This is a genomic window from uncultured Cellulomonas sp. (genome assembly GCF_963527515.1).
Taxonomy (GTDB): Bacteria; Actinomycetota; Actinomycetes; order Actinomycetales; family Cellulomonadaceae; genus Cellulomonas.
Genome location: NZ_CAURTV010000003.1, coordinates 56,000 through 112,078, shown reverse-complemented (window position 1 = coordinate 112,078; position 56,079 = coordinate 56,000). Strand labels below are relative to the sequence as shown.

Here is a 56,079-nt window from a genome sequence, read left to right as displayed (position 1 = left end):
TCATCGGCCAGAAGTTGGCCAGCACGATGAAGAAGGCAGCGGGAAGGATGAACGTCCACCCGGTCAGGCTGCGGCGGCGCTCGATCGCCGACAGGGGTGGCGCCTTGGGCAGCCTGGTGGGACGGGACCTCTTCGTCCCTGGAGGGCGCACGCTCGGCGCGCGGCCCTCGGTCGGTGCGGTGGGAGCGGTCACGAGCAGCTCACCTCTTCTTCGCTTGCGACGGACAGGGCACAGAAGCGGGCGGCGAAGCCGTGGAGTGGCCTCCGCCGCCCGCCCTGGTGTCACCCCATGGCGAACTCGACGGTCTGCTGCGCCTCCTCGAGCGCAGCATCCGGGTCGGCGCCGTTGACGATGTTCGTGATGGCGACGCTCACGGCGTCACGGCCCTCGTAGTAGTAGGCGCCCGTGTTGTTGCTGGGCACCTCCGCGGCGAACTCCAGGACGTCGGCGTAGATCGGCTGCCCGCCGAAGAACTCCTGAGGCTCGCTGTAGACGGCCGACTCACCCGCCGGGAGCCAGTTGGCCAGAGCACCGGAGGCCGGGAGGATCGTGTCGTAGAACTCGGTCGAGCCGGCGAACGTCGCGTCGAGGAAGTCGCTGGCGAGCTCGGCGTTGCCACCCGAGCTGATCGCCCAGGACGAGCCACCGTTCGCCGTGTAGTTGGTGGCACCGTCGACGCCCTCGAGCTTCGGGACGTTGGTGACGGCCCACTTGCCGGACTGGTCCGCGGCCGACTGGATGGAGCCGGAGATCCACACGCCGTTGACGACGGCGGCCGTGTTCGAGTTCACGATCGTGTTGATGTACTCGTCCCACGAGTTGACCTCGACGTAGACGCCGGACTCGACGAGCTGCCCGTACATGTCGATGGCGGCCAGCAGCGCGTCGTTGTCGGTGATGGTCGGGTTGCCCTCGTCGTCGAACAGGCTCGCGCCGGCGCTCTGCAGCATCATCATGATCGTGTCCGACGAGCCGGCCTGGCCCGTGAGCAGCGGCTTGCCCGTCTTGGCCAGGACGTCCTTGCCGAGCGTGAGGAACTCGCTCCACGTGATGTCCGTGAAGTCGTCGATCGTGTAGCCGGCCTGCTCGAGGATGTCCGTCCGGTACGCGCCGATCGCGGCCCCGTTGTCGAACGGCACGCCGTAGTTGACGTCGTCGACCGTGGAGTACGCGACGACGGACTCGGGGAACTCGCTGAAGTCCACGTCGGAGTCCGAGAAGTCACCGAAGATGTCCGGGTAGTTGATGACGTTCTTCTGGAACGCGTTGTTCTGCACGAGGAAGATGTCGGGCAGCTGGTCGGTCTCGCCCGACTGGGCCAGCGTGGTCAGCTTGGTCTGCAGGTCGTCCCAGGGTGTCTCGACGATCTCGAGGGTGAAGTCCGGGTGGTCGGCCTGGTAGACCTTCTCGGCCTCCTCCAGCGCGTAGATGTTGAAGGCCGGGTCCCAGGCCCAGACCGTCAACGAGTTGTCGCCGCTGTCTCCGCTCGAGCCGGTCGTCTCGTCCGCGCCCGAGCCGCTGTCTCCGCTGCAAGCGGCGAGGGCGAGGCTCAGAGACAAGACGGCGCCCAGCGCCCCGAGCGTGCGTGTCTTCTTCATCGGGTGATCCCTTCGTGCTGTTGGTCGTCCCGTGGACCGTCGCCGGCTCTCGCCGAGCCGCCGGCTCCCGCTCGCCGCCGCGGCGTCGCGGTGGTCGATCGGGACAGGTCGACTGTGCTGTTGGAGGTCGTGCTCCGTGCTGAGGGTCAGGCGGTTAGCAGCTCCGCGCCACGGGGGTCTCGTCCACTTCGACCACGAGCAACAACAGCGTCGCTCGACCCTCTCTGGCGTTTGGTGACGTCACCATAGCAGCGGCGGGCGGCTAGTCCAGAGTCGCTTTGGTAACGGTCTGACATGGATGTCACGCGATTGGTGACGTCACCATGCCCGTTCCCCACTAGCATCTGGCCATGACAACCGCGCGAGCCCCCGGCCGCCGTTCGGGTCCCTCGATCGGGGACGTCGCCCGCCTCGCCGGCGTCTCGCCCCAGACGGTCTCGCGCGTCTCGACCGGTGCCGAGTCCGTCCGGCCCAGCACCCGCGCACGCGTCGTGCTCGCCATGGACCAGCTCGGGTACTCGCCGAACCGGGCCGCCCAGGCGCTGCGCAACGGCACGTTCGGCGCGATCGGCGTGCTCTCGCACGGCTTCCAGCGCACCGGGGAGGCCCTCACGGTCGAGGCCCTCGTCGAGGCCGCCGCGCTCGAGGACTACTCCGTCACGCTCCTGCACGTCCGCAACCCCGCCCCGGAGAGCTGGGAGAACGCGGCGCACCGCATCTCGCACCAGGCCATCGACGGCCTCGTGATCATGCGGGCCGAGCAGGCGACGCCCGCCACGCTGGCGCTCCCCGCCGGCATGCCGGTGGCGGTGTCCTTCTCGAAGTTCGCGGGCCACTACCCCACCGTCACGGCCGACCAGATCCAGGGCAGCGAGGACGCGGTCCGCCACCTGCTCGCCCTGGGCCACCGCACCGTGCACCACCTCGCCGGACCGCAGGACTCGGAGCACGCCCTGGTGCGCAGCGGCACGTGGCGCCGCTGCCTCCTGGAGGCGGGGATCCGTCCACCCGAGATGGTGGTCGGCGACTGGAGCGCGCAGTCCGGCTACGCGGAGGGTCGGCGGCTCGCGGAGGACCCCACGGTCACCGCCGTGTTCTGCGGAAACGACGAGATGGCGCTCGGTCTCGTCCGGGCGCTGCACGAGCAGGGCCGCCGCGTTCCGGACGACGTGTCCCTGGTGGGCTTCGACGACATCGCGGTCAGCGCCTGGACCTCGCCGCCCCTGACCACCGTCCGGCAGGACTTCCACGCCATCGGCCGAGCGCTCATCACCCTCGTCGTCGGTCAGCTCCGGCTGCGGTCCGTCCCCCCGCCGGCCCTGACGGTCGTGCCCACCGAGCTCATCGTCCGGGCGAGCACCGGGCACCCGCCGCGCTGAACCGGAGCTGATTCGACCCATGGACGAGATCCTGTACGGAGCCGCGTACTACGACGAGTACATGCCGCACGACCGCATCGACACCGACGTGGCGATGATGACGGCCGCCGGCCTGAACGTCGTCCGCATCGCCGAGTCGACGTGGAGCACGCTCGAGCCGCAGCCCGGCGTCTTCGACCTGACGCACGTCGACCGCGCACTCGACGCCATGGAGGAAGCCGGCATCCGCGTGATCGTCGGCACCCCGACGTACGCCGTGCCGGCCTGGCTGGCGCAGTCCCACCCCGAGGTGCTCGCCGAGACCAGCACGGGGCAGCGCCGCTACGGCGCCCGGCAGAACATGAACATCACCAGCCCCGCCTACCGCCTGCACGCCGAGCGGGTCATCCGCCGGCTCATGGAGCACACCGCGCACCGGCCGGGCGTCATCGGCTTCCAGCTCGACAACGAGACCAAGTACTACGACGTGGCCTCACCCGACGTCCAGCGTGCGTTCGTCAGGCACCTGCGGACCCTGTTCGACGACGACCTCGACGCCCTGAACCGCGCGTACGGGCTGGACTACTGGTCCAACCGGGTCGACGCGTGGGAGGACTTCCCCGACGTCCGCGGCACCATCAACGGCTCGCTGGCATCGGCGTTCGACCGGTTCCGCCGCTCGCTCGTCGAGGAGTTCCTCGGTTGGCAGGCCGCCATCGTGCGCGAGTACGCACGGGACGACCAGTTCCTCACCCACAACTTCGACTTCGACTGGGGACCCGGCTGGTCGTACGGGCTGCAGCCCTCCGTCGACCACTTCCGCGCCGCCCGGACCGTGGACGTCGCCGGCGTGGACATCTACCACCCGACCCAGTCGGCGCTCACCGGCAAGGAGATCGCCTTCGGTGGCGACCTGGCCCGCTCGATCAAGGGCGGGGCCAACTACCTCGTGCTCGAGACCCAGGCCCAGGGGCAACCCGGCTGGCTGCCGTACCCCGGCCAGCTGCGGCTGCAGGCGTACAGCCACCTGGCCAGCGGCGCCGACGCGGTCATGTACTGGCACTGGCACTCGATCCACAGCTCGTTCGAGACCTACTGGCGAGGCCTGCTCAGCCACGACCTCGAGGCCAACCCGACCTACGACGAGGCCGGCGTCGTCGGCACCGAGCTCGCCCGCGCCGGAGCGTCGCTGCTGCACCTGCGCAAGGACAACCGGGTCGCGGTCATGGTCAGCAACGAGGCCCTCACGGCCCTGACGTGGTTCACGATCGAGACCGGGTTCCCCGAGTCCTGGGGGCCCTCGATCGGCTACAACGACGTGCTGCGCTGGGTATACGACGCACTCTTCGAGCTCAACCTCGAGTGCGACGTCGTCTCCCCGGACACCGACGGCCTCGAGCGCTACACGATGCTCGTCGTCCCGGCGCTCTACACCGCGCCCGAGTCGACGCTGCGCCGCCTGCGTGACTTCGTCGACGGCGGCGGCCACCTCGTCTCGACGTTCAAGTCCTTCGTCGCCGACGAGCACGTCAAGGTCTGGGCCGACCGCCAGCCGCACGGGCTGACCGACGTCCTGGGCCTCACCTACAACCAGTTCACCCGGCCGGCCGACGTGGGGCTCACCCTGCACGGCGACCTCGCCGCCTCACCGGGTGCGACGGCTCTGGCGGCAGACGACCTGCTCGCGCAGCGGTTCATGGAGCTGCTGCGGCCCGACGGCGCCGACGTGCTCGCGTCCTACGACCACCCCGCGTGGGGCGACCACGCGGCGGTCACGCGTCACCGGTCCGGCGCCGGGACCGCGACCCACCTGGGCACCATGGTCGGTCCGGCGCTGCTGCGCGAGGTGCTGGCCCTGGCGGCCCGGGACGCGGACCTGTGGGACTGGCCCCAGGAGCTGGCCGGGGCGGTGACCGTGCGCCGCGGCACCAACGCCGCGGGTCGGGGTATCACGTACTTCCTGAACTACTCCGACGACGCCGTCAGCTTCGCCAGCCCCGTGGCGGGTCGGTCGGTGCTCGACGGGGTCGCCGTCCAGGAGGGCGCCGAGGTAACGATCGGGCGATGGGACCTGCTGATCCTCGAGACGTGAGCTGACAGCCCGGCACGACAAAGGCCCCGCGCCAACGTATCCGCTGGTCACGGGGCCTTCGTGGTGGAGCCGCCTAAGAGAATCGAACTCTTGACCTTCTCATTACGAGGTAGATCGAGGCTTGCTGGCGTTGTCGGTAGGCGTCGATCCGTGCAGGTCAGGCCGCGGGCCGTGTCCACGACTGTCCGCCGTGATGCGCTCGATTGCACGCGGCTTGGCACCCGCGATGGCACCAGGTGTTCCGGTTCGCCTCCTGGGATTGACCGGTATGGCGCGACGCTAGCTGCGCAGACCGCTGTCATGACCGCCGGTGAGCCTCCCGTGTCTGGACGGAAGAGTCCGACTCGCCGGCCGGTCGATAGTACAAGCGTGACCATCAAGCGGGGCGGCGAGCAGCGGACCTGGAAGCTGGACGCGTCATTGCGTGGACAGGTCTCGATCAGCCGACCCCCGAAATCGCGGCCGCGCGGACCTGGCCGCCACCGGGAGACGCGGCCTACGTTGGGGGCGGCCCTGTGGCAGATCGTCACGCTCCTGTCGACCGTCGGTGGCGCGATCGCGCTCATCCAGTGGCTGGTGGTCGGCCTGTGACCGGCTCAGGTCTGGGTGTTCGTCATGTGCGGGCCGATGTACCCGACGTAGACGTTCCCGGTGCTGGCGACGTCGTCCAGGTAGTACAGGCGGGGGCTCTGCGTCCCGATGCGGGCAAGCTTGAAGTGGGACCGCATCTGCGCCGAACCGGACGGGTCCACGGTCACTGGGACGGGCAGCGACCGTTCTTCCCCGAACTGCTGCATCGTGATGCCGGTCTCGGTCCAGGAGTGCTTTCCCGGCGGCATCCCCCGGTGCCCGGGTGGGGTGTTCTCCAGGTAGCGGTGCACGTTTGCGTTCGCCAGCCCGGCGCCTTTCGCGCTCACGTAGTCCGCCAACGCAAGGAGGCAGTCCCACGCGACGGTCAATGCCTTACTGGTCGGGTCGATCCGTTCCAGACCCAGGACAGTGTCCACGTTCGCGGTGATGAACACCCCGCGAGCTTCCAGGGCCTTCGCGACCTCGAGCAGCTCCGCGTACGAGCCCGGGTACACCACGACCTCGTCGTCCGGCACCGGGTTGTAGGTCAGGTCGTGGCGGCCCAGCTCGGTGAACTGCCGACCGAACCAGGCGGCCTTGTCCTGCTGGCGCTCCAGTTCTTCACGGTCCTCGATGTGGTCGAGCTGCTCGTCCAGCAGGGCCCGCTTCGCGTCGTCGAGGGCCGACTGCAGGTCTTCCCTGTCCCGCTGGAGCCTCTCGATGCGACGGACGGCGTCCGCGAGGGCATGAGGGTCGGCGCGCGGCGCTGCAGCTGACTGGGCCAAGGCCAGCAGGGTGTCCTCGGTGAGATCGACCAACCCCAGGGTGGCCCGGACCCGCTCAAGGTCGGCGAGGAACTGCCCGGCCTCCGCACCGACGGCGGAGTCCTGGACGTCCTGCTCGGTGATAGGGGCGGGCGCCTCGACGGTGGGGGCCGGCGCCCGGCCCGCGCTGACCGCCGCCGGCGGCTGCACCACGATCGGCTCGATGATCGCGGCGGCGATCGCACTGTTATCGAGGCGGTCGAACGTCCGGTGCCATGCGACGAGCTGGCGCGGGGTGGCGTGCTGGGAAATGGCCTGACGCGCGAACGAGCCCAAAAGGGTCCGCAGGTACTTGTCGGAGTCCTGCCCGAGGCGTTCCGTGCCCAGGATGCGGTGCTGGCGGGACGTGGCCGACTGGGACAGGTCCAAGCCCGGCAGGTAGGTGCGCAATGTCCACGGCGGGGCGGTCCACTGCCGTCCGAGCCGGGCGTGCATCTCGACCGTGGCGGCGGGATCCAGAATCGCGACATGCCCGACCCCGGTGACCTGTTCGGTCCACTGGGTGACCCGCTGGACGAACGGGTCGAAGGGAAGCCGGTCATCAGTCGCGGCGACGAACACCGCACCGCGGCGGGTCGGGTCAACCAGCAGGGAGATGAGGTCGTCGACCTGGTCGGCGCGCACCATCCGCGGCACCGCGGTGAGCTCCTGGCCGTCGATGAGGCGCAACGTCTGCAGGAGACCTCGGGCGACGCCGGGCACCAGGACCATCACACCGTCGGAGCTGGTGACGGACACTGACACCCACCCGCCGCCGCGCAGGTGCTCCACGGCGGTCACCTCGGTGGTCCAACGCCCGGTGGCGTTGACCTCCTCCATGACGAAGCGCACCGCCCGTTCATGGCCGGTCTGGTGGTGCCGGACGGTCAGGGTGCGGCCGTCCTTCGGTTCGGCGTGCGACCCGTTGACGGTGACGTCGACGTCGAGCCGCTTCTTGGCGCGCAACCACGACCCGACCTGGTCCTCGACGGTGGTGAGCCACCCTGCAGGCTGATCGCAGGTCGCGAACGCGTGGTAGCCGCGCTCCCCCGCGGTGGGCAAAGTTCGGGCCCCACCTGTCGTCTCCTGGACGGTCATGGTGTGCCCCTTGGGTCGTGGTGTTCGACTGGTCCCCGAAGGGTAGTGGGCGCCACTGACGGGACGGCAGCACCATCAGGGCGACGAGGCCCGGGCGGGCGGCAAGGGTCACGCGGACTCGAGCAGCTCATCGATGAAGGGCGACTCCAGACCTGTGACCGTGAAGATCGTGACGCCGTGCCCCTTGAGGCCGTCCTCTCGCTTATCTGTAGGCATCGCCGCGCGCAGATCGATCGTGAACGCGAAGTGGCGCGTACCGAGTTCTCCCATCGCGGTCAGTCCGTCTTCGGCATCGGCGAGGCCGTCGTCGTCACCGTGCGAGGCACGGCTCGCCGTACCGAGGCGCATCCCATCGGCCGGAGGGTGGCGTCGTGGCCGTACGTGCCCGCCGCGTAGAGCAGCTTGGAGTCTCAATACCTTGATCGTTCGTCTCGGCAGTAGCCACAGACGGGCCGTTTGACTGGATCTCATCAGTTGAGATGCGGCAGCAGCCGCTCGTGCGGGAACGGCGGGTGAACTACGTCTGACCAGGGAAGACTACGCATCGCACGCAGGCTCCGGCCTATCGTTCCTCAGGCCGGAGCCTAGCATCTAGTGTCAAGCGATACTAGTATCTTCCTGTTGACGGGTACTTGGGTACATGTCTACAGTTGCGAGACGCAATATCCAGGAGGGCATCGCACATGCCAGTAACAGTCGCCCCTATCAAGGTTGATGAGCAGACAGATCAGCGAATCAGCCACGCAGCGCACTTCCTCCGTCGTTCCAAGAAGGACGTCGTAGATGCAGCCGTCCGCGAGTACATCGAGAACCACCGTGCTGAGATCCAAGAGGGTGTCAGCAGTGCACTGAAGCAACTTGACGGTTCGCTTCTTGCGTCTGTCTCCCTCCTCTCCGGCCTGTCGGCTGACGAGATTGAGGCGCTCGGCGGTATCGACGAGACTCGCTGACCACAGATCACAGGCGCGCGGCCACGGATGAACTGATCATCCGGCCGCGCGCCTCTATGTTGCTCACATGGCTGAAGCACACGGCGAGAGCGTCCGACCGACGATCCGGTGCCTGAAGGAAGATCTTCAGCTCAAACTGCCTCCGGCGCATGTTCCGCTCGACGAGATCGACGAGCAGGTCATCACGAAGGTCCAGATGACGCCGGCTGAGGTCGCTGCCAACGCCGCTGAGCGGATCAAGTCTCTCCGGGACCGCATCTGGTTCAAGCAGCGGGCGGGGGACTTCCGCGCAGCAGTGACAGAGATTCGCGACAGCGGCTCCGACCTCGTCGACGGCTGGTGGTTGGGTGCCGCTGGAGCCCGGAGCCAGGGAAGTCCGGACGACTTCTACGCGGAGCTCGAGGCGACCGCGAAGCGGCATGGGAAGGGCACCAAGGTTGGCACCGACACGTCCTGGCTGCTGCCAACAGAGGACGACACGAACCGGCTGATTCTCGAGCGGGTGTACGAAGTGACGAAGAGCATCCGCGAGACCGTGCGTCGCCTGGTCGCCAAGTCGTTGCGAACGGGCAAGCCCTGGACGGTCAGCGTCACGAGGCACAGTGTGACGGCACACGTGCGGGCGGCCGACGGGGAGGCCTACCTCATCGTGTGCGCCGAAGGCTGGTTCGAGCCCGAGGTCATCGCGGTGATCCTCAGCAGCGTCCCGGGCATTCCTCAGGACGATTGGCAGGTCGAGCCCGGGGGCGCGGTGGGCGTCGAACCTGCTCCCGGGCAGATCATCTACTCGACGCTTATCCCGCCAGCGGTCCAGGACGCGATGCTCGACGAGTACCCCGACGAGGGTGCTCTCTAGGCAGCCTCGATGGAGGTTGCGAAGGCGGCACTCGCGGTGGAGACTCCTGACGCCTTCGCGGGCTTGCTACGCAAGTAGTCACAGCGAGCATCCGAGACGCTGCGTGCGCTCGGCCTAGCCCCGTTCGACGCCATACTGACCGCCATGCGTGTGCGTACGCTTACGGGCGTCTCCGGCCTGCAAGCGCTCCGCGTCCTGGAGTCGGCGGCAATGGTCTTCGTGAACCTGCGCGGCACGAGTAACGACGCAGTCGACAGCTCCGCGGACATTTCGGGGCCAGCGGGGTAGGACACGGCTGTCCAGGGGAGTCGCCCAGCGGTCCGAGCTGTAGCGGCGTCGGGCACAAGCCGATCGACTGGTCGTCGTCTACAAAGCGGCCACGGGTGCCGCTCCTGGGCGTGCATAGCCCTTGCCGACCAGCCACGTCAGGACATCGAAGACGCGCAGCGCAGAGATATCGGGTCCGAGTCCGGCTCGTTCCCTCAGCGAGACGAGGGTGGTAGGAGGTGGTGGCAATGGCGAAGCAGGAGTTGAGTGCGCTGTCGGCAACACCGAGTGCCCTGTCGAGCCGCATCGCCGCCGGGAAGGCGGAACCGATCACTGCCGAGGAGCGTGCGATCGTCGCGGGACTGCGCGCTGACTTTGAGAGGAAGTACGGCAGACCTGCGGTGCGGCGACCGACGAAGCTCGCCAAGAGCCCGAAGAAGGTCGCAAAGGGCTGAGCAATCCGACAGCACCACGAGGGATCCGGCAGCGCACGGTTGTGCGGGCTGTGAGCCGCTGCGGACCTGCTCGGCTCGGCTGCCGAAGCTGCATGACGAAGGCCCACACACCTGGTGCGGTGGGCGGGCCTTCGGAGATCAGCGGCGGTAAGCGGTCCACACCTGGCTGGCGCGTCCTTCCGGGGGATGGAGTCGGTCATCACACCCAGAGAACTTGCCCGCTGGGCTGCTCTCATGACCCTGTCTATGCCATCCTCGGCGCCGGCGCAAGGCCCTTCGCGACCGAACTTCAACCGTGTCGTTCGCGCTCCGAAAAGTGCCCCGACAACCCCTACGCCTGCGCAACTTCTTGTCGCTAGTGCGACTAAGCGACACCCCTACGCTTGCGCAGCACGTAACAGCTACGCTTGTCCATGCCACTATGGAGTGCATCAGAGTCCTATGGGAGATCTAAGTGATTCCAGCACAGGATGCGGCGACGGCGCAGGCGCTTGGAGTTCGTCCGGACGCCTCCGACGAGCTGTACCAGCTCCTTGCCGCGAAGGAGTTCGCCGACCGCCTAGGGTCTCGCCGACGCGCAGCGGGCGCACCCATCCGGACGATCTTCGTGGCCGACGAGACGGCGCTGCGGACGCCGCTGGCAACCTTGCTGAGTGGCCCTGAGAGCGGGGGCGGTGGTCGGGGCGGACAACTGCGGGTCAAGCTGTACTTGAGCCTTCTGTGGATCTGCGCCAAGAAGCCGTACGACGTCGCACGACCCGCGCGAGCGTGGGCCGCACTGTTGGGCCTGCCGGACCACGAGGGGAGCGGCGTCCGACGCATACAGCAGGCGTTCCGGGACCTGGAGAGCCGTGGCTTCATCCAACTCCAGGAGCAGGGCGGCCGACCCTCTAACGCCGTACTGCGAAGCGAGAGGGGTGACGGCACCGCGTTCGTACCGGCTCCGGAGGCGCACAGCGTGCTCCAGAAGAACAACGCGGATGAAGCTGCGCTCCGAGAGCACCGCTATTTCCGGGTGCCTTCAACTCTCTGGACAGATGGACACATCGCGCGTCTGAAGGGACCTTCACTAGCGATGCTCCTGGCCTTGCTCAGCGAGCGACGCGGCGCCGAGTCTGGTGCGGTGTGGTTCTCCCCCGAGCGAGCTCGAGAGCGTTTCGGCATCGCTACCAGCACGCGACGGGAAGGGCTAGAGCACCTTCGTGAGCTGGGGCTGGTCACAACAACGTCCAGGATCGTCAGCGAAAACGGCGCCTACATCGACTGGGCCCGACGCAGGAACGTGCATGAAGTGGTCGGGCTGTAGCGGCGCGCAGCACGAGTGCCCGGTCGTCGCCGCGCACATGCCACCGTCGCCCAATGCGTCACTTACGCCTACCGTGACCACATGCCCGACCTGGTCGACCTCGCAGACGCGAAGGCGGAGATGATCCGCGTTCTCGGATCGTCCGCCACTCGGCGACAGCACGTGCGCGGAGTCGCCCGCACCGCCGCGAACGCTTGCCGGCTGCTCCGTACCAGCGAGATTGTCGTCTCAGCCGCTTGGCTGCATGACATCGGGTACGCCCCGGAACTCGCCGCGACCGGACTACACAGCCTCGACGGTGCCCGGTACCTCCGTACCGCCGGCGCCGAGGACAGGATTTGCCGGCTCGTCGCAAACCACACGCACGCTTGGCTAGAGGCGGAGGGTCGTGGCCTCGCCGAGGTGCTCGCGGCAGAGTTCCCCGCCGAGCACTCGCTAACGGCGGACGTCCTGACCTACGCGGACCTCACCACGAGTCCCACAGGGGAATCGATTGGGGTGGAGGCGCGGATCGCCGAGATCCTTCGTCGGTACCCGTCCGACGACGTTGTCCACTGCTCGATCGCGAACGCCGCACCCGAGCTCATCGCGACTGTCCGCCGCGTCGAGGCGGCGTTGGCCGCTGCTCAGCCGAGGTAGGGCGCCTCTCGCTCGTCGAAGAAGTGGTCGATGCGCAGCCGCATCGACGGGTGGATCGTCAGGCCGTCCAGGGCATCGCGCTCGACCCAGCGCAGCTCGTGGCTCTCGGAGTCCTTCTCGAGCGACCCGCCCAGCACGCGGCACCGGAAGGACAAAGTGAACTGCTGTCGCACCTCCCCGTCGGAGTAGGCGATGAGGGCGCGCGGATCGGTGTAGATCCCAACTAGCCCCGCCACCTCGACGTCGAGTCCGGTCTCCTCGCGAACCTCTCGAACGACCGTCTCGACGATGCTCTCGCCGAACTCGTGTGTGCCGCCGGGCAGGGCCCAGAGGTCGTTGTCGACGCGGTGTTCAAGCAGCAGCCGGCCCTTGTGGTCGGTGATGCAGGCGACGGCGGCCGGCACGATGCTGTTCGGCTCAGGCGCGTCGGGATCGTCGTAGTAGTCGGTGCGGGCCATGGTCGCCTCCGCCTCAACGGTAGGCATGGGCGTCGGCCCACACCCTCTCGAAGCAGTCACCGTAGTCGTCGAGCCTGAACCCGTCAGGGGTCCGCCGGAGGTGCATCCACACGCTGCGCGCCGCTGGCACGCCAAGCATGTGGTGGTTGACGAGCCCCTCGTCGTCGGCGAGGTACTGCGATGCGTACAGGGTCGTCTCGTGTAGGCGCACCTCGACGCCCGGGTGGTCGAGGAGCGGCTCGACGAGGTGCAGCGCGTTGCGTACTCGAGCCGCCATGTCGATGCCCTCTTCCTCGCCGCGCAGCTGCACCGCGGGGCAGTCGGGGTCGCCGAACGCTAGCCGGACCGCGATGCCCGCGTCCGCCTGCTCGCGCAGCCGGGCGAGGACCCCGGGGTCGTTCTCGAAGAACGGAAGGCCGGCGTACACCAGCACTCGCACGCTCGCCGTTGCACGCCGGACGAAACCATCCCAGAGGTCGACCGGAACGGCTCCCCTGTGCGGGTAGATCGTGATGCTGGCTGGCGACCCCGAGCCCGGTTCACTGGTTGTCGCCCAGAAGTAGCTCGGCTCGACGCCCAGCGCATGGGCGACCGCCCATTGATTGTCCACGCGCGGAACTCGGCCCGTGAAGACCCAGCGCTCTACGGTCTTGAGATCCACGCCGACGACCTCGGCGAGGCGGGCGGGGGTAATACCTCGGCCGTGCATCGCACCCTCGAGCTTGGTGTTGCGCGCGCCGATCATCATGGTCGCACCCCTTCCGTCTACATCCGGATCGCACGCGACGTGGCCGCGCGTTCCTAGCGGCGCAGCCACGCCATACGCGTAGGTGTGCGGATCGATGCGCAACACGCGAGGCGAGATGACTCGCGAGCGTGAAGTTGACCAGCAGGACGCGCGTCCCGTCTGTCGGTTCGCCGGAACAGAGCCGCGTCCCGACACCGTCCAGGACGTCCTGAAGCGTCCCGGGGGGCGGTGATGCCGTCCCTGCCTCCGGCGGTGCGATGCGTTCCATGCGATGCGAACCGACACACCCCGACACTGTCCCGTCCAGCTCGGCGGGAGCCCTCCCCGACCGCGCCGCCGAACTGGGCGACGCGGACACCAACGAGGGCCTGCGTACGGCGCTTTCCCTCGTCACGACACAAGGCTGGGAGTGCCCGGCGGGCCGGGCGGTCCTCGCCGCTTTGTCGCGGCGGGCGGCCGCGTGGGGTCGAACCGTCCTTCGCGGGAGGTCTGCCGGATGCGGGCCGGTGCCTTCCGGTGAGGTGCTCTCGGTGGCATGGGTCACGCTCAACAGGTTCTCCGCTCAGGTTGCCGCCGCGGATGCCCCGTGGGCATATCTGTGGACAGCGGTGCAGAACGCGCTGGTGGTGGAAGCCGCAGCGGCGAGCCTCCTCAGCCAGCAGGCGGTCCGCCGAACACGCTGCGAGTGGCCCACCGGCGTGCAACGGCTCGAGGATGACGAGCTCGATCGTGCGTGCTCACTGAGCCAGCTCGTCGGACCACGCCACGGATCGGCGCAGGAAGAACCGTCGCCGGCCGTTGCCGCCCTCGTCAGGTTCCTGGCCGGTTCCGACGAGATGCGGGTCGACTTCTGGACGGATGCCGTCGGGCGAGCGCTCGACGTGATGGCGGACGCACGGCGCTCCTATGAGGAGACGACGCTCCGCCGCGATGTCTACCTCCGCGAAGTTCTCAAGCTCGGTGCCGACGAGCTTGCAGCCCTCGCCGCTCTGCTCATCGGACCTCGCCGAGGCAACCGGGCCGCCCACTCCATGCTGCTCGCCCTGCATCGGAACCCGGCTTCGATACCCGAGGACGTCACGGGCGCAGTTGCCCGGATCGCGCTGCTGCGCTCTCACTGGGCGGACTGCACTGGCCAACGGCACGATGCGGCCTGACGCGGCCTGACGCCTGGAGGTGCGCGCACGCGGTGCTCTCCGCCGCATGTCGTGTCGTTCGATCGGGTCGGGGAGGTCGTCGTGAGACGAGTCGTGCTCGTTGGCGGGCTGATAGTCGCCCTCGCCATCGCCGTGATGCTCGCTGCCTGGCCATGGGGGTCCGACGATTCTCCGGTGCCGACCGCACCCACTCGGGTTGCACCCTCGCCGACGAGGACTGTCTCGGTCCCGTCGGCTCCCGAGCCGACTCCGGCCGACATCGTCATCGTCACGGATGAGCCCGCTCTGTACGCGTCCTCGGTGGCCTCACTCGTCTTCGGGATGGACACCCGCACCGTCGACGCCGCTGCCTACCGAACGTCACTCTTGGCCGAGGCGGACCCCAATCTCACGGAGACCGGGCGGGCCGACCTCCAGCGTCTGGTCGACGATCGCATACCGGCCGACGACGAGTGGGAGCGGATGCGCGAGAACGCCCAGCGCTCGGTGTTCGTCGTCACGCAGACCTGGGAGCCCGGCTCGTGGCAGCAGGTGGTGATCGCAGGCCAGGCCGAGCCGGGCTGGGCGATGCGGAACGTCACCGGCGTTCAGACCACCCACTATTCGGAGGACGGCCAGCACCGGGCGTCGTCGCGCGAGCGGACGATCACCATCGGCATGCGCTGCCCGGGCAGCGGTGCGGATGTTGACCGGTGCCGGCTCGTCCTGCTCGGCGCCACCGTGGTGCCCTAATGCTCCGGCTTGTCGCGTGTCTCCTTGCCCTGGTGCTCGCGCTCGTCGCCACCGTGACCGGGTTGGTCGCCGTAGCTGGGGATAACACGACCTCCTGTATTGCGGCCGCCACCGGTCTGGTTGACGAGCTCGACGTCGAGCAGTCCGCCTCCGCGCGCATCATCGTCGCCGTCGGCCAGCAGCTCGGAGTGCCCACCCGCGGCCTGCTCGTCGCCCTCATGACCGCGCGTCAGGAGTCCGGGCTCCGCAATCTCGACTACGGGGACCGCGACTCTCTCGGGCTGTTCCAACAGCGGCCCTCGATGGGGTGGGGCACTCCAGAGCAAGTGCGAGATCCCTCGTACGCGGCGGCCGCGTTCTACGGTGGCCCGACGTCGCCGATCTCGAACCGGGGCCTGCTGGATGTCCCCGCCTGGGAAGCCATGCCACTCACCGTCGCCGCCCAAGCGGTGCAGCGGTCGGCCTTTCCCGATGCTTACGCCCGGTGGGAGGCCCCTGCGCGACAGTGGCTAGCGGCGATCGTCGGCGACTCGGCGGCCGGGAGCGGATGTCCGGAAGTCAGCCCGTCGGCGGCCGTCGCCATCACGGCCGCGATGCGTTGGCTCGGCACTCCCTACGCCTGGGGAGGCGGCAGCCTCGACGGACCGAGCCTCGGCTCCGGAAGCGGCGCCAGCACGGTCGGCTTCGATTGCTCGGGACTCACCCGATACGCCTGGGCCCAGGCCGGCGTCCTGCTTCCCCGAACTTCGCGTGACCAGTGGAACGCCCCCGGCCTGCGAGTCACGACGATTGCACAGCTCCAGGCGGGCGATCTGCTCTTCTTCGCGTCCGACCTCCACGACGCGTCGACGATCTTTCACGTGGCACTGTCGCTCGGCGGAGATGCGATCGTCGAGGCGCCCCAGGCGGGTGACGTGGTGAAGATCGTCGAGTCGCTATCCGACAATCCGTACTGGTCGCCGAGGTTCATCGGCGGACTGCGCCTCAGTGCCAACGTCGCAGTGTTCGAGATGCGGGCGACCGCGTCGAACGCACAAGCGCCGCGGCCGGCCGCCAGCATTCCCCGCCGATCTGGTGCACCACCCGCAGGCGAGCGCGGCCTCGAAGCAATGCCGGCGTCCGGACCTCCGGCGTGCCGCGTCCGGCGCGCGCGATGGGCCGGAAGCCGACCGGACTCGAAGAGCCGCGCTTGATTCTGACGATCACTTAAGTGTCTAGCGACTCGTTCCACTCCGCGCCGAGCACCCACGAGAGGGCTGACATGCGGCCACTGAGAAGGCCCCACTCGAAGTCGTCCCAGCCCAGATTCTCGCGTCCGTACTTGTCCTCGATTCGCGCCGCGGCCTCGCACGCCTGCTTCAGGATCTCCTCTTGACCGGCCTTGAGTTCTTCGCCTCTCTCCAGATTCTCGTGCCAGACCTGATGCCGGTTCCACCAGACCTTGTCCCAGAACTCGTTGTACTGCCGCAGGATCTCCCCATCGTTTCGACGAAGGAGAAGAGGCCAGAGCTCGCCCGAGACCTCATCGCTCGGGATCCACTCCACCTTGTCACCGTCGGGCGTGTAGCCGATCGGGAATCCGTTCGGCCCGACGGCGTCCGGTTCGACCGGATCGGTGGTCTCAGCTTTGGACCGTCGGAGCCCCGGACCAACATGGAGCCGAGCGAAGTCGCGGTTCAGCTCCTCTATCTGAGGCATCAAGTCGGGGTCGAACCGGGCTACCTCGATCCCCGCTTCACGTAGCCGAAGCTCGCCTCGACCGCGGATATCGTCATTTGGATCGAGCACACCGATGAAGACGCGCTTGATCCGACGCTCGATGATTCGTTCGACGCACGGGACCTTCGGACTGTTCCGGGCGGTGCACGGCTCCAGCGTCGTGAAGAGCGTTGCGCCGGCAAGCGTCTCCGTCTCGAGCTTCCGCTCGAGGAGAGTGAACTCGGCATGCTCGCCGTCACCCAGCTCTCCGCGGAACGCCTCGCCGACTAGAACTCCATCTCTGCTAACAACTGCGCCGACCTTCGGCGATATACGCCCAGGCTCGCTGACGGACTGGCGCGCGAGAGCCACGGCGCGTTCCATCAGCGCGCGGTCTCCCCATGTCTCGGCCCCTTCGGTCACGTAGCGAAGGTATCGGGTAGGGCGACCGGCATTCCGTCACATCGCCGGAAGGCAGCCCTCCACTGGTGACCGACACCGAGACGGCACGGATCGGGATGCCCGTCGGCCATCTCCTTGCGCGCCGCGCCCCTGATCGCGGCGTTTGACGAGTTCTCCGGCCAAACCTGCGAACCGACCGACCTAAGTGCGCGCGCCTCGCCCTCCCCTCGCCGGACATGGCCACACGGCCGTGGTCCGCCCGAGTCCAGGAGGAGCCATGTCGATCACCACCTTGCACGCGCTGATGCCGTTCGACGACCCGGGGATCACGTCCAACACCAGCGGCCCGCCGGGCCTCGAGCAGCTGCGCGTGATCGTCGGGGCCATGCTCACGTTCAGCCTCGTCGCCTGCGTGGCGGCACTGGTCGCGTCGGCAGTCGTCTGGGGATTCGGCTCGAACTCGGGCAACCCGCACCTCGCCGGACGCGGCGAGACCGGCGTGGTCGTTGCCGCCGGGGCTGCGCTGCTGATCGGCGCGTCGAACGCGATCATCACGTTCTTCTCCAACGCCGGCTCCCTCGTCTGAGCGGGCGGAGGCACAGCATGGACATGTGCGACCTGCTGCCGCTCTCCCCCGCGTGCATCGCGACGGGCGCGGCCAGCCAGATGACCGGCGTGGCCAGCGACACGATCCTCGACGCGATCGCGACGCGGTTCGCTGACGCCACGGCTTCGGTGATGGCCGCGACCTACGACGCGATCTCGACGACGACCACGGTCGACCTCAGCGCGAGCTACGTCCGGCAGAACGCCGCCGCGCTCGGGGCCGCCGCACTGGTGGTCGTGGTCGGGCTGTTCATCGTCCAGGTGGTCGGCGCAGCGATTCGTCGCGAGCCCGGCGGCCTGATGCGCGGGGTGACCGGCGCGGGTGCGGCGGTGCTGGGCACCGCCATTGTCGGTGCCATGGTGCAGACGCTCCTGGTCGCCGTCGACGGATTGTGCGACGCGATCGCCGGCCTGGCGGGCACGTCGATCGAGCAGGCGGCCCGGAAGATGTTCGACGCCGCCGCTTTGTCGTCGATGGCCACTCAGTCCGGCGGCGGCGCCGTGATCGCGATCGTGTTCGGCTTGCTCTTCATCCTTGGCGCGGTGCTGACTCTGGGCACGCTGCTGGTGCGACAGGCTCTGATCGTCGTCGCCGTGGTGGTCGCGCCACTGGCGCTAGCCGGAGGCACGGCCCGTGTGACCTCGAGCTGGGTGCGTCGGTGGGTCCAGGTCACCCTTGCGCTGGTTCTGTCGAAGCTCGCGATCGTCGTGGTGTTCGTCGTCGCCGTCGGCATGCTCGGGAACGCCCAAGGGATCGGTGCGCTGCTCTCCGGCGCGATCCTTCTGCTCCTCGCCGCGCTGGCGCCGTGGGCGTGCTTCAAGGTGCTCGATTTCGCCGGCACCCACGTCGCGTCCGAGTGGCACCGGGCGACGAATGGCTCCACGCTCGCGGCCGCCCACCAGACTCGGATCAACGCGCAGTCCGTCATGCGCGCTGTGGCACCGGTCGTCGGTGGTGCGGGCGGCGGCGCCGCGCGCGTTGCGGCGGGAAGTGCAGTGACCGCTCGCCCCGCGAGCACCCCGCCGCCCGTGGTCCGGGCGAGCTGGCAGTCACCTCCGCCAGCCGCCGCCCCGACTCCGGTGGCCGTCAGCAAGGGACCGACCTCATGACGGCGACCGAGGCCACCGTGTCGCGGACCGTGCGGTTCGGGCGGCGATCGACTCGCGGCGTGCTCCTCGGTCTGTCCGGGCCGCGGCTTGCTGCAGTGGGATTCGCGTTCGTCGTGGTCGTGCCCGCGATCTACACGGCAGGACTGTCTGGGGTGGCAATGACCTCGCCGGCCTGGGGCATGGCGCTGGCTTCGGCGTTCGTGTCGGTCGCTGGACGACGAGCGGTCGAGTGGGTGCCGGTGTACGGGCAGTGGCTCGTGCGCCGAGCACTGCACCAGGACGAGTACCTCGTGCGCGTGAGCCGGCCCCGCCCCATTGGCACACTCGCGCTGCCCGGCGACGCGGCGTGCCTGCGGGTATACGTCGACCCGGTGATCGACGCGGCGATGGTGCACGACCCATACGGGCACACCCTCACCGCGGTCGCGCGAGTAAGGCACCCGTCGTTCGTGCTGCAGGCGCCCGCCGACCAGGACCGCCGCGTCGCCGGCTGGGGCCGGGTTCTTGCCACCGCCTGCGCGTCCGGCCGTCTCGCACGGCTCCAGGTGCTCGAGCGGACCCTGCCCGACTCCGGCACAGGAGTGCGTGCCCACTGGTCCGCCCAACGCACCACTCCCGACTCGTGGGCCGGCGAGCAGTACGAGTCGCTGCTGGCCGACGCCGCCCCCACCACGGAGCGGCACGAGACCTACCTCGCGGTGAGCCTCGACATGGGCCGAGCCCGACGAGCAATCCGCGCGGAGGGTGGCGGCGTGCCCGGCGGTGCTGCGGTGCTGCGGCGCGAGCTCGGCACGATCACGGCCGCCCTGCGTGCTGCCGAGGTCGCGCCCGATGGGTGGGCCGGTACCGACGAGCTGGCCGTCCTGCTCCGCTCCGCCTACGACCCGACTGCTCGGCTGGACGAACGCTCGACCGGACGTGACCTGGCGGGAGCCGGGCCCATCGGTGTGCACGAGCACCTCGACCATCTCCGCACCGACGCTGGTCTTCACGCTGTCTACTGGATCAGCGAGTGGCCCCGGGCCGACGTCCACCCCGGGTTCCTGTCTCCGCTGCTCCTGGCGGCCGGCGTGCGCCGCACGACGTCGATCGTCGCCCAGCCGCTCACCACGGCCGAGGCCATGCGCGCGGTGCGCAAGGCGCGTGTGGAGTACCAGACCGACGCCGCGCACCGTGAGCGCATCGGGCAGCTGAGCGACGCGGGCGCGGACCAGGAGTGGGCCGACGTGACGCAGCGTGAGCGCGACCTCGTCGCCGGGCACGGTGACCTGCGGTACGCCGGCTTCGTCGTCGTGACCGCCCCCGACCTCGACGCACTCGACGCGGCTCGAGCAGCCGTGGAGCAGGCCACGATCCAGTCCGGCTGCGAGACCCGACTGCTGCTGGGTCAGCAGGCACAGGCGTTCGCCGCGGCCGCGCTGCCGTTGTGCCGGGGGATCTGAGATGCGAACGAAACAACGGCTCGTCGACGTCCGTCGCGACACAACTCGCGACGGCGACTCACGGTCGGCGCGTTCGTCGTCGCCGGCGCCCTCGTACCTCCCCCGGGCCGGAGAGCCTGGGCCACGGGCGCTGCGATCGTGGCTGCGGTTCGCCGTCCCTCCGCATGCCGCCACCTCGGCGACGCTGGCCTGCGCCTACCCGTTTCTGGCGGAGGCGGGGCTCGGTTCCGCAGGGGTGCTCGTCGGTGCGGACATGCTGTCCGGCGGCGCGTTCGTCTACGACCCCTGGGTCCTCTACCAGCAGGGCGTACTGACGAACCCAAACGTCCTGCTCGCCGGGGTGATCGGCACCGGGAAATCCGCGCTGGCCAAGTCGCTCGCTACCCGCTCGTCCGCGTTCGGCGTGCGCATCTACGTGCCGGGCGATCCCAAGGGTGAGTGGACCGCCGTCGCGGCGGCCCTCGGCGGGCGGACGATCGCCCTCGGGCACGGGCTTTCGACGCGCCTGAACCCGCTCGACGCCGGACATCGGCCGGGCGGGCTCGGCGAGGCTCAGTGGCAGGGTGTCGTCGCCGCCCGACGACGTGAGCTGCTGGGCGTGCTCGCCGAAACCGTGCTGGCCCGGTCGCTGCGGCCCGTCGAGCACACCGCGCTGGACACCGCCCTCGCCGCCGTCGTAGCCACCGCGCCGGACCCCACCCTTCCGCTCGTCGTCGACCGCCTGATCGACCCTCGTGGCGTCGACGACGCCGAGACCGTCCTCTTGCGCGCGGACGGGCGCGAGGTCGCGCACGCGCTGCGCCGGCTGGTCCACGGGGACCTCGCCGGCATCTTCGACGGGCCGTCCACCGTGCCGTTCGACTCCGACGCGCCCATGGTCACCCTCGACCTGTCGGCGGTCTCCGGGAACGACACCTTGCTCTCGCTGGTGATGACGTGTGCGTCGGCGTGGATGGAGGGTGCCCTGCTCGACCCCGACGGTGGGCGGCGCTGGGTCGTCTACGACGAGGCGTGGCGTGTGCTGCGCCATCCCGCTCTGATCCGCCGCATGCAGACCCAGTGGAAGTTGTCACGCGCGTACGGCATCGCCAACCTCATGGTCATCCACCGGCTCTCCGACCTGGACGCGATCGGTGATCAAGGATCCGAGGCCCGGGCCCTCGCGCGCGGGCTGCTGGCCGACTGCTCCACGCGGATCGTGTACCGGCAGGAGAGCGACCAGCTGAGCGGGTCGGCAACCGTCCTCGGGCTGACGCAGACCGAGACCGACCTGCTGCCCACGCTCGGGCTCGGGCAGGGCTTGTGGCGCATCCGCGACCGCGCCTTCGTCGTCCAGCACCAGCTCACCCGTGGGGAGCACGAGCTGTTCGACACGACGCTACGGATGTCAGCGGGTGCGCCATGACCGAGAGGTCCGAGGTGTCGTCGGGGGGCCTGACCAACCTGCTGTTCGGCGCCCTGTTCGGGGCGGTCGCGCTAGCCGGCCTCCTTTGGGTCGGCGCGGCAGCTGCGGCCACACTCACCGGTCGGGCGGCGCCTCGCTGGGGGCTCACCGGGGCACTCGAACTGGTACGCCGCCGGGCCGATCCGACGGCAGCCTGGGGCACTCCGATGCCCGGGCCGGTCGCGTACTGGGTGATCACGGCGTTCGTCGCGCTCGTGGCGTGCGGTGCCACGTGGTTGCTCGCGCGGGCATGGCGGGGTGGTGACCACACCAGTCGTCGCGACCCGCGAAGCCTGCCCGGCACGGCGTCGATGAGCGAGGTGCGTCAAGCGGCCGGAGCGCGATCCGTCGTCCGACGAGCCAGGCACGCCCGCCCGTCGCTGACCCGGCCGCACCCGCGTGAGGTCGGCTACCTGCTCGGGCGATCGCGCGGCGTCGGGGCCTGGGCGTCCGTGGAGGACTCGATCCTGGTCGTCGGACCGCCGCGCTCCGGCAAAGGCCTGCACCTGGTCGTCCCGACGATCCTGGACGCACCCGGCGCCGTCGTCACCACCTCCACCCGCCCCGACAACCTCGCCGTGACCTACCAGACCCGACACGCCCTCGGACCCGTCGCCGTGTTCGACCCGCAGCAGCTCGCGGCCGGCATCCCCGACGGGCTGCGCTGGTCACCCGTGCGCGGCTGCGAGACACCGCAGGTCGCGATGATCCGCGCCCGAGGGCTGGCCGCCGGCACCGGGATGTCCCGGACCGTCGATGGAGGCGACTTCTGGCAGGGGCAGACCGAGTCCGTGCTGCGCGCTCTGCTCCATGCCGCTGCCCTCGACGAACGCACCGCCCGCGACCTGTACCGATGGTCGCTCGACCCGGCGGCCGTGACCGAGGCGATCACGATCCTCGGCCGTACCGGCGCGGCGCCCGGATGGGACAACGCCCTCGAGCAGGCGGCGCACGCCGACCCGCGCACCCGCGACTCCATCTGGCTCGGCGTGCGCCAGGCGCTGTCCGCTCTTGCCGATCCACGGGTGCTTGACGCCGTCACGCCCGCTACCGGCGAGTCATTCGACCCGGCCGCGTTCCTGCGTTCGCGAGGGACGCTCTACGTGCTCGGCACCGCGTCCGGCGCCGGCGCCGCAGCACCGCTCGTCGCCGCGCTCGTCGAGGACATGGTCGAGACCGCCCGCCGCATCGCGGCCGGCTCCCCCGGAGCCCGTCTCGACCCACCCCTGCTGCTCGCGCTCGACGAGATCGGTAACCTCGCTCCCCTGCCGTCGCTACCTGCGCTGATGTCCGAGGGCGGCGGCTCCGGGGTGACGACGCTGGCCGTGCTCCAGTCGCTGTCGCAGGCGCGCGACAAGTGGGGCGAGCAACAGGCCGGCACCCTGTGGGACGCCGCCATCGCCAAGGTCATCCTCGGCGGCGGGTCGAACGCCCGGGACCTCACCGACCTGGCCGCCCTCATTGGCGACCGCGACGAGGAGACCACGACCGTCTCCCGCGACCCGCGCGGCGGGCGGTCGACGTCGTTGTCGTGGCGACGGGTGCCCGTGATGGACACCTCCCGGCTCCGCACCCTGCCCTTCGGCACAGCGGTGCTGCTGTTGCGCACCGCGCCACCGGTGGTGCTGGACCTCGTCCCCTGGACCGCTCGCCGGGACGCGGCCGCGCTGCGGAAGGGACACGAAGGGACTGAGCAGCGGATGCGACCCGCTGGTCAGGGCTGACTGGCGGGCAGTAGATGAGGACCCAGGTTGGGCGGGATCAGCCAGTGAACTCTGGCTTCCACTGCTCGAACTCCGGGTTGTCACTCGCGATCATCCATGTGACCTGAAATGCGTCTTCGGCGTCGCTCGGCTCGCCCGTGTCGTAGTCAAATCCTCCGGCATACGACGCAACCCACCCCGACTCTTCCTTCTGAGGGATCGTCTGCTGGAAGTAGTCGAGCCCATGCTCTTCCGCGAAGCTCTGCATGGTGGAGAAGGCTTCAGCTTCGGCAATCTCCTTGTCTGTGACAACCTCGACGAGGACCTTCTCCGTTCCCTCCTTGTGTGCGATATCGGTGACGATCGCCTTGACCTGGTCCTTGTACGCGGCTGTCGACGTGTCCAGGGCGCCCGTGTAGATCCAGTACTGCCTCAGCTTGGCCGCAGAGATGTCTTCATCGACGACGACGACCTCGTACTGAGGTCCCGTGTACTCATACGCCACTGCCGCTTCGGGCTCGGACTCTTGCGGCTCCTCGGTGGGTGTGTCGGCCGACCCGACCTCGGCATCGTCGCAAGAGCGATCGACCGTCAGTCTCGGCACGTCCGTCACGACCTCGCCCGCCGCGGGCAGCTGTTCGCACACCTGCCAGTTCGACTCGTCGACGACGCCAAACATGCCGCCGCCCACAACTTCAACGTCATCCTCGAAGCCCGCGCGCTCGATGTCGCTCTGCGCAACGTCAAGCTGCTCGCCCACGACGTCCGGCATCACCGACTGCTGGTCGGAACCGCAACCCGCGAGAGCAAAGACGACCACCAGCGCGGCGGTCAAGCGACGAGCCTGCATTTCCAAACCTCCGAATGTGTATCGAGCTTGGCGAGCAAAGGTGCCGATGACGATGCATCAGATTGGGGCACGTAGGTTGGAGGAGGTCGCCGCTACCGGTCGGTCACGGGCACGGGATCGGCTCCCACGTCTTGCCGCCAGGCGCGTACTTGCGGCACCCGGTGTAACCGCCGTCGCCACCGCCGGCTGATCCCCCGGAGCCGGAGCTCGCCGCTGGTGCCTCCGGCGTGGCAGCCGACCTCTTCTCCGCAGCCGCGGCGTCAGCGGCGGCCTTGTCGGCCGCGACCCGCGCGGCCTCCGCGGCAGCGACACGCGCGGCTTCCTCATCGGCGACACGGGCGGCCTCAGCCTCCGCGGCCACACGGGCGGCTTCCTCTGCCGCGCGGTGTTCGGCCTCGATCCGCTGGACCTCCGCATCGCGAGCCGCGAGGACTTCCTGCTGGAACGAGTCCCGCAGGCCGTCCGTCTCGTCCAGGTAGGACGCCCAGCCGGCGAGTGCCTTCGCCGAGTACGCGGCAGCGGGGAACAGATGCGGAGCACCAACCATCTCGCGCAGCGCCGTGGCCGTCAGCGCGAGCGCAGCGAGCTCGTTCAGGAGGATGTCGGCCTCCTCGACCGTCGCCGGAACCTGCTCCGAGGCGTCCACCACAGCGTCGTTGTAGGCGGACATCTGCCCGAGCAGAGTGCACTCGACAGCCTCGTCGTACAGGCCTTGCTTCGCGTCGAACGCCTCCTGGGACGCGGCTTCGACCTCGTCGTAGAAGCGGTCGTTCGGCTCGTACAGCACCGCGGCGCCGAGGCCCTGGCGAGCGATCTCCGCGTTGACGAGGGTGCCGTTCAGGAACACCCCAGCTAGCAGACGCCCGAAGCGGTCATGCAGTTCCTGGTCGAACTCGAGCTTGACCTTCGTTCCGGCAGGGAGCAGGTGCTTCAGGTAGTCGGAGGCTTCAGGTCCGAGGCACTCGACGTCCTTGTCCGGGTCGACGGTCTCCGGGGTGTTGATGTTCAGCAGGCGAACCCGCTGCTCCTCACCCTCGTACCGGACGTCGATCGTGTCGCCGTCGACCACGTTGGTCACCACAGCCATCGGCACCGGATCCGGGGCGACGAGAGCCGCCCCGACGATCCCGCTGACAGCGAGTGCAGTGGCGCCCGTGACGAGCTTCCCCGCAAGAGGCAGCGCCGTGAACCAGGCGAGTACGCCCGCCATCAGGGCGTGTCCGAGTACGAGTCAGGCATGAGGCTTGCATCGGCATCAGTGGACCGCGCAGTGAGCCTGCGCCCGCGACGACGCGCGTGTCCTCCGACACAGGTCGGCTTCCTGCTCAGGAGGCAGCGGCACATGCCAGGACGTGCAACTTCACCGGTCGAGCTTGCGCCGCGACGCTCGGAGACAGGCTCCATCGACATGGCCATACGCGTAGAGCCAGCTCGGCAGCTTGCGCACGCACGACCGCGAGCCAGCGTGCCGGTGCGTCTCGACACCGACGACTGCGGCAGTCAGCTCCTCGAGCCAGTTCTCGCTGGTGGTGCCGCCAGGCACGATCCGCGCCACGAGTCCGCGCACCCAGACGTGACGTCGCGCGATCCAGTCCGCAGCCTCCCAGCTCCCGGCCGGCACCGGCTCGTGCACCATCTCGGCTCCCTCCACGCCCGGGCTGCGCGCGGAGCGCGACGGTCCGGGATGGAGTCCGATCGGTGCGCGCGTCGCGGTCTCCCCGAGCTGACGACAGGAGACGGCCATGCCACCCAGCACGCCATCCACCACCCCGCCCGACGACGCCGTCGCCATCACCCGTGGTTGGCTCGTGCTCGCGTTGGAGGGCTGTGCGACTCCGTCGGCCGGTGCGCTAGCCCTTTGCGCCGCCTGGGACGAGCTCGACCTGACTGGGTCGGTCGGGTTGGTCGAGCCGCGCCGAGCCGCGCACATGGACACGACCGAGCTCGTCGATCGGGCACGCTCGACGCTGCGTACGTCCGCCACGAGCCTGCCGCCCGCGGCATTGCTCCCGGTGGCCAGGGCGCTGGACCACCTCGACGAAGCAGCCCGCCTGTTGCCGCTGGACTCGACGTGCGACGGCCACCCATGGCACTGACACCGTCCGCCGCGTCCGCGCGTGCCGCCCTGTTCGCCGCGCAGGCGCTGACCGCGGGAGTCTCGGCAGACGACGGGCTGATCGTCGCAGCGCTGCAGAACGACCTTGCCGCGCTGCTCCTGGAGACCGTGGTGGCAGTCAGCGACCTCGGCGCGCGCAGGCCGGCTTCCGATGTTGCAGACGTTGCCCGCCATCCGGTGCAGCAACTCGTCACCGGCCTGGCAACGGTGCCGCGACTGCCCGGCTCGGGCGGGTTCGGGCCGCCGTCTGCTCGCTGGAGCGACGCACCCACCGACCCCAAGGCAGCGACGAGCCGGGTGGATCAATGGAGGGGACTCGTCGTGTCAGCGGCGGGCATGACGCACGCCATCACATCCCACGCTGCGCAACTGAGCGAGGAGGAGCGATGGGGCGTCGTCAGAACGGTCGCCTCGCTGGCCGAGGTGCTGGCCGTCACCCGTCTCGACCTGTTCCGTGAGCTCGAGCTGGACGGCGACGCATCCATCGCGCCGCGTCGCGCCCTGGCGGCTCTCGCCCTTGCCGCCCGCGAGGTGTCCCGGCTGGCGGGCGACGAACCCGCGCCGGCCACGTCGGCGATCCGCCTCGCGCCCGGACGTGGGCACCGGCCCGTGACGGTGAGCGACGTGCGGCACCTTGCGCCAGCAGCGACCAACCTGAGCCTGCTGCTCGTGCGCCGTGAACCGGCCACTGGCGATCTGCTCGCCGTCACTCGTGTCCTGGCGCAGACCTCCTGCGCCGCCGCCGCCGCGCTGCGCGCAGCTGACCGCGGCCTCGCCAGCTCTCCTGCTGGGCCGGCCACGCTCACCGCTGTCGTCCTCGAACAGCATGCCGACGCCCTGGCTCGCGCCGTCGTCGCACACCGCGCCACCCTCGGATCCCTCACCCCGAGCAGCGCGGTCGTCGTGTCGCAGGCTCGGGAGATCGACGCCTGGGTGCGGCGTGTCCTGGTCCCCATGTCCCGGCACCCGGCCGACGCACGCGCCGCCGCGCCGGCCCTGATGAGCTACGCCAGGGCCGCGACCCTGGCGACCGCCGGCCTCGTTCGGGCCGTCGAGACGTCCGTGCGCACGCACGGCGTCGCAATCCGTGACCGCTCCGAACAGCCCCTCTACCTGTGGCGCCCCGCGAACCACGCGGATCTGGAGCCGTTCCTGCTCCCGCTGGAGGAAGCATCGATACGGCTGCGAAGCGGACTGGCGAACGCCTCGGCCGTCACCGGCCCCGACCGCGCCGCGGGCCCGGTCGCCACCGACGCGACCACCTCCCTGCGGAGCGCACTCGAGCGTCGCCAGATCGCGCTGCGCCCGAGCCGGCCCGGGTGGCCGGCACTCACCCTCGGGTTCGATCAGGTTCCACGAGTCGCCGCGGCCTCGTGGATCGCATGACGGACGACGATCTGCTCGACGGCGACGCGCTCGTCGACCGCATCCTGGGCCGCACACCCCGGCCCGTCGACTGGTCCCGCCTCGACGGTGACGAGGCTCGCGCCGCCCACGACGCTCTGCAGCTGTGGGTGCACTGGCTCGTGCGCCGCTACGCCTTCGACCACCGCGACGTCCCGCCGTGCTGGGCCGAGCACGACGCCCTCGTCGAAGAGCTGTCCGCCCTGCACACCGCCCACCGCGCCTGCTTCGACCACGCCGGCAGCCCCATGGGCCCTGCCGAGTGGCACCAGATCCTCGGCAGCACCCGAGCCCGGCTACAGGTGTGGGCCAGCCGGACCGGGTGCCGAACAGGAGAACACCGGGCGGACCCTGTGCCGCCCTGGATCACCCCGACGCCCTGACCGTGCGCATGCGCAGCACTCCCGCTCTCGACGCTCCAGACGAGGAGGACGCGAACGTGACCACCACCGACACCGCACCAGACCTGCTCACGCACGCGCTCGCCTACGCCGAGAGCGGCCTCCGCGTCTTCCCCTGCCTGCCCGGCGGCAAGACACCGCTGACGAGCAGCGGCTTCCTGGACGCCACCACCGACCCCGACCGGATTCGCGAGTGGTGGGCCTGGCGCCCGCACGCCAACATCGCCACCCCGACCGGGGCGCCCGGGTTCGACGTCCTCGACGTCGACGTCCGTCCCGACGGCAACGGCTGGGCCGCCTACCGTCGTGCGACGGTCGCTGGAGCGCTCGACGGGTGGCAGCGCGCCATCCGCACCCCGTCCGGCGGCTTGCACCTGCACTACCCCGGCACGAACCAGCGCAACGGGTCGCTGCGTGACCACCACATCGACTTTCGCGCGACCGGCGGGTACGTCCTCCTGCCGCCGTCCCTCGGGCAGACGAAGGCGTACTCGCGTCGGTACGAAGTCATCCGCGCCGTCAAGGCTCCCGGCCAGCCGCTCGACTGGGCCCGCGTCACCCACCTCATCGCACCGCCGGCTCCCTGCGCACCGCGGCGCGAGCCCCGCGACGTGTCCGACGAGCAGCGCACCGCGTGGCTCGCATCGCACGTAGCCCGACAGCCGACCGGCAACCGGAACAACGCCCTGTTCTGGGCCGCCTGCCGCGCCACCGAGGCCGGCATCGCCGACCTCGACGCGCTCGTCGACGCCGCCGTGACCGCCGGCCTGCCCCGACGGCAAGCGAACCTCACCATCGCCAGCGCGCAGCGCGTCATCGCCCACGGCCCGGCCTCGTCCCCGACTGGGATCTACCGGTAGGAGCCCCGATGAGCACCCTGCATGTCGACGAGGCACCGCGCGCCCGGATGCTGCTGTCCGTCGCGGACGTCGCCGCCGAGCTCGGCTGCGGCCGCGACACCGTCTACAGCCTGCTCACCTCGGGCCGGCTCCCGTCCGTTCTCGTTGGCGAACGCCTGCGCCGAGTCCGCCGCCCCGACCTCGAGCGCTACATTGCCGACCTCCCGGCGAGCCCTGTCACGAACGGACACTGACGATGGCCACCACCGGCGCCAAGGTTCTGCTCACTCCGGACGAAGCCGCCCGCGCGCTGGGCATCAGCCGCAGCAAAGTCTACGAGCTGATCCTCACCCGCACCCTCGAGAGCGTGAAGATCGGCGCCTGCCGCCGGGTCCCCGTCGACGCACTCGACGCCTACGTCGAGGGCCTTCGCTCCAGGTCGTGACCCATGGCCGAACGGCGCGCCCCGGGTGAGGCGAGCGTGTACCGCGAGGGCAACGTCTGGCGAGGCCAGGTCGACCTCGGGCGCGGCATCGATGGTAAGCGGCGCCGCAAGAAGCTCACTGGGAGAACCCGCGCCGAGGTCGTCTTGAAGATCCGAGCTCTTCAGCAGGACATCGCCACCAACAAAGCGCCGAAGAGCCAACGGCTCACCGTGGCGGCGTTCTTGGACCGTTGGGTGAACCTGACACTGCCCGGCAGCGTCGCGGATTCCACGTTGGACAGCTACGCCAACACGGTCCGGCTGCACATCCGGCCCGCCCTCGGCCACCACGTGCTCTCTCAGCTGACGGTCCAGCACGTCGACGAGCTGCTGGCTGGCAAGAGGGCTGCTGGATACAAGCCGAGCAGCGTCGTGCTGATGCGAACCGTGCTGCGCCGCGCTTTGAAGACCGCCGAACGCGAGGGCCTGGTTGACCGCAACGTCGCCGGCCTCTCAACACCACCACGGCTTCGCCGAGCGCCGGGGCGGACCCTGACCATCGACGAGGCCCACAGGCTCTTGGACGAGATCCAAGGGCACCGGCTCGAAGCGCTCTTTATCCTGATGCTGACCTTCGGGCTGAGGCGCGGCGAGGCCCTCGGTCTGAAGTGGGCCAACCTCGACTCGACGAGGTTGACGCTCCGAGTCACACACGGGGTCAAGCGCGTGAAGAACCACCGCGGCGGCGACAATCACCGGACCATGCTCGTTCTCGGCGAGTTGAAGACGGCGCGCGCTGTGCGAACTCTCTACCTCTCACCGGACGTTGTGACCGCGCTCGAGCGCCACCGCGAACGTCAGGACAACGAGCGTGAACATCTGGGCCGTGCGTGGACCGAGACCGGTCTGGTCTTCACGTCCGAGGTCGGGACCATGCTCGATCCCGACAACGTGTCCCGAGTCTTCTCCCGCCTCGCTCGGCAGGCTGGGCTGGGCCACTGGCACGCGCACGAACTCCGCCATAGCGGTGCGTCGTTGATGCTCACCGGCGGCACCCCGCTGCACGTCGTGTCTGAGGTGTTGGGACATGCCAGCATCGCCATCACGAAGGACGTCTACGGGCATCTGGCCGAGGGTGAGAAGCGTGGAGCCGCTGAGACCATGTCGAACCTCTTGCGGCGGGTTCAAGAGGGTCACTAGGAGACCTCGTCGCCGGGTATTCCAAGTACCCACTCGTCGACCATGGTCGTGACCGACCGGTTGTCTCGATCCACCTGGCGATCTCGGGTCATCTACCGCGCCAGTCGTCGAAGGCTTGCTGCTCTGCCCGGTCGATAGACAGGACGAAGCGACCGACTGGTTCCTCGAGTCGTTCGAGCGGTTGCTCGACGGCCGCGAACTCTCTCAGGGCCTGGTATGCGCCATCGACCCCGCGAAGGCCCGCTGATGCCGATCTCCACTGCGTCAGAGTCTCCTCGGTGACCGGCACCGAGCGGGTCCAGAAGTCGGCTGGAGGATCCTTGTCGTAGTCCTCCCGATCGACCGGCGCTTGCTGGACGAGCTGTAGCACGGCCCGCCGGTTGATCCCCGGAGGGATGCTCTCAGCGACCTTCACTAGGTCGCGATCGAGGTCTCCAAGGCGAGCAAGCAAGTGATCCGAAAGAGCCACTGCCACCCCAACATGGTCCAGTCCCCTGGAGGTCAAGAAGAAGTCGGCCAACTCCCGCGCAAGGTCCGCGCTGTCCATCGCGCCGCCCGGCCAGGTCGTGACCGGCATGCGGTCCCCGAAGATCTCCGCAACTGACGGCGGGATGGCGGCGATCTCGTGGACGACGTGGCGCTCACTCCTCACCAGGTGGCAGCAGAGGAAGAAGTAGATCTGCACCGCTGGCCCGAGGACATCCGGTCGAACGCTGTCACGGTGGTACGCCGCGTTCCGGTACCGGTGCAGGATCTTGAGGCACTCCGCGAACTCTGGCTCCAGGCCGAGGCCGTCGCGGCCGAAGACGTAGTCGACGAGGTCGTCGAAGTTCCGCTCAACTTGCTTGCGCCGCCGCTTCGACAGTGACTTCGCGTCGATGTCGCGCTTTAGCTGCTGCCCCTCGGCATCGTCTGGATCGAGATCACGCAGCAGGTACGCCATGTTCCCGTACGCCTCGGCGTAGATGAACGAACTTTTCGCCGACCGCATCAGGGAGGTCTCTGCGGCGTTGTCCAACAAGAGGAGCGCTAGCCGACCATGCACAACGTCGTCGTACTCGGCCAGCCTCTTCGCCTCCCACAGCTGAACAGCTGCGCGTTCCAACTCGCTCATGGAAGAGGGCAACAGGACTCCTCACTGGTACGCGCCGGATTGGCTGACGGCGCGGTACACGAGGGCCTCACGGCACCGCGTTGGCACCAAGTTTGGCACCACGAGGCGCCGCACCCGTCGCCACTCTGCACATGACGAAGGCCCCGCACCAGCGTTTCCGCTGGTCACGGGGCCTTCGTGTCGGAGCCGCCTAAGAGAATCGAACTCTTGACCTTCTCATTACGAGTGAGACGCTCTGCCGACTGAGCTAAGGCGGCGTCGTCGCGGTCCGTGGACCTCGGCGAGCCCGCCCACTGTACCCGGACGATCCCCGTCGCTCCAAAGCGAGCCCGGCACGCAGGCGAGCGCGGTCGCGGTGAGCGCCACGGCGTCCTCGAGCAGTGCGGCCCGCCAGTCCGGGAGGCGCGCCCTCGACCGCCACGCCGCTCCCCCGTACGCACCGGCCAGCCCGCCGAGCGCACCGATCAGCGCGGGGGCGACGGTGCCGGCGTGGACACGCCTCGCGAGCAGGGCGCCACCGATCGCTCCCGACGCGGCGCGGACGAGCGCGCCGCCGTGGGCGAGCCGGCTGGGTGCCACGGGGAGCTTGTCCGCGACGATCTCGCCGAGGACGCCGAGCGCCGCGATGCTGCGTACGAGAGGTCGGTGCCGGCCGGAGATCGTCGGGCCGCCCGGTCCGAGCGACGAGCGCGCGCCGGCGGCGCAACCGAGCAGCAGCGACCGGGCCACCAAGGGGAGTGCCATCGGGTCACCGTCGCGCAGTCGCCCGCGCCCGGCAACTCAGCAGCGCGTGCCCTCCGCGGGGACGGTGCCGGAGAGCAGGTAGGCGTCGACGGAGTCGGCGATGCACTCGTTCGACGAGCCGTACGCGGTGTGGCCCTCGCCCTCGTAGGTCAGCAGCACGCCGGAGGACAGCAGGTCGGCCAGCTGCTCGGCCCACACGTACGGCGTCGCAGGGTCGTTGGTGGTCCCGACGACCAGGATCGGCGCGGCGCCCTCGGCGGCGTAGGAGTCGAGGCCGCCGACCTCGGGGACCGGCCACTGCGCGCAGACGGTGCCGCCGTAGCCGAAGAAGTAGCCGACGGTCGGCGCGGCCGCCTCGATCTGGGCGGCCTCGGCGCGCATCGTCGCGACGTCGGCAGGGCTGCGGCTGTCCAGGCAGTTGATCGCGTAGAACGCCACGGTCGAGTTGGTGCTGAACGTCCCGTCGGCGGTCCGGTCGGAGTACTGGTCGGCCAGCTGGAGCAGCAAGGAGCCGTCGTTCTCCTGCAGCGCGAGCGTCAGCGCCTGCGTCAGGTACGGCCAGTACGACTGCGCGTACAGCGGGAGCGCGATGCCGTAGAAGGCCAGCGACCGGGTGAGCTCACGGTCGGTGCCCGTGGGCAGGGGGTTGTCCTGCGCGCGGTCGAGCATCTCCCGGACCTCGGCCAGACCGTCGTCCAGCGACCCGTCCAGCGGGCACCGCGGACCGGCCTGGCAGTCGGCGACGTAGGCGCGCAGGGCGTTCTCGAAGCCGACCGCCTGCCCCTCGGACGCCTCCGCGGACGTCAGCGTGGGCGGCAGCGCGCCGTCGAGCACGAGGCGGCCGACCTTCTCGGGGAAGAGCGACGCGTAGGTGGCGCCGAGCGAGGTGCCGTAGGAGAAGCCGAGGTAGGTGAGCGTGTCGTCGCCCAGCGCCGCGCGCAGGACGTCGAGGTCGCGAGCTGCGCTGACGGTGTCGACGTGCGCGAGCGCCTGGCCGGTGTTCTCCTGGCACGCCGCACCGAGCTCGCCGTACAGGTCCATGACGTCCTGGATGCCGGCGTCGGTGGAGTAGTCCGGGTCGTAGGCGATGATCTCGTCCAGCCCGGCAGCGTCGACGCACTCGACCGGGCTGGAGCGCTGCACGCCGCGCGGGTCGAAGCCGACCAGGTCGTACTGCCGCTTCACGTCGGCGCTCACCATGGACGACGCCTGCGCGACGAAGTCGACGCCCGACGCACCCGGGCCGCCGCGGTTGAGCAGGAGAGAGCCGATCGGCTCCCCGCCCGTGGCGCGAGCCCGTGCGAGCGCCAGCTCGATCGACGGACCGGCCGGGTCGGCGTAGTCCATCGGCACCTGCGCCGTGGCGCACTCGCCCTGCTCGCACGTCGTCCACTCGAGCTGCTGGCCGTAGTACCGGGCCAGGTCGCCGGTCGCCTCGGCGGACGGGGACGCGGTGGTCGCTCCGGGCACGGGACCGGCCGCCTGGTTCTTCGGGGCGACGCACCCGGCGAGGAGCACGACGACCACGAGCGCCGCAGATACGACGGCGACGGCGAGCCGGTGCCGCGCGATCGAGGGCGCGACAAGGCTGGCGGAGAGCGGCATGCGCCCACGGTAGCGGCGGTTTCTGAGCGTCAGCCGCGAGGTGCGGCCAGGGACGTCAGCCCTCACCCGATCTGCACATCCGTGGCTCACCCCTGGGGGCGCAGCGCCACGGCCATCGCCTCGACGGCGAGCAGCGGGGCGACGTTCCCCGCGAGCCGGGTCCGGGCCTGGCCGACCGCGTCCATCCGCCGCAGGGTCTGCTCCGCGGTGCTGGCCTCGGCCAGGGCGTGCACCGACCGGGTGTGCTCGATGTTCACCAGCTCCACGCCGGCGCTCAGCTGCACCACGAGGACGTCGCGGTAGAGGGACAGCAGATCGACCATCGCGCGGTCGAGCACGTCCCGCTGCGCACGGGTGGCTCGGCGCTTCTGGTCCTCCTCGAGCTGCCGGACCTGGGTGCGCAGCGCCGGGGGCAGCGTCGCCGCGCCCTCCGCGCCCATCGACCGGAGCAGCTCCGCCTTCTCCTGCGCGTCCCGCTGCTCGGTCGCTGCCTTGGCGTCGGCTTGCGCGGTCTCGACGAGCTCGCCCGCGGCCAGCACCGCGTCGCCGACGCCGCGGATCTTCGCCGCGATGCCCAGCACCGCCGACCGCCGCGCACGGGCCTCCGGGTCCCGCGCCAGCCGTCGGGCGATCCCCACGTGGCTCTGCGCCGCACGGGCGGCGATCGCGGCCACCTCGGGGTCGATCCCGTCCCGGGACACCAGCAGCGCCGCCACCGCGTCGACTGGCGGGACCCGCAGCGCCACCGACCTGCAGCGGGAGCGGATGGTGACCAGGACGTCCTGCGGGCTGGGCGCGCAGAGCACCCAGACCGTGCGGCCGGCGGGCTCCTCGATGGCCTTGAGCAGCGCGTTGCCGCTGGTGTCGTTCAGGCGGTCGGCGTCCTCGATGATGATGACCCGGTGACGGCCCTGGGCGGGCGACCGCTGGGCGAGCTCGACCAGCGGGCGGGCGGTCTCGGCGCGGATGAACACGCCCTCGGTGGCGACGACCGTGACGTCCGGGTGCAGACCGCGCAGGGTCGTCGTGCAGTCGTGGCAGACGCCGCAGCCGCCCGTCACGCACTGCAGCGCCGCGGCGAACGCGCGCGCCGCGTTGGAGCGCCCGGAGCCCGGAGGGCCGGTGAGCAGCCACGCGTGCGTCATCGCCGCGGGGTCCTCGATGGCGTGCCGCAGCACCTCGACCGCGGGCTCCTGGCCGACGACGTCGTCCCAGACGCTGGTCACGGCGTGACCCCGACCAGCGGGGCCACGCGTTCCCGCACAGCGGCGGCGAGCTCGTCGACCGGTCGCGTCGCGTCCAGCACGAGCCAGCGTCCCGGCTCGGCCGCGGCCCGGCCGAGGAAGGCGTCGCGCGTCCGGCGGTGGAACTCGTCGCCCGCGCGCTCGAGCCGGTCGGGGTCGCCCGTCAGCCGGGCCTTGCCGGCCACCGGGTCCAGGTCCAGCAGGACCGTGAGGGCCGGGAGCAGACCGTCGACGGCCCACAGCGAGAGGCGCTCGACCTCGTCGGCCCCCAGGTCACGGCCGCTCCCCTGGTAGGCGACGGAGGAGTCGAGGTAGCGGTCGGTGACGACCACCGCGCCGCGCGCCAGGGCAGGGCGGACCAGCGAGGCCACGTGGTGCGCGCGGTCCGTGGCGTACAGGAGCGCCTCGGTCCGGGCGTCGACGTGGTCGCCGTGCAGGACCGCGTCGCGCAGCAGGACGCCCAGCTCGGTGCCGCCCGGCTCACGCGTGAGCACGACCTCCCGGCCCAGCCCGGTCAGCCACTCGCCCAGGAGACGCGCCTGCGTGGACTTGCCGGCGCCGTCACCGCCCTCGAAGGAGAGGAAGAGGCCGGCGGCAGGTGTCACTGCGCCAGGGTAGCCGCCGGGGCAGACATCACTCCCCCGGGTACGCCACGCCGATCTGCGCGCGGACGGCGTCCATGGTCCGCAGCACCTCGAGGGTGTTGTCCCACGTCATGCGCGGGCTCTGCGTCTCGCCCGCGGCCACGCGGCGGGCCACCTCGGCGGCCTCGTACTGCAGGCCCTTGGCGCCGGGCTGGTCGAACTCCCACACCCGGCCGTCGAGGCGTCGCACGTGGAACGAGGTCGGCGCGTAGAAGCTGCCCTTGACCACGATGTTGCCCTCGGTCCCCGAGATGAGCGCCATCGTCGGCGTCTTGGCCCACATCGTCGTCGACAGCGTGGCCTGCGCGCGCTCGCCGTAGGACAGGACCATCGAGATCTGTCCGTCGACGCCGGTCGTAGTGAGCTGCCCCACCGCGTGCACGGAGTCCGGGACCCCGAGGAAGTCGTGCGCGAACGACACCGGGTACACGCCCAGGTCCAGCAGGGCGCCGCCGGCCAGCGCCGGGTCGAACAGCCGGCTCTTCGGGTCGTACGTGAACGCCTGGCCGTGGTCGGCCGAGAGGTTGATGATCTCGCCGATCTCCCCGGCGTCGATGACCTGGTGGAGCGCGTAGACGTGCGGCAGGAACCGCGTCCACATCGCCTCCATGACGAAGACACCGGCGGCCTGCGCCGCGTCGAAGACCTCCTGCGCCTCGCCCGCGTTGCGCGTGAACGCCTTCTCGACGAGCACGTGCTTGCCGGCCTTGATGGCCAGCAGCGCCTGCTCCTTGTGCTCGGAGTGCGGGGTCGCGATGTAGACGGCGTCGACCTGCGTGTCCTCGACCAGCTCGCGGTAGCCGACGTGGGTGGTCGGGATGTGGTGCGCCGTGGCGAACCGCTCGGCGCGGTCCTTGTTGCGCGAGCCGACGGCGACCAGCTGCGCGCGGGTGTGCGCGTTGACGGCCGACGCGAACGTCGCGGCGATGTTGCCGGCGCCGAGGATGCCCCAGCGGATCGGTGGTGCGGTGCGGGGGTCTTCAGCGCGGTCTGCCATGGTCGACAACCTAGCGCGGCGGGCGCCCCTACTTCTTCGCGGCGGCCTTGCTCTTGGCCGGTGCGCGCTTGGCGGGTGCCTTCTTCTTCGCCGGGGCCGACGCGCGCTTCTCCACGAGCAGCTCGATGGCCTGCTCGCGCGTGATCGTCTCGGGCGTGAGATCCCGCGGCAGGGTCCGGTTGGTGACCCCGTCGGTGACGTAGGCGCCGAAGCGCCCCTCCTTGACGGTGATCGGCTTCTCGGAGGTCGGGTCGTCACCGAGCTCGCGCAGCGGGGGCGCGGACGTGGCGCCGCGGCCGCGCTTGGGCTGGGCGTAGATGGCCAGCGCCTCGTCCAGCGTCGTCGTGAAGAGGGCCTCCTCGGACGCGAGGGTGCGCGAGTCCGTGCCCTTCTTCAGGTACGGGCCGTAGCGGCCGTTCTGCGCGGTGATCTCGGTCCCCGACTCGGGATCCACGCCGACCACGCGGGGCAGCGACAGGAGCAGGAGGGCGTCGTCCAGCGTCACCGACTGCAGCGACATGGTCTTGAGCAGCGACGCCGTGCGGGGCTTCGGCGCGGCCGCGAGAGCCCGCTTCTGCGCGGCGGCCGACAGGGACGTGTCGATCTCCGGCTCGGGCAGGAGCTCGGTCACGTAGGGGCCGTAGCGGCCGTTGCGCGCGACGATCTGGGTGCCGGTCGTGGGGTCCGTGCCGAGCACCTGGTCGCCCTCGGGCTGCGTCTCCAGCAGCTCGCGGGCCTTGGCCACGGTGAGCTCGTCGGGAGCCAGCTCCTCGGGGACGGACGCGCGCCGGGTGGTGCCGTCCTCGGCCGGCTCCGCGAGAGAGTCCTCGAGGTACGGGCCGTACCGGCCGACGCGCAGCACGATGCCCTCGCCGATCGGGATCGAGTTGACCTCGCGGGCGTCGATGTCGCCGAGGTTCGCGACGAGGTCACGCAGACCCTCGCCCTCCTCGTTGCCGGACCCGTCGCCGAAGTAGAACCGCGACAGCCACGCCACCCGGTCCTTGTCCCCGGCCGCGATGGCGTCGAGGTCCTGCTCCATCTCGGCGGTGAAGTCGTAGTCGACCAGCCAGTCGAAGTTCTCCTCGAGCAGCCGCGTGACGGCGAACGCCAGCCACGAGGGCACGAGCGCCTGCCCGCGACCGGTCACGTACCCGCGGTCCTGGATCACGGAGATCGTGGCGGCGTAGGTGGACGGGCGGCCGATCCCGCGCTCCTCCAGCGCCTTGACCAGGGAGGCCTCGGTGAAGCGCGGCGGCGGGGACGTGCGGTGGCCGTCGGCGGAGAGGTCCGACGCCGACAGCGGGTCGCCCTCGGCCATCTTCGGCAGCCGGGCGTCGCTCTTCTCGGCCGCACCCTCCTCCGACGAGTCGTACCGGGAGTCGTCGCGGCCCTCCTCGTACGCCGCGAGGAACCCGCGGAACGTGATGACGGTGCCCGACGCGGAGAAGAGGACGTCGGTGCCGTCGGCCGCCGTGGCGCCGAGGCGGACCGAGGCGGTCTGCCCGCGGGCGTCGGCCATCTGCGAGGCCACCGTGCGCTTCCAGATCAGCTCGTAGAGCCGGAACTGGTCGCCCGACAGCTCCTTGGCCACCTGCGCGGGGGTCCGGAAGTGGTCGCCGGCGGGGCGGATCGCCTCGTGGGCCTCCTGCGCGCCCTTCGCCTTGCCCGTGTAGACGCGGGGCGCGTCGGGGATGTACTCGGGGCCGTACAGCTCGGACGCCTGGCGCCGCGCGGCGTCGATCGCCTGCGTGCTCAGCGACGAGGAGTCCGTACGCATGTAGGTGATGTAGCCGTTCTCGTACAGCCCCTGCGCGGTGCGCATGGTGGCTCGCGACGCCATCCGCAGCTTGCGCGACGCCTCCTGCTGCAGCGTCGACGTGGTGAACGGCGCGGCGGGGCGGCGGGTGTACGGCTTGGTCTCGAGCGACGCGACGGAGAACGACGCCTCCGCGAGCCCGGCGACGAGCGAGGTCACCCGGGCCTCGTCCAGGTGCGCGACGTCGGCGGCGCGCAGCTGGCCGTTGTCGGCGAAGTCCCGTCCCGTGGCGACGCGACGCCCGTCGACAGAAGAGAGCCGCGCGTTGAACGACGGCTCGGCGCCGTCCTCCACCGCGAACGTCCCCGTCACGTCCCAGTAGTCGGCGGCGACGAACGCCATGCGCTCGCGCTCGCGCTCGACCACCAGCCGCGTCGCGACGGACTGCACGCGGCCGGCGGACAGACCCTGCCGGACCTTGCGCCACAGGACCGGGCTGACCTCGTACCCGTACAGCCGGTCGAGGATGCGGCGGGTCTCCTGCGCGTCGACCAGCCGGTCGTCCAGCTCGCGGGTGTTGGCCAGGGCGCGCTGGATGGCCTCGCGGGTGATCTCGTGGAACACCATGCGCTTGACCGGGACCTTCGGCTTGAGCTCCTGCAGCAGGTGCCAGGCGATGGCCTCGCCCTCGCGGTCCTCATCGGTGGCCAGGAAGAGCTCGTCCGACTCCTTGAGGAGCTTCTTGAGCTCGCTGACCTTCTTCTTCTTGTCGGCGTCGACCACGTAGTACGGCGCGAAGCCGTTGTCGACGTCGACCGCGAACTTGCCGAACGGACCCTTCTTCATGTCCGCGGGCAGCTCCGAGGGCTGGGGCAGGTCGCGGATGTGCCCGACGCTCGCCTCGACGTCGTACTCCTCGCCGAGGTACCCGGCGATCGTGCGCGCCTTGGCAGGCGACTCCACGATCACGAGCTTGCGCCCTGCAGACATCCGTCAGGCCCTTCTCAGACATCGACGGGCCGGACGGCCCGCGTCTCGTTCACCGCTGGGGACTCTACGGCGTGGCGTCAAGCCCGCGGCAATCGCGATGCCGCGGCCTGCCGCAGCACCAGCATGAGCGCGAACGCCAGGCACGACGCCATCAGAGCGCCCGCGGCGCCGCCCAGGTACGCGGTGACCTCCTCCGCGCGAGCCCCCAGGCCGTCCCGGTTCTCCCAGGTGTGCGAGAGCGCGACGACGGCCGACGCCCCCGCCGCGGCGCCGACGACGAGCAGCCCCGCGACGACGGCACGCATCGTCGCGGGCGTCGGCGGGCGGTCGTTCGCGAGGCGGAGGGCACCGGTCGCCGTCGACGCCCGCGCGGGGGTCAGCGCCACCAGCGCGCACGCGATCGCGGTCCACGCGAGCACGACGAGCACGGCTGCGACGACGTCCGAGGGCCGGTGCCACTGGCCGATGAGCGTCGAGACCCCGGTGGCGGTGGTGTAGCCCGCACCGAGCACCGCCGCCCACGGACGCCCCCGCGGGGGCACCACCAGCAGCAGGGCCGCCGAGACCGAGGCCGCCGCGGTGGTGTGGCCGCTCGGCAGGGTGTTGCCGTAGCTGGCCTCGACGCCGAGCTCGGGCCGGTAGAACACCCAGTTCTTGAGGACGCGGGTGGTGAGGTTGGCGCCGATCATCAGCACCGCCACCTGGACGGCGAGCGACCAGCGCCGACGCAGCGCGGCGATCAGCATGGCGGCGAGCAGGACGATCGCGATGAACCCGACCGACACCACGTCGAGCACGCGCTCGGCCACGCGCCACAGCTGCGTCTGTCCGTACAGCGCACCCTGGAACGCGGCGTTCTCCACCTGCTGACCGGCCAGCGTCTCCACGAACACCCGGTACAGGACGACGACACCCGCGAACGAGAGCACCGCGACCAGGAGCGCACCCGCCACGACCGCGCCACGGCGGTCCCGTGCGGCCGGGACCGGTCGCACGGGAGCAGGCAGGACGGGGGTGTCGCTCACCCGGACAACGGTAGGTCACCCGGACGGGTGCACCGCGTCCCGTACCGCTGTGCGAGCACCGGTCACGGGAACGGCGTCGGCTCGCCCGGTCCGACGACCACCGCGTGCCGGCAGCCGCCGAGCCGGGCCCGGACGTCGTCGTCGGCGTTGATGCACAGCAGGCAGCCACCACGACGCTCGAGCTCCCACCCCGCCTCGTCGATCGCGTCCGCGGCCCGACCGCTGCGCAGGCTCACCGCGGCCAGGTCGAGCACCACCAGCGACGCCGTCGCCGACAGCGCGCCCAGCAGCGCCCGGAGGCGGCCGACGTCGGCGCGGCCGAACGACCCGGCGGGCCGGACGCTGGCGGTCAGCCACGGGTCGTGCCCTGCGTCTGCGGTCACCGTGCTCATGGCGTGCCTCCCGGCTATGTGGTCCTGCGCTCGACACCCATGTCACTCTCCGGGGCTGGGGACCGCCTGGACATGACCCTCTCTTGACCTGTGGATGCCCCGGGGTCGCGCACGCCCCGACGAGAACAACCTGGGTGGCGTTCTGCGGTCCCATAACGCCACCCACGTTGTTCTCGCCCCCGGTCACGCTCCGCGGGCTGCCGCGACCGCGCGGGCGGTGTCCTCCGCGATCAGGTCCACGTTGAGCGCTGCCGCCGCGCGCGTGCCGGCCGCCATCGCGCCCGTGACCTGGGCCATGAGGTCGGTCGCGTTCCCCGCCAGCCACACGCCCGGGACGCTCGACGCCCCCATGAGGTCCGCCGCGGCGTGCTCGCCGACGCCCATCTCGTGCGGGACCGCCACGAGTCCCAGGCCGGCCAGCCCGTCGAGGCGCGCGACGAACCGCGGCATGACGGTGAGCGCCGACCGCGCGACAACCTCTCCGGACTCCAGCCGTACCCCGGTGAGCCGGCCGTCGGTCGACAGCACCTCCGCGACGACACCGGGCACCACGCGGATCCCGAGCGCGGCCAGCTGGTCGGCCTGCTCGGGCGTCGGCTCCGGCGCGGTGTGCTGGAGGAGCACCACGTCGTCCGACCACTGCCGGAACAGCAGCGCCTGGTGCACCGACCGCTCCGAGGTGCCGAGCACCCCGATCGGCTGGTCGCGCACCTCCCAGCCGTGGCAGTAGGGGCAGTGCAGCACGTCGTGGCCCCAGCGCTCCCGCAGGCCGGGGACGTCCGGCAGCTCGTCGACGAGCCCGGTGGCCACCAGCAGGCGTCGCGCCCGCTCGGAGCTGCCGTCGTCGAGCGTCACGACGAAGCCGTCGCCGTCGCGCTCCGCGGCCACCACCCTGCCGGTCCGCACCGACCCGCCGTAGCCGACCAGCTCGGCCCGGCCACGCTCCAGGAGCACCAGCGGCGGCACGCCCTCCTGACCGAGGACCCCGTGCACTCCCTCGGCGGGCGCGTTCCGGGGCGTTCCGCCGTCGAGCACCAGGACCGACCGCCGGGCCCGCGCCAGGGTCACCGCCCCGCTCAGGCCCGCAGCCCCACCACCGATGACGATCGCGTCTCTCATGCGGCAAGCATCAGACTGCTCCCGTCCGACCGGCAAGCATCCTTGCCGAAGTGGCAAAGTGAACCCGTGGACGACATCGACCAGCTGATGCGCACGGTCGGCCCCCGGCTCCGCGCGGTCCGGCAGCAGCGCGGACTGACCCTGGCCCAGGCGTCGGACGGCACCGGCATCTCCGTGAGCACCCTGTCGCGGCTCGAGTCCGGCACCCGCCGTCCGCAGCTGGAGCTGCTCGTCCCGCTCGCCGGGCTGTACCGCGTGCCGCTGGACGAGCTGGTCGGAGCGCCCGCGACGGGTGACCCGCGCATCCACCCCCGCCCGGTCACCGAGCACGGCAAGACCGTCATCCCCCTGTCGCGGCGGTCGGGCGGGATGCTCGTCTACAAGCTGGTCCTGCCTCCCGCAGCGCCGACGCCCGAGCCGGAGCTGAACACCCACGACGGGTACGAGTGGCTGTACGTCATCGACGGGCAGCTGCGGCTGGTGCTCGGCGAGCACGACCTGGTGCTCCCTCCCGGCGAGGCCGCCGAGTTCGACACGCGCGTGCCCCACTGGTTCGCCAACGAGGGACCGGGGCCGGTGGAGCTGCTGGTCATCTTCGGCACGCAGGGCGAGCGGGTGCACCTGCGGGCGTCGCCGCGCAGGAAGGAGCAGGGCCGCCCCGCCCCCGGCTAGCAGCCCTGTGGAGAGGGAGCCGGGGGCAGGGCGGGGCTCAGCGGACCTGGAGCTCGACCGGCACCGGCTGCGGCTGGAACCCGGCGGCGGCGACGGCCGCGGGGTCGTGCCGCAGGCAGGCGACCGACCGGCGCGGGTCGTCTCCCTCGACCGCGGGCGCGACGAGCTCCGGGGTGACCACGGCACAGGCGTCGAACACGAACGCGCAGCGGTCCCGGTACGGGCAGCCCGTGGGCAGGTTCGACATGTCCGGGGGCGATCCCGGGATGCCGGTCAGCTCACGCCGCGGTCCGCGCAGGGGCGGGAACGAGTGCAGCAGGGCGTCGGAGTAGGGGTGCCGCGGCCGGCGGTACATGTCCTGCGCTCCGGCGTCCTCGACGATCTCGCCGGCGTACATGATGGCGATCCGGTCGGCGATCTCGATGAGCAGCGAGACGTCGTGCGTGATGAAGATGACCGAGAACCCGAGCCGGTCGCGCAGCTCCGCGATCTGCTCCACGATCTGCCGCTGCATGACCACGTCGAGGGCCGTCGTCGGCTCGTCCATGATGAGCACCTGCGGGTCCAGCGCGAGGGCCATCGCGATCATCACGCGCTGCCGCATGCCGCCCGAGAGCTGGTGGGGATAGTCGCGCAGGCGGTCGGCGGAGATCCCGACGAGCTCGAGCATCCCGGCGGCCCGCTCCAGGGCCTCCTTCTTGGTGACGCCGGGCAGGTGCGCGGTGATGGCGTCGGCGATCTGCCGCCCGATCCTGTACACCGGGTTGAGGGAGTTCATCGCGCCCTGGAACACGATGGCCAGGTCCTGCCACCTTGCGGCCCGCAGCTCGGGGTCGCTGAGCGTGAGGATGTCGGTCTGCTGCCCGGACCGGTCGGTGAAGATGACCTCCCCGCCGGTGATCAGGCCGGGCGGGGGCAGCAGCCGGGTCGCCGCGTACGCGAGCGTCGACTTGCCGCAGCCGGACTCGCCGGCCAGGCCGAGCACCTCGCCCCGGTTGAGGGTCAGCGACACCTGGCGCAGCACGTGCGTCGGGTCGTCGTCGTACCCGTAGTCGACCGACAGGTTCTTGATCTCCAGCACGGGATCGGTGGCCGCCGCCCCGGAACGGAACGCGCGCTGGGTGGTGACGACGGCACTCATGCTCGGTCCTCCTTGGCCTCGTGGACCACCGGCGTGAAGCCGATGCGCGGGCGGATCTTGCGCTTGCGCATCGACCGGGCGTTCAGGCCGACCGACCGCAGGCGCGGGTTGACGAACTCGTCGATCCCGAAGTTGATGAGCGTGAGCGCCATGCCGAGCAGGGCGATGAGCAGACCGGCGGGCACGAACCACCACCACGCACCGCGCTGCAGGGCCAGCTGCGCCTGCGCCCAGTACAGGACCGTGCCCCAGTTCCACTCGTTGGTGGGCGTGATGCCGACGAACGAGAGCGTGATCTGCGACAGGACGGCGAACCCGACGGTGCCGACGAACCCTGCGGCGATGATGGCCGTGAGGTTGGGCAGGATCTCCGCGGAGATGATCCGCCAGGTGCTCTCGCCGTTGGCGCGTGCCGCCTCGACGAAGTCGCGTTTCCGGAGCGAGAGCGTCTGGGCTCTCAGGACGCGGGCGCCCCAGGCCCAGCCGGTCGCGGCGATGACCAGCGCCACCGTCAGGCCGCCGGCGGACGGCAGCTGGCCGGCGATGATGATGATGAGCGGCAGCTGCGGGATCACCAGGAACACGTTGGACAGCGCGGACAGGGTCTCGTCGCCGAACCCGCCGATGTAGCCCGCGGTGACGCCGACGATCACGCCGATCACCGTGGCCACCGTGCCGGCCACGAACCCCACCACCAGCACGCTGCGGGTGCCCAGGATGAGCTGGCTCATGATGTCCTGCCCCTGGTGCGTGGTGCCCATGAGGTGCTGCCACGAGGGCGACTGCAGGATGGCCGAGGACCGCTCGTTCGGGTCGTACGGCGCGATCCACGGCCCGATGAGGGCGATGAGGAAGAAGAACCCGAGGATCACCAGGCCGGTGAGCGCCTTCGCGTTGCGCATGAACAGGAACCGGCGCTTGCCCTGGTGGGGGCCGGCGGCGTCGGGCACGACCTCGAGGTCCTCGAGCAGTGCGGCGTCGACGGTCATGTCAGCCCTCCTGACGCGTACGGGGGTCGAGGAAGCCGTAGGCGACGTCGGCCAGCATGTTGGCGAGCAGCACCGCGAAGGTGATCACCAGGAAGCACCCCTGCATGAGGGGGTAGTCCTTCGCGTTGACCGCGCTGAACAGGAAGTAGCCGATGCCCTGGTAGGAGAACACGATCTCCATGACCAGGGTGCCGCCGACGATGAAGCCGAGCGACAGCGCGAAGCTGGACACCTGCGGCAGGATCGCGTTCCGGGCGGCGTAGCCCATCATCACGGTCCGCTCCTTGAGGCCCTTGGCCTGCGCGACGGTCACGTAGTCCTCGGAGGACACCGTCACCATCATGTTGCGCATGCCGAGCATCCAGCCCGCGATCGAGGAGATCACGATCGTCATGGCCGGGAGGAACCCGTAGTAGATGACGGACCCCACGAACTCCCACGACAGGTTGGGCACCGAGCTGCGGTCGTAGCTGGCGCTTGCGGGGAACCAGCCGAGCGTCACCGAGAACAGCGAGATCGCGATCAGGGCGAGCCAGAAGTACGGCACGGCCGAGAAGAACGTGGACAGGGGCAGCAGCCCGTCCGCCCAGGTGCCGCGGCGCCAGCCGATCCCCGTGCCGACGAGCGTGCCGACGGTGAAGCTGATGAGCGTCGCGACGCCGACCAGCCCGATGGTCCACGGCAGCGCCTGCCGGATCACGTCGGCCACCGGAGCCATGTAGGAGAACGAGGTGCCCAGGTCGCCGCTCAGCAGCAGCCGCCAGTAGGCCAGGTACTGGTCCCAGAGCGACATGTCCTTGTCGAGCCCGAACAGCGCGCGCAGGGCGTCGGCCGCGTCGGGGCTGATCCGGCCCTGGTTCTTGGCGATCAGCGCGCTCACCGGGTCGCCCGGCATGATCCGCGGGATGAAGAAGTTGATGGTGATCGCCGCCCAGGCGGTGATCGCGTAGAAGATGATGCGGCGGGCGAAGAACCTCATCGGTCGGCCTCCAGCACGGAGATGTCCACGGCCGGCCGCTCGCCGTACGCGTCGAGCACCGAGCCCAGCGACGGGCGGTCCTCGCGGTCGGCGTAGCCCCAGCAGGCGGCCTCGCGGCCCTCGCCCACGGACATCAGCGGCGGCACCTCCGTGCGGCAGACGTCGTTGGCGAACGGGCAGCGGGGGTGGAACCGGCAGCCGGCGGGTGGGGCCACCAGGCTCGGCGCCTCCCCGCGGGCGCCCCGGGCACGGGCCTCGAGGTCGTCGGGGTCCGGCGCGGAGCGCACGAGCAGCTGCGTGTACGGGTGCTTGGGGTCCTGCGTGACGGACTCCGAGTCGCCCTTCTCGACGACCCGCCCGGCGTACATGACCATCGTCGTGTCGGCGAAGTAGCGGGCCGACGCGATGTCGTGCGTGATGTAGAGGATGGCGAGCTGCAGGCGGTCCCGCAGGTCGCGCAGCAGGTTGAGGATGCCCAGGCGGATCGACACGTCGAGCATCGAGATCGGCTCGTCGGCGAGCAGCACCTCGGGGTCGGCCGCGAGCGCGCGGGCGATGGCCACGCGCTGGCGCTGACCGCCCGAGAGCTCGTGCGGGAACTTGTCGATGTACCGCGCGGCCGGGCGCAGCTGCACCCGGTCCAGCAGCTCCTCGAGGGCGGCCTCCAGCTCGACACCGCGCAGGCGTCCGCGGTGGATCTTCAGGCTGCGCGTGAGCATGTAGCGCACGGTGTGCACGGGGTTCAGCGACCCGAACGGGTCCTGGAAGATCATCTGCACCTTGCGCACGTACTGGTGGAACGCCCGCCGGTTCTTCACCGTGGCGTCCTGGCCGTGCAGCAGGATCTGGCCGCCCGTGACGGGCATGAGCTGCGCGAGCAGCCGGGCGATCGTGGACTTGCCGGAACCCGACTCCCCCACCAGGGCGACCACGCGGCCGCGGTACAGCTCGAGGTTCACGTCGTCGACGGCGTGCACGACCTTGTGCGAGCGGAAGCCGCGGACGGGGAAGTGCTTGCGCAGGTCGATCGCCTGCAGGACGGGGGGATCTTCGTGCGGGGAGCTCATCGGGTTCACCTTGGGGGACGGGGTACGGCGGGCGAGAGTGACCTCGCCCGCCGTACCGCGTGGGCTTACTCGGTCGGTGTCAGCTTCGACAGGATGAGTGCCGCCTGCGGACCCGTCGGCTGCGGGTTCGCGTACGGGTCCTCAGCGGTGGGGAAGCCCGTGTAGTTGACCGTCGAGTACTGCGCGACGGCCGGACGCGACCAGATCACGAGGCCGGGGACGTCCTCCACGAAGTGCTTCTGGACGACGTCCAGGGCAGCCGCGCGGTCGTTGTCCGAGGTGCCGGCCTTGAAGTCGGCCAGTGCCTTCGTGACGTCGTCGTTCTTGTAGCGACCGAAGTTCCAGGTGGCCGACTCACCGAGCGGCACGTAGGACGCGCCGTCCATGATGTTGGAGTACATGTTCCACGGCGTCGAGCCCCCGTCGGTCCAGTGCAGCGACGCCTGGAAGTTGCCGAACGGGATGATGTCGTTGAACCAGGTGTCCTGGACGACGCCCTCGACGGGCGCCTCCACACCGAGCGCCTTGGCACCCTCGGAGATGATCCCGAGCGCGTCGAGGTAGTCGGTCCAGCCGGTCGGGTTCTGCAGCGTGAAGGCGACCTTCTCGCCGTCCGGGTCCACGAGGGCACCCGCGCCGTCCCAGGTGTAGCCGGCCTCCGTGAGGACCGCCTTGGCACCGTCGACGTCGACCGAGAGCTCCTGGTCCGCGTACGCGTCCGAGATGAACGCGTCGCCCGAGGGCTGCGGCAGGCCGGTCACGCTCTTGATCTGCGGCCAGACGCCGTACCCGGCGGTGGTCGAGATGTCCGCGCGGTCCACGACCATGTTCAGCGCCTGGCGGAACGCCACGTCGTTGAACGGCTTGGTCTCGTTGTTCAGGTAGAGCACGTCGACGCCGAAGCCGCCGCCCGCCACCTGGTGGAAGTGGTCGGGGTCCTTGGCGATGAACGTGTTCTCGAAGTCCGGGATGAACGTCCAGCCCCACTGCGCCTCACCGGTGGTGAGCGCCGTGGTCAGGCCCGCGTTGTCGTTGAACGTGTCGTACCGCAGGGTGCCGACCTTGGGGGTCTCGCCCCAGTAGTCGGTGTTCGGCTCGAGCGTGACGGCCTGCGGCGTGAACGACTTGAGCGTGAACGGGCCGGTCCCGATCATCTCGTCGTCGGTCCACGTCACCGCGTCCTGGCCCTCCCACAGGTGCTTGGGCACGATGAGGAGCTTGAGCAGCTTGACCTGGTTGACGTACTGGCCGGTCAGGAAGTTGACGGTGACCTTGTTGCCGTCGACCGTGATGTCGCCGTACTGGTCGGGGAAGTCGGTGTTCAGCTCCTTGGTGTCCTTGCGGAGCTGGATGGAGAACGCGATGTCCTCGGCGGTGAAGTCCGTGCCGTCGGACCACTTCACGCCGTCGCGGGCGGTGATCACGGCCTGCGTCGAGTCGGCGTTCCACTCGACGGACGTGGCGAGCCACGGCGTCGGGGGGTCCGTCGGCTTGAGCTCGTTGACCTGCATGAGCGACTCGTAGACCGCGAACGCGTACCCGAGCGAGAGCGACGCGGAGCCGTTCGCGAGCGGGTTCTGGTTCGGCTGCTGCGGGCCGTTCGGCATGCCGATCGTCAGGATCTTGTCCGAGACGCCGTCGGCGCCGGTCGGGTCGTCGCTGGTGCCACTGCCGCCGGAGCAGGCGGTGGCGAGCAGCGCGAGGGTGGCCGCCGTTGCGACCACCGTCGAGAGCTTGCGGATTCTCACGAGTGCCTCCTTGCACTGGATGTGGAACTGCTGGTCGTACCGGCCCGACGGGACTGCGGATCTCGTCGGACCGGAGCTGTGCTGGTCGGGCTGCTGGGTGGCGCTAGGCCGGCGGGGGACCGGGGAGGGCCACGTCGACCGTGAGGCGCAGGTCGCTCGAGGAGCGGCCGACGCGGAGCGGATAGGTACCGGCCGGGGTGACCCAGCCGGGCCGTGCCGAGTCCCACGTCCGGAACGCCTTCGCGTCCACCCGGACCTGGACGACCGCGTGCTCGCCGGCTGCGGCGTGCACGACGCTGAACCCGCCGAGCCAACGGGAAGGACGAGCGGTTTCCCGCGCTGTGTCCTCCGTGGGTGGCTCGACGTAGACCTGGACCACCTCGCGCCCATCGCGGGCGCCGGTGTTGCGGACGGTGACGTCCAGGACCACCGAGCCGTCGGCGTCGAGGCGCTGCGCGACGCCCTCGTACTCCCAGCTGGTCCATCCCAGGCCGTGACCGAAGGGCGCAGCCGGGGTGCGGCCGAGCCGGAGCCAGGAGCGGTACCCGACGTGGACGCCCTCGTGGTACTCGACGACGCCTTCCACGGGGATCGCGTCCGGCACCGGCACGTCGGACTCGTGCGCGGGCAGCGTCCAGGGCAGTCGCCCGGTGGGCTCGGTGACGCCGGTGAGCACGTCCGTCAGCGCCTGCGGCCACTCCTGACCGCCGAGCCACGCCCACAGCACGCAGGGCACCTCGTCGAGCCAGGGCAGCAGCACGGGGGCGCCGGCGTTCACCACGACGACGGTCCTGGGGTTGGCGGCGAGCACGGCCTTGACCAGCTGGTCCTGGGTGCCGGGCAGCGCGAGCGACGTGCGGTCGTACCCCTCGGACTCGATCTCCTCGTTGGTGCCGACGACGACGATGGCCAGGTCGGCGGCTGCGGCGGCCTCGACGGCGACCGCGAGGAGCTCGTCCGGGGACGTGCCGGGCGTGCGGTGCACCAGCTCGGCGCGGGCGAAGCTGGCGTACCCGACCGGGTGCACGGCCTGCACCAGGGCGTCGACCTCGACCGTCGTCGGCTCGGTCACGTCGATGACGAGGGTCGCGGGGGGTGGCTGGTTGACGCTGGAGTCGAGGATGACCTCGGCGCCGACCACGCGGTCGCTGGTGGACAGGACCTGCCCGCCCACCGTGATCCGGTGCCGCCCGACCGTGCCGACGCCGACCTCGTGGCGGCCGGGCTCGTCGAGCCGGACGGTGGTACGCAGCCGCAGCGCGACCGCGGGGCCGGGCACCTCGCGCAGCCAGCCGCTCCACTGCGTGACGTCGACCGCCGCGAGGACGGCCCCGTCCGCGTCGATCAGCTCGCCGAGCGCGCCGGCGCTCCCCGCGGGCGTCGTGCACCGGCCGGCCAGGTCGAGCGAGGGCGGCAGCAGGCGCGACACGGCACCCGGGTGCACGTCCACCTGGACCTCTCCGAACGCCTCGCGCACGGCGGCCTCGGGCGTGGACAGGTGGTCCGGTCGGACGAAGGCGGACCCGCCGCCCTGCACGAACGGGTGCACCGCGTTGGGCCCGAGCAGGGCGATCCGGGTGATCTGGTCGGGCGACACCGGCAGCGCGTGCTCGTCGTCGCGGAGCACCACCATCGACCGGGACACCAGCTCGCGCAGGACGCCGCGCACGTCCACGTCGGCCACCCGGTCGCGGTCCGCCCCCGAGGGCGCCACCCCGTGGAGGGCGCCGACGCGCTGAGCGAGCCGCAGCAGGCGCAGGACCTTCTGGTCGAGGAGAGCCTCGCTGACCTCGCCGGTGCGGACCGCGTCGAGCAGCCCGTCGCCCCAGGGACCGTCCGGGCCGGGCATCTGCAGGTCGAGACCGCCCTCGGCCGCGGCGGCGACGGACGTGGTGGCCACCCAGTCGCTCATGACGACGCCGTCGAAGCCCCACTCGTCCTTCAGCACGCCGGTGAGCAGCGGGCGGTGCTCGGCCGCGGTCGCGGCGGTGGTCCCGTCGTCGATCCCGGAGTACGCGCTCATCACGGACCACGCCTGGGCGTCGTGCACCAGCCGCTCGAAGGGCGCCAGGTAGACCTCGCGCAGCGTCTGCTCGTCGACGCGCGACAGGTAGCTGGTGCGCTGGGTCTCGGAGTCGTTGGCGACGAAGTGCTTGACGCACATGCCGACCCCGCGGTCCTGCGCGGAGCGGACCACGTGCACCGCGATGTCGCCGGTGAGCAGCGGGTCCTCGGAGTAGCACTCGAAGTGCCGGCCACCGACCGGGGTGCGCTGCAGGTTCACCTGCGGGGCGAGCACGATATCGACACCGTGCCGGCGGGCCTCCGCGGCGAACACGCGGCCCACCTGGTCGGCCAGGTCGACATCCCACGTGGCGGCGAGCGCGCTCGGGGCGGGGAAGGAGGCGGAGGTCTCGTCGGTCGACTCCGAGATGCCGCGGACGCCGGCGGGGCCGTCCGAGACGTGCATGGCGCGCAGGCCGATGTGCGGGATCGCCGTGGTGGACCACAGACCGGCGCCGACGACGAGGCGGGTCTTCTCCTCCAGGCTGAGGGCAGCCAAGATGGCGGAGAGCTCTGAGGTGGGCCGTTCAGCCGTGGGCGGCTGGGGAGCCGTGTCGAGTGACACTGCGGGTTTCTCCGATCGGACAGCGTTGTCGTCTGGGGAGAATGAAAGCACAACTTACTGACTTGTCAGTAAGTGCAAAGATCACAGTATGGTTTCGGTCATGGACGACGCCGTTCCCCCCGCTGCCGTGCCGAAGCGCCGCGCGCGGCAGCCCCGTCAGGCCACGGCGGACCGTCGCGCGGAGATCCTGCGCGCAGCGGCGGTCACCTTCGGGTCCAAGGGGTACAACAACGGCTCGCTCGCCGAGGTCGCCGAGCAGGTCGGCATCACGCACGCGGGCGTCCTGCACCACTTCGGCTCCAAGGAGCAGCTGCTGGTCGAGATGCTGGAGTACCGCGACAAGGAGGACGTCCGCGACCTGGAGGGCCAGCACATCCCCGGCGGCCTCGGCCTGTTCCAGCACCTGGTCCGCACCGCGCGCATGAACGTCGACCGGCCCGGCATCGTCCAGAGCTACTCGGTGCTGACCGGCGAGTCCGTGACCGAGAACCACCCCGCCCGCGGCTGGGTCACCGACCGGTTCCGTGTCCTGCGCGGCGAGATCGCGGACGCCGTGATCGCCGTCGGTGAGGGCAGGGTGTCCCGCGAGACCGCCGACTGCGCGGCCAGCGCGATCATCGGCGTCATGGACGGGCTGCAGGTCCAGTGGCTGCTCGACGACGGCGTCGACCTGCCGACGTCCACCCAGTTCGCCATCGAGGCGATCCTGGCCGCGGCGCTGCAGGGCCCCGAGCGCCCGCAGCCCCTGGCCTGACGCTCAGGCGATTCACAGGGTCGGCCCAGGCGCAGGACAGGCAGCGCCGTCACGCTGAGGTCATGTCGACGTCCACCATCCGCCGCCCCGACGCCCTGTCCCGAGCAGACGGCACCCCCGTCCGCGCCCTCGTCGTCGACGACGAGCCGACCCTCGCCGAGCTGCTGTCCACCGCACTGCGCTACGAGGGCTGGCAGGTGGAGCACGCCCTGTCGGGCCACGCCGCCGTCCGGGCCGCCAAGACGCTGGACCCCGACGTCATCGTGCTCGACGTCATGCTGCCCGACCTGTCGGGCATCGACGTGCTCCGCCGCGTGCGCGCCACGCACCCGAACGTCCCCGTGCTGTTCCTCACCGCCAAGGACGCGGTCGAGGACCGGATCGCGGGCCTGACGGCCGGTGGCGACGACTACGTCACCAAGCCGTTCAGCCTGGAGGAGGTCGTCGCGCGCCTGCGTGCCCTGCTGCGCCGGACCGGTGCGGTGTCGGCGCGTGAGGAGGCCGTGCTGGTGGTCGGCGACCTGCGCATGGACGAGGACAGCCACGAGGTGTCCCGCGACGGCGAGGACATCCGCCTGACCGCCACCGAGTTCGAGCTGCTGCGCTACTTCATGCGCAACCCCAAGCGCGTGCTGTCCAAGGCCCAGATCCTGGACCGCGTCTGGCAGTACGACTTCGGCGGCCAGGCGAACATCGTCGAGCTGTACGTGTCCTACCTGCGTCGCAAGATCGACAAGGGCCGCACGCCGATGCTGCACACGCTGCGCGGCGTCGGGTACGTGCTGAAGCCCTCCGTCTAGTGCGCTGGACCCTGCGCCGGCGCCTGGTCGTCATGGTCGTGGTGCTCGTCGCGGTGGTCGCCGGTGCGATGGGCACGGTGTCGACGCTCGCGCTGCAGAGCTCGCTGGTCACGCAGCTGGACGAGAAGCTCACCGCGGCCAACAGGCGTGCCGCGGACTTCCCGCGGGAGGGCGACAGGGCGCCCGACGAGGTCCCCGCACCCCCGGTCGGCACCGGCGACTTCCGTCCGGGGCAGGACGCGGGCACGGTCAACGTGGAGCAGCCTGCCGGGGTCGACCCGGCGGACCTGACCGTGTTCCAGGCCGGCTTCGTGGACGACGACGGCACACCGACCGCCCTGACCGACGCGCAGACCGCGCAGATGCTCGCCGTCCCCACCGACGGGGACATCCACACGATCACGCTGGACGGGCTCGGCACCTACCGCGCCGTCTCCAGCACCGACGCCGACGGCACCACCACGGTGACCGCGCTGCCCACCTCGTCCGTGACCAGCACCGTCACCCCGTTCGTCGTGGTCGAGCTCGTGGTCGCCGCGCTCGCCCTGCTGGTGGCCGCGGCCGTCGGCATGGTGCTGGTGCGCCGCGAGCTGCGGCCGCTGGACCGCGTGGTCGGGACCGCCAACCGGGTCGCCCGGCTGCCGCTGGACCGCGGCGAGGTGGTGCTGGCCGACCGCGTGCCCGCGCAGGACACCGACCCCGCCACCGAGGTCGGGCAGGTGGGCGCCGCCCTCAACCAGCTGCTCGGGCACGTCGAGCAGGCGCTGGCCGCGCGGCACGAGTCCGAGTCGCAGGTCCGGCAGTTCGTCGCCGACGCCAGCCACGAGCTCCGCACCCCGCTGGCGTCCATCCGCGGGTACGCCGAGCTGGTCCGCCGCTCCCCCGACGAGCTGCCCGTGAGCGCCCTGCAGGCCATGTCCCGGGTCGAGTCGGAGTCTCTGCGGATGACCGGGCTGCTGGAGGACATGCTGCTGCTCGCCCGCCTGGACGCCGGCCGCCCGCTGGCGTCGGAACCCGTCGACCTGACCGTGCTGGCCATCGACGCTGTCACCGACGCGCACGCCGCCGGCCCGGACCACGACTGGCGGCTCGACCTGCCGTCCGACGAGGTCCTGGTCACCGGCGACGACCACCGGCTGCGGCAGGTGCTGGCCAACCTGCTGTCCAACGCCCGGCTGCACACCCCGGCGGGCACCACCGTCACGGTCCGCGTCCGGCGCACGGGCGACGACGTGGTGGTCCAGGTGGCCGACGACGGTCCCGGCATCCCGCCCGCGCTGCGCGAGAGCCTGTTCCAGCGGTTCACCCGCGGCGACGCCTCCCGCAACAGCGCCACCGGGTCCACGGGCCTCGGCCTGGCGATCGCCAGCGCCGTCGTCACCGCGCACGGCGGCACCCTGGCGGTCGACAGCGACCACGGCACGACCTTCACGGTCACCCTCCCCGCAGCCCGCTGACCCGACCGCCCCGGGGTGCGGACGTCGAGGGGTGGCCGCGGGGGCGGCGGCGCGCCAGGCTGGACGGGTTCCTCACCCGACACCTCGACAGGAGCGACCGATGGCGGACCTCAGCAAGGCGTTCAGCGGCTTCTCGACCGACGACGTGCCCACCGCGCTGGCGTTCTACGCCGACACGCTCGGGCTCGACGTGACCGAGGAGAACGGCATGCTCTTCCTGCACTTCGAGGGTCATGACGTGCTCGTCTACCCCAAGGGCCCGGCGCACGCCCCGGCCAGCTACACCGTGCTGAACTTCCCCGTCGAGGACGTCCCCGCCACCGTCGCGGAGCTGCGGGGGCGGGGGGTCCCGTTCGAACGGTACGAGGGCACGCCGACGGAGACCGACGAGGACTACGTGTTCCGGGGCGGTGGCCCGCTGATCGCCTGGTTCACCGACCCCGCGGGCAACGTCCTGTCGATCATCGCCGCCAGCTGAGGACGAGAACATCGTGGGTGGCGTTCCCACCCACGTGGTTCTCTCCGGCCCTCACGTGCTGGTCATGAGCGCCAGCAGGAGCGTGACGACGACGATGCCGATCAGGTGGTAGCCGCCCGTGATGAGTCCGAGGCGGAACGGGTGCGGCGTGTGAGGCGTGAGCGCGTTGGTGACGGAGATCGCCAGGGCCACACCGAGCCCGACGACCACAGCGAGTGCGAGAGCGTCGACGAGTCCCTCGGTGCCAGACCGTGCCAGGAGCGCGGCCATGGTGACGGTGACGAGCAGGGAGCTCAGCAGCGGCACCACGTAGTACGCCGCGGAGAACCGATCGCCCGCGACCCGCCGGTGACCGATCGCGTCGTCCCAGGCTTTGCCGAACAGCGGCGTGAACCACACCGCGCCGAGCAGGAAGTAGGCGAGAGTGGCGACGGGGACGGCGAACCAGCGCAGGTCCCCGAACAGATCGAAGGTGGTGGTCACGAGTGCCATCGTCGGGAGCACACCCTCGCGACGTCTTGGAGAAACGCGACACCGGCGATGCAGCGACGACCTCGCCCGTGGCGGTGCCCGCCGGGCGGCCCATCCGGTCCGACGAGCCCTCCGGCGTGCTGCACCCCGGCAACCTCGCCCGGTACGCCGCGCGATGGCTCGAGCCCGACCCGGCGGTGCACGACGTCGTCGACCAGTTCTGGCACGTTCGGTGGCGCATGGACGACGGAGAGGTCGTCGACCAGGCGATCGTCGACCTGCCGGCGATCACCCTCTCCATCGAGACCGGGTCCGTCCCGGCCGCGCTGGTGGTGACCGGCGTGCACCGCCGGGCGTGGCACCGGCGCATCGAAGGCTCAGGCGACGTCTTCGCGATACGGCTGAGGCCTGCCGGTCTGGCGGTGCTCAGCTCCCTGCGACCCCACGACCTCGCCGACGCGACGCTGCCGCTCACCGCCCGGCTCGACAGCCGGCTCCACGACCTCATGGTCCGCATCGCGCAGGAGCGCACGC

At 70.6% G+C, this 56,079-nt stretch carries 55 protein-coding genes and 1 tRNA gene (2 of these 56 only partly in view); 29 read left to right on the top strand and 27 right to left on the bottom strand.

Features of this window, described 5'->3' with window-relative positions; genetic code table 11:
* Together RYN42_RS02020 and RYN42_RS02015 are read right to left on the bottom strand one after the other, a co-directional pair.
* Positions 1-193, bottom strand: the start of a protein-coding gene (locus RYN42_RS02020; protein WP_315093277.1) for a sugar ABC transporter permease. Its footprint begins 788 nt before the window's first position; 193 of the gene's 981 nt are visible here — the first part of the coding sequence; the start codon lies at positions 191-193; the stop codon falls past the left edge of the window.
* Positions 194-282: 89 nt separating this feature from the next.
* Complete coding sequence (locus tag RYN42_RS02015; RefSeq protein ID WP_315093276.1) at positions 283-1,599, bottom strand: ABC transporter substrate-binding protein; 1,317 nt, start codon at positions 1,597-1,599, stop codon at positions 283-285.
* Positions 1,600-1,949: 350 nt separating this feature from the next.
* Here RYN42_RS02015 and RYN42_RS02010 point away from each other — a divergent pair, with 350 nt between their 5' ends.
* From RYN42_RS02010 to RYN42_RS02000, 3 genes are all read left to right on the top strand, one after another.
* A complete protein-coding gene (locus tag RYN42_RS02010) occupies positions 1,950-2,978 on the top strand; it encodes a LacI family DNA-binding transcriptional regulator (protein ID WP_315093275.1) in 1,029 nt (342 codons plus the stop codon).
* Positions 2,979-2,997: 19 nt separating this feature from the next.
* Positions 2,998-5,049 carry a beta-galactosidase gene (locus RYN42_RS02005; protein WP_315093274.1) on the top strand — a complete coding sequence of 684 codons (2,052 nt, stop codon included), beginning with the start codon at positions 2,998-3,000 and terminating at the stop codon, positions 5,047-5,049.
* A 369-nt stretch (positions 5,050-5,418) separates the two neighbouring features.
* The gene (locus RYN42_RS02000) at positions 5,419-5,640 is read left to right on the top strand and encodes a hypothetical protein (protein WP_315093273.1); all 222 of its coding nucleotides are present in this window, start codon (positions 5,419-5,421) and stop codon (positions 5,638-5,640) included.
* Between the two features lie 5 nt (positions 5,641-5,645).
* Here the strand turns inward: RYN42_RS02000 and RYN42_RS01995 are convergent, their stop codons facing one another.
* Positions 5,646-7,520 (bottom strand): hypothetical protein, encoded by a 1,875-nt coding sequence (locus RYN42_RS01995; protein ID WP_315093272.1) that lies wholly within the window; start codon positions 7,518-7,520, stop codon positions 5,646-5,648.
* Positions 7,521-7,628: 108 nt separating this feature from the next.
* On the bottom strand, positions 7,629-7,868 hold the full coding sequence (locus RYN42_RS01990) for a hypothetical protein (protein ID WP_315093270.1): 240 nt from the start codon (positions 7,866-7,868) through the stop codon (positions 7,629-7,631).
* Positions 7,869-8,203: 335 nt separating this feature from the next.
* Here RYN42_RS01990 and RYN42_RS01985 point away from each other — a divergent pair, with 335 nt between their 5' ends.
* The 5 genes from RYN42_RS01985 (at position 8,204) to RYN42_RS01965 (ending at position 11,993) form a co-directional block, all read left to right on the top strand.
* Entirely contained in the window at positions 8,204-8,470 is a 267-nt protein-coding gene (locus tag RYN42_RS01985) for a hypothetical protein (protein ID WP_315093267.1), read from the top strand.
* Positions 8,471-8,537: 67 nt separating this feature from the next.
* A complete protein-coding gene (locus tag RYN42_RS01980) occupies positions 8,538-9,326 on the top strand; it encodes a hypothetical protein (RefSeq protein WP_315093265.1) in 789 nt (262 codons plus the stop codon).
* A 515-nt stretch (positions 9,327-9,841) separates the two neighbouring features.
* Positions 9,842-10,048, top strand: a complete 207-nt coding sequence (locus tag RYN42_RS01975) for a hypothetical protein (RefSeq protein ID WP_315093264.1) — start codon at positions 9,842-9,844, stop codon at positions 10,046-10,048.
* A gap of 454 nt (positions 10,049-10,502) precedes the next feature.
* Positions 10,503-11,354 carry a hypothetical protein gene (locus tag RYN42_RS01970; protein WP_315093262.1) on the top strand — a complete coding sequence of 284 codons (852 nt, stop codon included), beginning with the start codon at positions 10,503-10,505 and terminating at the stop codon, positions 11,352-11,354.
* An 81-nt stretch (positions 11,355-11,435) separates the two neighbouring features.
* Positions 11,436-11,993, top strand: a complete 558-nt coding sequence (locus RYN42_RS01965) for an HD domain-containing protein (protein ID WP_315093260.1) — start codon at positions 11,436-11,438, stop codon at positions 11,991-11,993.
* Here the strand turns inward: RYN42_RS01965 and RYN42_RS01960 are convergent.
* Both RYN42_RS01960 and RYN42_RS01955 read right to left on the bottom strand, forming a co-directional pair.
* A complete protein-coding gene (locus RYN42_RS01960; RefSeq protein WP_315093259.1) occupies positions 11,981-12,451 on the bottom strand; it encodes an NUDIX domain-containing protein in 471 nt (156 codons plus the stop codon). The genes RYN42_RS01965 and RYN42_RS01960 overlap by 13 nt on opposite strands.
* A gap of 13 nt (positions 12,452-12,464) precedes the next feature.
* Positions 12,465-13,199 carry a helix-turn-helix transcriptional regulator gene (locus RYN42_RS01955; RefSeq protein WP_315093258.1) on the bottom strand — a complete coding sequence of 245 codons (735 nt, stop codon included), beginning with the start codon at positions 13,197-13,199 and terminating at the stop codon, positions 12,465-12,467.
* A 530-nt stretch (positions 13,200-13,729) separates the two neighbouring features.
* Between RYN42_RS01955 and RYN42_RS01950 the strand changes: the two genes are divergently transcribed.
* The 3 genes from RYN42_RS01950 (at position 13,730) to RYN42_RS01940 (ending at position 16,281) form a co-directional block, all read left to right on the top strand.
* Positions 13,730-14,356, top strand: coding sequence for a hypothetical protein (locus RYN42_RS01950; protein WP_315093256.1), 627 nt, complete (start codon positions 13,730-13,732; stop codon positions 14,354-14,356).
* Positions 14,357-14,677: 321 nt separating this feature from the next.
* Positions 14,678-15,088 carry a hypothetical protein gene (locus RYN42_RS01945; protein ID WP_315093255.1) on the top strand — a complete coding sequence of 137 codons (411 nt, stop codon included), beginning with the start codon at positions 14,678-14,680 and terminating at the stop codon, positions 15,086-15,088.
* A gap of 32 nt (positions 15,089-15,120) precedes the next feature.
* On the top strand, positions 15,121-16,281 hold the full coding sequence (locus tag RYN42_RS01940) for a C40 family peptidase (protein ID WP_315093253.1): 1,161 nt from the start codon (positions 15,121-15,123) through the stop codon (positions 16,279-16,281).
* A 13-nt stretch (positions 16,282-16,294) separates the two neighbouring features.
* Here the strand turns inward: RYN42_RS01940 and RYN42_RS01935 are convergent, their stop codons facing one another.
* A complete protein-coding gene (locus RYN42_RS01935) occupies positions 16,295-17,209 on the bottom strand; it encodes a hypothetical protein (RefSeq protein WP_315093251.1) in 915 nt (304 codons plus the stop codon).
* Positions 17,210-17,465: 256 nt separating this feature from the next.
* On the opposite strand from RYN42_RS01935, the gene RYN42_RS01930 reads away from it, so the two are divergent.
* The 5 genes from RYN42_RS01930 (at position 17,466) to RYN42_RS01910 (ending at position 23,514) form a co-directional block, all read left to right on the top strand.
* A complete protein-coding gene (locus RYN42_RS01930) occupies positions 17,466-17,774 on the top strand; it encodes a DUF6112 family protein (protein WP_315093248.1) in 309 nt (102 codons plus the stop codon).
* Positions 17,775-17,797: 23 nt separating this feature from the next.
* Positions 17,798-18,904 (top strand): hypothetical protein, encoded by a 1,107-nt coding sequence (locus RYN42_RS01925; protein ID WP_315093245.1) that lies wholly within the window; start codon positions 17,798-17,800, stop codon positions 18,902-18,904.
* Entirely contained in the window at positions 18,901-20,346 is a 1,446-nt protein-coding gene (locus RYN42_RS01920; protein ID WP_315093244.1) for an SCO6880 family protein, read from the top strand. Before RYN42_RS01925 ends, RYN42_RS01920 begins: the two co-directional genes overlap by 4 nt.
* 253 nt (positions 20,347-20,599) lie before the next feature.
* Entirely contained in the window at positions 20,600-21,751 is a 1,152-nt protein-coding gene (locus RYN42_RS01915; protein WP_399552373.1) for an ATP-binding protein, read from the top strand.
* Positions 21,748-23,514: a TraM recognition domain-containing protein gene (locus RYN42_RS01910; protein ID WP_315093242.1), complete on the top strand. Its 1,767-nt coding sequence runs from the start codon at positions 21,748-21,750 to the stop codon at positions 23,512-23,514. The genes RYN42_RS01915 and RYN42_RS01910 overlap by 4 nt, the downstream gene beginning before the upstream one ends.
* Before the next feature lie 37 nt (positions 23,515-23,551).
* Here RYN42_RS01910 and RYN42_RS01905 read toward each other — a convergent pair whose 3' ends face one another.
* The 3 genes from RYN42_RS01905 to RYN42_RS01895 all read right to left on the bottom strand — a co-directional run bounded on the left by RYN42_RS01905 (position 23,552) and on the right by RYN42_RS01895 (position 25,979).
* On the bottom strand, positions 23,552-24,328 hold the full coding sequence (locus RYN42_RS01905) for a PASTA domain-containing protein (RefSeq protein ID WP_315093240.1): 777 nt from the start codon (positions 24,326-24,328) through the stop codon (positions 23,552-23,554).
* A gap of 118 nt (positions 24,329-24,446) precedes the next feature.
* Positions 24,447-25,553: a thermonuclease family protein gene (locus RYN42_RS01900; protein WP_315093239.1), complete on the bottom strand. Its 1,107-nt coding sequence runs from the start codon at positions 25,551-25,553 to the stop codon at positions 24,447-24,449.
* A 150-nt stretch (positions 25,554-25,703) separates the two neighbouring features.
* Positions 25,704-25,979, bottom strand: a complete 276-nt coding sequence (locus tag RYN42_RS01895; protein ID WP_315093237.1) for a hypothetical protein — start codon at positions 25,977-25,979, stop codon at positions 25,704-25,706.
* Between the two features lie 106 nt (positions 25,980-26,085).
* On the opposite strand from RYN42_RS01895, the gene RYN42_RS01890 reads away from it, so the two are divergent.
* The 7 genes from RYN42_RS01890 to RYN42_RS01860 all read left to right on the top strand — a co-directional run bounded on the left by RYN42_RS01890 (position 26,086) and on the right by RYN42_RS01860 (position 30,727).
* The gene (locus RYN42_RS01890) at positions 26,086-26,439 is read left to right on the top strand and encodes a hypothetical protein (protein WP_315093236.1); all 354 of its coding nucleotides are present in this window, start codon (positions 26,086-26,088) and stop codon (positions 26,437-26,439) included.
* A gap of 131 nt (positions 26,440-26,570) precedes the next feature.
* A complete protein-coding gene (locus tag RYN42_RS01885; RefSeq protein WP_315093234.1) occupies positions 26,571-27,845 on the top strand; it encodes a hypothetical protein in 1,275 nt (424 codons plus the stop codon).
* Entirely contained in the window at positions 27,842-28,246 is a 405-nt protein-coding gene (locus RYN42_RS01880; RefSeq protein WP_315093233.1) for a hypothetical protein, read from the top strand. Before RYN42_RS01885 ends, RYN42_RS01880 begins: the two co-directional genes overlap by 4 nt.
* A 56-nt stretch (positions 28,247-28,302) precedes the next feature.
* Positions 28,303-29,124 carry a bifunctional DNA primase/polymerase gene (locus tag RYN42_RS01875; protein ID WP_315093231.1) on the top strand — a complete coding sequence of 274 codons (822 nt, stop codon included), beginning with the start codon at positions 28,303-28,305 and terminating at the stop codon, positions 29,122-29,124.
* An 8-nt stretch (positions 29,125-29,132) separates the two neighbouring features.
* Entirely contained in the window at positions 29,133-29,357 is a 225-nt protein-coding gene (locus tag RYN42_RS01870; protein WP_315093229.1) for a helix-turn-helix domain-containing protein, read from the top strand.
* Between the two features lie 2 nt (positions 29,358-29,359).
* The gene (locus RYN42_RS01865; RefSeq protein ID WP_315093228.1) at positions 29,360-29,548 is read left to right on the top strand and encodes a helix-turn-helix domain-containing protein; all 189 of its coding nucleotides are present in this window, start codon (positions 29,360-29,362) and stop codon (positions 29,546-29,548) included.
* Between the two features lie 3 nt (positions 29,549-29,551).
* The gene (locus RYN42_RS01860) at positions 29,552-30,727 is read left to right on the top strand and encodes a tyrosine-type recombinase/integrase (protein ID WP_315093226.1); all 1,176 of its coding nucleotides are present in this window, start codon (positions 29,552-29,554) and stop codon (positions 30,725-30,727) included.
* Positions 30,728-30,815: 88 nt separating this feature from the next.
* On the opposite strand, the gene RYN42_RS01855 is transcribed toward RYN42_RS01860, so the two are convergent.
* The 10 genes from RYN42_RS01855 to RYN42_RS01810 all read right to left on the bottom strand — a co-directional run bounded on the left by RYN42_RS01855 (position 30,816) and on the right by RYN42_RS01810 (position 42,360).
* Positions 30,816-31,841: a hypothetical protein gene (locus RYN42_RS01855; protein ID WP_315093224.1), complete on the bottom strand. Its 1,026-nt coding sequence runs from the start codon at positions 31,839-31,841 to the stop codon at positions 30,816-30,818.
* A gap of 184 nt (positions 31,842-32,025) precedes the next feature.
* Positions 32,026-32,098: transfer RNA gene (locus tag RYN42_RS01850), tRNA-Thr, on the bottom strand.
* 523 nt (positions 32,099-32,621) lie between these two features.
* Positions 32,622-34,190 (bottom strand): alpha/beta hydrolase, encoded by a 1,569-nt coding sequence (locus tag RYN42_RS01845; protein WP_315093223.1) that lies wholly within the window; start codon positions 34,188-34,190, stop codon positions 32,622-32,624.
* A gap of 86 nt (positions 34,191-34,276) precedes the next feature.
* Entirely contained in the window at positions 34,277-35,416 is a 1,140-nt protein-coding gene (locus RYN42_RS01840; protein ID WP_315093221.1) for a DNA polymerase III subunit delta', read from the bottom strand.
* Positions 35,413-36,039, bottom strand: a complete 627-nt coding sequence (gene tmk / locus RYN42_RS01835) for a dTMP kinase (protein ID WP_315093220.1) — start codon at positions 36,037-36,039, stop codon at positions 35,413-35,415. Before tmk ends, RYN42_RS01840 begins: the two co-directional genes overlap by 4 nt.
* Before the next feature lie 28 nt (positions 36,040-36,067).
* Positions 36,068-37,075, bottom strand: a complete 1,008-nt coding sequence (locus RYN42_RS01830; RefSeq protein ID WP_315093218.1) for a Gfo/Idh/MocA family oxidoreductase — start codon at positions 37,073-37,075, stop codon at positions 36,068-36,070.
* A 28-nt stretch (positions 37,076-37,103) separates the two neighbouring features.
* The gene (topA, locus tag RYN42_RS01825; RefSeq protein ID WP_315093216.1) at positions 37,104-39,824 is read right to left on the bottom strand and encodes a type I DNA topoisomerase; all 2,721 of its coding nucleotides are present in this window, start codon (positions 39,822-39,824) and stop codon (positions 37,104-37,106) included.
* Positions 39,825-39,901: 77 nt separating this feature from the next.
* Complete coding sequence (locus RYN42_RS01820; protein WP_315093215.1) at positions 39,902-40,849, bottom strand: phosphatase PAP2 family protein; 948 nt, start codon at positions 40,847-40,849, stop codon at positions 39,902-39,904.
* 62 nt (positions 40,850-40,911) lie between these two features.
* Positions 40,912-41,241, bottom strand: a complete 330-nt coding sequence (locus RYN42_RS01815) for a hypothetical protein (RefSeq protein WP_315093213.1) — start codon at positions 41,239-41,241, stop codon at positions 40,912-40,914.
* Positions 41,242-41,424: 183 nt separating this feature from the next.
* Positions 41,425-42,360, bottom strand: coding sequence for an NAD(P)/FAD-dependent oxidoreductase (locus tag RYN42_RS01810; RefSeq protein ID WP_315093212.1), 936 nt, complete (start codon positions 42,358-42,360; stop codon positions 41,425-41,427).
* Between the two features lie 87 nt (positions 42,361-42,447).
* On the opposite strand from RYN42_RS01810, the gene RYN42_RS01805 reads away from it, so the two are divergent.
* Entirely contained in the window at positions 42,448-43,032 is a 585-nt protein-coding gene (locus tag RYN42_RS01805) for a helix-turn-helix domain-containing protein (protein WP_399552376.1), read from the top strand.
* 37 nt (positions 43,033-43,069) lie between these two features.
* Here RYN42_RS01805 and RYN42_RS01800 read toward each other — a convergent pair whose 3' ends face one another.
* The 6 genes from RYN42_RS01800 to RYN42_RS01775 form a co-directional block, all read right to left on the bottom strand.
* Positions 43,070-44,173, bottom strand: a complete 1,104-nt coding sequence (locus RYN42_RS01800) for an ABC transporter ATP-binding protein (protein ID WP_315093209.1) — start codon at positions 44,171-44,173, stop codon at positions 43,070-43,072.
* Positions 44,170-45,162 (bottom strand): ABC transporter permease, encoded by a 993-nt coding sequence (locus tag RYN42_RS01795; protein WP_315093207.1) that lies wholly within the window; start codon positions 45,160-45,162, stop codon positions 44,170-44,172. Before RYN42_RS01795 ends, RYN42_RS01800 begins: the two co-directional genes overlap by 4 nt.
* A 1-nt stretch (position 45,163) precedes the next feature.
* Positions 45,164-46,141, bottom strand: coding sequence for an ABC transporter permease (locus RYN42_RS01790; protein ID WP_315093205.1), 978 nt, complete (start codon positions 46,139-46,141; stop codon positions 45,164-45,166).
* Positions 46,138-47,208, bottom strand: coding sequence for an ABC transporter ATP-binding protein (locus RYN42_RS01785; protein WP_315093203.1), 1,071 nt, complete (start codon positions 47,206-47,208; stop codon positions 46,138-46,140). Before RYN42_RS01785 ends, RYN42_RS01790 begins: the two co-directional genes overlap by 4 nt.
* A 65-nt stretch (positions 47,209-47,273) precedes the next feature.
* Positions 47,274-48,956 carry an ABC transporter substrate-binding protein gene (locus tag RYN42_RS01780; protein WP_315093200.1) on the bottom strand — a complete coding sequence of 561 codons (1,683 nt, stop codon included), beginning with the start codon at positions 48,954-48,956 and terminating at the stop codon, positions 47,274-47,276.
* A gap of 103 nt (positions 48,957-49,059) precedes the next feature.
* Positions 49,060-51,519: a glycoside hydrolase family 3 C-terminal domain-containing protein gene (locus RYN42_RS01775; RefSeq protein ID WP_315093198.1), complete on the bottom strand. Its 2,460-nt coding sequence runs from the start codon at positions 51,517-51,519 to the stop codon at positions 49,060-49,062.
* Between the two features lie 166 nt (positions 51,520-51,685).
* Here RYN42_RS01775 and RYN42_RS01770 point away from each other — a divergent pair, with 166 nt between their 5' ends.
* From RYN42_RS01770 to RYN42_RS01755, 4 genes are all read left to right on the top strand, one after another.
* The gene (locus tag RYN42_RS01770; protein ID WP_315093196.1) at positions 51,686-52,339 is read left to right on the top strand and encodes a TetR/AcrR family transcriptional regulator; all 654 of its coding nucleotides are present in this window, start codon (positions 51,686-51,688) and stop codon (positions 52,337-52,339) included.
* 62 nt (positions 52,340-52,401) lie between these two features.
* The gene (locus RYN42_RS01765; protein WP_315093194.1) at positions 52,402-53,139 is read left to right on the top strand and encodes a response regulator transcription factor; all 738 of its coding nucleotides are present in this window, start codon (positions 52,402-52,404) and stop codon (positions 53,137-53,139) included.
* Positions 53,139-54,596 carry a HAMP domain-containing sensor histidine kinase gene (locus tag RYN42_RS01760; RefSeq protein WP_315093193.1) on the top strand — a complete coding sequence of 486 codons (1,458 nt, stop codon included), beginning with the start codon at positions 53,139-53,141 and terminating at the stop codon, positions 54,594-54,596. The genes RYN42_RS01765 and RYN42_RS01760 overlap by 1 nt, the downstream gene beginning before the upstream one ends.
* Positions 54,597-54,696: 100 nt before the next feature.
* Positions 54,697-55,074, top strand: coding sequence for a VOC family protein (locus RYN42_RS01755; protein WP_315093192.1), 378 nt, complete (start codon positions 54,697-54,699; stop codon positions 55,072-55,074).
* 51 nt (positions 55,075-55,125) lie between these two features.
* Here the strand turns inward: RYN42_RS01755 and RYN42_RS01750 are convergent, their stop codons facing one another.
* The gene (locus tag RYN42_RS01750) at positions 55,126-55,557 is read right to left on the bottom strand and encodes a DUF1761 domain-containing protein (protein ID WP_315093191.1); all 432 of its coding nucleotides are present in this window, start codon (positions 55,555-55,557) and stop codon (positions 55,126-55,128) included.
* A gap of 77 nt (positions 55,558-55,634) precedes the next feature.
* On the opposite strand from RYN42_RS01750, the gene RYN42_RS01745 reads away from it, so the two are divergent.
* On the top strand, positions 55,635-56,079 hold the 5' portion of the coding sequence (locus RYN42_RS01745) for a helix-turn-helix domain-containing protein (RefSeq protein ID WP_315093189.1). The gene runs 407 nt beyond the window's last position; the window shows 445 of its 852 coding nt (coding positions 1-445); its start codon is at positions 55,635-55,637; its stop codon lies beyond the right edge, outside the window.

What these genes read in the sequence shown, in the direction of transcription:
- RYN42_RS01910 (WP_315093242.1), top strand. Translation starts at nt 21,748, where the DNA reads ATGACCGAGAGGTCCGAGGTGTCGTCGGGGGGCCTGACCAACCTGCTG.
- RYN42_RS01865 (WP_315093228.1), top strand. Translation starts at nt 29,360, where the DNA reads ATGGCCACCACCGGCGCCAAGGTTCTGCTCACTCCGGACGAAGCCGCC.
- RYN42_RS01855 (WP_315093224.1), bottom strand. Translation starts at nt 31,841, where the DNA reads ATGAGCGAGTTGGAACGCGCAGCTGTTCAGCTGTGGGAGGCGAAGAGG.
- RYN42_RS01860 (WP_315093226.1), top strand. Translation starts at nt 29,552, where the DNA reads ATGGCCGAACGGCGCGCCCCGGGTGAGGCGAGCGTGTACCGCGAGGGC.
- RYN42_RS01765 (WP_315093194.1), top strand. Translation starts at nt 52,402, where the DNA reads ATGTCGACGTCCACCATCCGCCGCCCCGACGCCCTGTCCCGAGCAGAC.
- RYN42_RS01880 (WP_315093233.1), top strand. Translation starts at nt 27,842, where the DNA reads ATGACGGACGACGATCTGCTCGACGGCGACGCGCTCGTCGACCGCATC.
- RYN42_RS01990 (WP_315093270.1), bottom strand. Translation starts at nt 7,868, where the DNA reads ATGCGCCTCGGTACGGCGAGCCGTGCCTCGCACGGTGACGACGACGGC.
- RYN42_RS01985 (WP_315093267.1), top strand. Translation starts at nt 8,204, where the DNA reads ATGCCAGTAACAGTCGCCCCTATCAAGGTTGATGAGCAGACAGATCAG.
- RYN42_RS01790 (WP_315093205.1), bottom strand. Translation starts at nt 46,141, where the DNA reads ATGAGGTTCTTCGCCCGCCGCATCATCTTCTACGCGATCACCGCCTGG.
- RYN42_RS01930 (WP_315093248.1), top strand. Translation starts at nt 17,466, where the DNA reads ATGTCGATCACCACCTTGCACGCGCTGATGCCGTTCGACGACCCGGGG.
- RYN42_RS01770 (WP_315093196.1), top strand. Translation starts at nt 51,686, where the DNA reads ATGGACGACGCCGTTCCCCCCGCTGCCGTGCCGAAGCGCCGCGCGCGG.
- RYN42_RS01975 (WP_315093264.1), top strand. Translation starts at nt 9,842, where the DNA reads ATGGCGAAGCAGGAGTTGAGTGCGCTGTCGGCAACACCGAGTGCCCTG.
- RYN42_RS01755 (WP_315093192.1), top strand. Translation starts at nt 54,697, where the DNA reads ATGGCGGACCTCAGCAAGGCGTTCAGCGGCTTCTCGACCGACGACGTG.
- RYN42_RS01995 (WP_315093272.1), bottom strand. Translation starts at nt 7,520, where the DNA reads ATGACCGTCCAGGAGACGACAGGTGGGGCCCGAACTTTGCCCACCGCG.
- RYN42_RS01920 (WP_315093244.1), top strand. Translation starts at nt 18,901, where the DNA reads ATGACGGCGACCGAGGCCACCGTGTCGCGGACCGTGCGGTTCGGGCGG.
- topA (WP_315093216.1), bottom strand. Translation starts at nt 39,824, where the DNA reads ATGTCTGCAGGGCGCAAGCTCGTGATCGTGGAGTCGCCTGCCAAGGCG.
- RYN42_RS01900 (WP_315093239.1), bottom strand. Translation starts at nt 25,553, where the DNA reads ATGGCGGGCGTACTCGCCTGGTTCACGGCGCTGCCTCTTGCGGGGAAG.
- RYN42_RS01925 (WP_315093245.1), top strand. Translation starts at nt 17,798, where the DNA reads ATGTGCGACCTGCTGCCGCTCTCCCCCGCGTGCATCGCGACGGGCGCG.
- RYN42_RS01945 (WP_315093255.1), top strand. Translation starts at nt 14,678, where the DNA reads ATGGACACCCGCACCGTCGACGCCGCTGCCTACCGAACGTCACTCTTG.
- RYN42_RS01960 (WP_315093259.1), bottom strand. Translation starts at nt 12,451, where the DNA reads ATGGCCCGCACCGACTACTACGACGATCCCGACGCGCCTGAGCCGAAC.
- RYN42_RS01815 (WP_315093213.1), bottom strand. Translation starts at nt 41,241, where the DNA reads ATGAGCACGGTGACCGCAGACGCAGGGCACGACCCGTGGCTGACCGCC.
- RYN42_RS01980 (WP_315093265.1), top strand. Translation starts at nt 8,538, where the DNA reads ATGGCTGAAGCACACGGCGAGAGCGTCCGACCGACGATCCGGTGCCTG.
- RYN42_RS01915 (WP_399552373.1), top strand. Translation starts at nt 20,600, where the DNA reads ATGCTGTCCGGCGGCGCGTTCGTCTACGACCCCTGGGTCCTCTACCAG.
- RYN42_RS01955 (WP_315093258.1), bottom strand. Translation starts at nt 13,199, where the DNA reads ATGATGATCGGCGCGCGCAACACCAAGCTCGAGGGTGCGATGCACGGC.
- RYN42_RS02010 (WP_315093275.1), top strand. Translation starts at nt 1,950, where the DNA reads ATGACAACCGCGCGAGCCCCCGGCCGCCGTTCGGGTCCCTCGATCGGG.
- RYN42_RS02015 (WP_315093276.1), bottom strand. Translation starts at nt 1,599, where the DNA reads ATGAAGAAGACACGCACGCTCGGGGCGCTGGGCGCCGTCTTGTCTCTG.
- RYN42_RS01895 (WP_315093237.1), bottom strand. Translation starts at nt 25,979, where the DNA reads ATGGTGCACGAGCCGGTGCCGGCCGGGAGCTGGGAGGCTGCGGACTGG.
- RYN42_RS01800 (WP_315093209.1), bottom strand. Translation starts at nt 44,173, where the DNA reads ATGAGTGCCGTCGTCACCACCCAGCGCGCGTTCCGTTCCGGGGCGGCG.
- RYN42_RS02005 (WP_315093274.1), top strand. Translation starts at nt 2,998, where the DNA reads ATGGACGAGATCCTGTACGGAGCCGCGTACTACGACGAGTACATGCCG.
- RYN42_RS01870 (WP_315093229.1), top strand. Translation starts at nt 29,133, where the DNA reads ATGAGCACCCTGCATGTCGACGAGGCACCGCGCGCCCGGATGCTGCTG.
- RYN42_RS01805 (WP_399552376.1), top strand. Translation starts at nt 42,448, where the DNA reads ATGCGCACGGTCGGCCCCCGGCTCCGCGCGGTCCGGCAGCAGCGCGGA.
- RYN42_RS01830 (WP_315093218.1), bottom strand. Translation starts at nt 37,075, where the DNA reads ATGGCAGACCGCGCTGAAGACCCCCGCACCGCACCACCGATCCGCTGG.
- RYN42_RS01845 (WP_315093223.1), bottom strand. Translation starts at nt 34,190, where the DNA reads ATGCCGCTCTCCGCCAGCCTTGTCGCGCCCTCGATCGCGCGGCACCGG.
- RYN42_RS01810 (WP_315093212.1), bottom strand. Translation starts at nt 42,360, where the DNA reads ATGAGAGACGCGATCGTCATCGGTGGTGGGGCTGCGGGCCTGAGCGGG.
- RYN42_RS01890 (WP_315093236.1), top strand. Translation starts at nt 26,086, where the DNA reads ATGCCACCCAGCACGCCATCCACCACCCCGCCCGACGACGCCGTCGCC.
- RYN42_RS01965 (WP_315093260.1), top strand. Translation starts at nt 11,436, where the DNA reads ATGCCCGACCTGGTCGACCTCGCAGACGCGAAGGCGGAGATGATCCGC.
- RYN42_RS01785 (WP_315093203.1), bottom strand. Translation starts at nt 47,208, where the DNA reads ATGAGCTCCCCGCACGAAGATCCCCCCGTCCTGCAGGCGATCGACCTG.
- RYN42_RS01795 (WP_315093207.1), bottom strand. Translation starts at nt 45,162, where the DNA reads ATGACCGTCGACGCCGCACTGCTCGAGGACCTCGAGGTCGTGCCCGAC.